Below are 53478 nucleotides of genomic sequence, written 5' to 3' on the forward strand. Positions count from 1 at the left end.
GTTGAGCGTGCCAAGGATGCCGGAGCAACGGTGCTGGCCGGTGGCAAGCAGCTTCCGGGCGATGGCTGGTTCTACCGTCCTACCCTGGTGGTGGGAGCTGCGCAGGATTCAGAGATCGTGCAGCAGGAAGTCTTCGGCCCGGTCCTGGTGGCGTTGGCGTTCGATACCGATGACGAGGCCATCGAATTGGCCAACGACACCCCGTATGGCCTGGCGGCGAGCGCATGGACCAAGAACGTTGACCGCGCGATGCGTGCCAGCGCCGAAATCCAGGCCGGTTGCGTGTGGATCAACGAGCATATCCTGATCGTTTCCGATATGCCGCATGGAGGCTACAAGGCTTCGGGGATGGGCAAGGACATGAGCCAGTATTCTTTCGATGAGTACACCAATGTCAAGCATGTGATGATCTCCCATGATCCCGCGGCCCATCGCGAATGGCAGGATACGGTCTTCAAGCAGCGCTAGGCCCAGAAGGCTAGAGGCTCGAAAGCAGCTGGCTCAGCTTCTTCGTTGCCACCCCGGGTTCTGTGGTGGCAAAGAAGTACTGTGCCAGCTGTTTTTGCGCCCCGGCAACCGAGGATGCGGCAAGATCCGCAACCCGCTGCGCCAGTCCGTTGGCGTTGCCCAGCCGCTGGTCCAATGGCAACCCTGAATGGAGCTTGCTTTGGGGGTCTCCGGCCAGCAGCAGCGGGATGTTGAGCGCTACCGCGTCATAGGCCATCGCCGAGGTGTCGCAGATGGCCACATCCGCCCACACCAAGGACTGCGCCGCGTCGCTGAGCGCATCCACGGTGGCAGCGTAGTTGCTTTTCAGGCTTACCACGGCCTTTTTTGCCTCTGCGGACACATCACCGGTCTTCGGATGAGGACGGAAACGTACTTCGAAACGCTCATCGTTGCTCAGCTGGGCTAGAATTCTCTCGCCCAAAGTAGCCACCGAGGAGTACGCCATGGCTTGCGAGTCGCCCTCCCAAGTCGGTGCGTAGAGAACCCGGATCTTCTCCGAAGGGCCGGGCAATTCCAGTTCATCGAGCTGCGGGCGTCCGATCTGCACCAGATGCGATGGGTCGAAACGGGAGATGTTCTCGGTGATGCGCTCTACCGCGGCAGCACCAGCCACGCAGGCGAAATCGTAGGCTTTGAGCTGGTTGGAGACCATGGAGGCCTTTTCGCTCTCACCGTGGTTCAAGTGAATATGCGCCGGTCCGTTGAAGCGCAGCATCGTGAAGTTCCGCTGGGCGTTGTTCACGTAGTTGATGGATTTGGTATTCCACTCGCTCAGCTTATTCTCGATCTGCTCCATGGAACGCGAGAACAATATCGGCAGGTTCGACTCTGCCAGCGCGTGTCGTGCGCTTAGTGCGTCCATGAGCACCACGCCGACGTTGAGACCCTGGGCAGCCAGTCGCTCGAAGGTACCCAGCCAGACTCCGAGCTGGTAGAACTGCCCGGGCCCCTCGGCGAAGAAAAGCACATGGTCGGCTTGCTCGATTCCCCGGTCCGAGTGAGCGATCTCCGCTCGAACAGACCGCTCCGCAATGAGGGAGCGTGCTTTACCTGTCGCTTGCGTTATCTGGGAAGAGAACAATGCCATGCATTTAGTTTACGTAGGTTTAGCCGTTGATTGCGGAAGCCAAGTCGGAAATGTTGGATTCCATCCATTCGAGGTAGCTGGAATCATCCTGAATGGTTTCTGCAAAGTCGACTACAGGTACCTGTCCCCGCTCAGCGTTCTTCTTCAGCGCCTTGGTTTCGCTGCCTTCGGTCTGCACGTTGTAGGCAAGCATGTCAGCGTCGCCAGCAACGAGCTTGTCTTCAGCCTTCTTCATGGTCATCGGCGCAATGCCCTCGCCCTCTTCGATGGCTTCGCTCAGCCCTTCAGGAGTGGTGTTCTCCATGCCGGCTGCTTCCAGCAAGTGGAATGGAACCGGCTCGGTCATCATGAAGCTCTTGCCATCCAGCTTGGCGGTTTCGAGCTGGGCTTCGAGTTTCACGATCCCTTCGTTGAAGGCTGCTGCGTTCTGCTTGTACTGATCCGCGTTGGCGGTATCGGCCTTGGCGAAGGACTCGGCCAGTGCATCAGCAAGTTCACCCATGGAATCCAGGTCGTACCAGATGTGCTCGTTGTAGCCCGCGTGGTCGTGGCCCTCATGGCCGCCCTCTTCAGCGTGCTGCGCATGCTCCTCGGCGCTTTCGCCCTCATGGCCGCCCTCATCAGCGTGCTGCGCATGCTCCTCGGCGCTTTCGCCCTCATGGCCGCCCTCATCAGCGTGCTGTGCATGCTCCTCGGCACTTTCGCCCTCATGCCCGGCCTCTTCGGATTCCGCAGCTACCGGCGAGGAGTCCACAGCGTGCATGAGCGTGATCTCTCCAGACTTGCCTTCCGGTAGCGAAGAAACGAGAGAGTCCATGAATTGGTCATATCCGCCGCCATTGGCAAGGACCAGGTCCGCGCTGGAGATCGCAAGCTTGTCGCGTGCGGTTGGCTCATAGGAGTGCGGATCCTGTGCGGCCGAAGTGATGATCTCGCTGACCTCCACGCTATCTCCGCCAATGGCACGGGCGATCTGTCCGTAGACGTTCGTCGTGGCCACTACGCTGATCTCTGCAGATTCCGCTTCCTTCGATTCGCTTCCTGTGGCGCTACCGCATCCGGCAAGGATCAGTCCGGCAGCGGGCAGGGCGACGGCAGCTGCGAGCAGCGAGCGGTAGTTCTTCATGGTGGTCTCCATCTAAGTCGGATCGCTATTGAGAACTATTCTACATTACATATGAGAATGGTTCGCACCTAGGAGTCGGAGGTTACACTCTGCAAAGCCCGCTTGCCGTGGGCACCGCCGGTGCCGGTAGCTTTCACCACCATCACTGCAATGGCGGTGGTTACCGGGATCGCCAATACCAATCCGATGGAACCAATCAGGATTCGGATGACCTCTTCAGCCATGGCGCCGGAGCCGAGGGTGACCCCGAAGCTCTGGTTGCTCAGCGCCGCAATGGCCAGCACCGGCAGGGCCGCACCGGCGTAGGCGAAGGCGATGGTGTAGACGGTCGAAGCGATATGGTCCCGGCCGATGCGCATGCCGCGGAAGAACAGTTCCCTGGCCGAGGCCTTGGGCGTGCTCTCTGCCAGTTCCCAGACGGTGGCCGACTGCGTAATTGTCACGTCATTGAGCACACCCATGCCGCCAACCAGCACGCCGCAGATCAGCAAGCCGGGCAGGGAAATTTGCGGGGCCACCGTCGATAGGGTGATAGCCGATTCATCGTTGGCTCCAGTCAAAGCGGCAGCATCGGTCAACCAAAGCACCATCGCCGCGGTCACCGCTAGGCCAAAGAGCGTTCCCAGCAGCGCTGTGGATGTTTTCGCGTTCAGCCCATGGGCGAAATACAACGCGACAAACATGATGGCGGTAGAACCAGTGAGTCCCACCAGGACCGGATTGCCGCCTTCAAGCAAGGCCGGAACCATGAAGATGATCATGAAGGCGATGCCACCGACCAGGCCGATCATCGCCCGCGTGCCGCGCCATCCGGCGACCAGCACCACGACCACGCCATAGGCGATGGCCAGCAGTGCCATGGGCAAAGTGCGCACGAAGTCAACGAATACGTACGGGCTGCCGCTGGTGGTGTCCACCGCGGAGAGATCAAGGTATCGAATGCTGTCGCCCGCGCGCGCATCACGTGATTGCAGCATTTCCGGTGGGATTTCCAATTGGATTTCCGCGCCACCGGATTCGGGCATCACGTAGGTTACTTGGCATTCGAGAACCTTGCCACCAACTTCTTCCAACCCTTGGGAAGACGGGCAGTCCTGGACTGTGCTGCGCGTGACAGTGCCCACTTCCATCGTTGCGCCACCGGTAGTGTCCATGGCTCCGTTCAGGGCAAACTTGTCGTAGTTGCCTTGCGGCCACAACAAGATGACCATGACCAGGGCCAGGGCGCCGATAGGCGCAAGCAGCGCCCATAAGATGATCGAGGCACGCCGCCGGCGCCGGGGATCCTGCAAAATCGGTTCGTCATGGTGATGATGGCCCACGTGGTGCTGCTCCAAATCAAAGAAGGCGAATCGTTCTTTCCAAGTGTAAGAGCTAGCCCCTTGGAGTTTGCCTTGGATGCCGACCGCGTTGCGAAGAGCTGGTCCTGGATATTCAAAAGGATGACCCGATAAATCCTCCGTAAGGTTCATACCTTCAAACACTGCGGAACGGGAGAATTGAGCCATGAGCTTGCCAATGAACCAGCCACCCTTGCCGCAAGGCGCCGAGGGTGAGATGAACTATTCGTTCCATCGCCTAATGAGACGCAGTGAGAACTACCGCTGGTGGAGGCCGCTGGCGTTCACCGGCATCGGCATTGGCTTCTACGGCGCGGCATTGCTCATCGCCATACTGGCGATGTTCATCGCATTGATCATGAACCCGCTGACGTGGGCTGCGGAGAATCCAGATGACGCTCCCGATCAGTTCCTCATGGATCCAACCCTGAACATGGCCACGGCGACGGACTTCTCGATGACCATGGTCTCCCTGATCATCATGATCCCGGCGGTCTACCTCGCCTACTTGCTCATCGGGCCCAAGCCTGTCGGCTTGCTGATATCGGTCGCCGGCAAATTGCGCTGGCGCTGGTTCGGCCTGACGTTGGGTGCCAGCGCCATCTTGTTCGCAGTGTATTTCGGGCTGAGTTTCGGGTTGGGCGCCTTGGGCATTGGCGAGTCCGAACCCGTGCCGGCGAGCAGCCTGCCGGCCGATCCGCTGTTCTATGCCCTGCTGGTGATCCTCTTGACGCCCTTCCAGTGCGCAGCTGAAGAGCTTGTTTTCCGTGGCGCGTTCATGCAGGTCATCGGCAGCTGGCTGAAGCATCCACTGTTCGCCATCCTGCTTCCAGTTCCCTTCTTCACCATCGGCCATCTCTACGATGTCTGGGGGCTTCTCGATGTGGCGGCGTTCGCTATCGCGGCAGGCTATCTGACCTGGCGCACCGGTGGCCTTGAAACAGCGATGGCGATGCACATCATCAACAACACCTTCTTGTTCCTGCTCGGTGCAATGGGCGTAGTTGATCTGAACGCCACGGAATCCAACCCGGTCTCGCTGGTCTTCTCGGTGTGCTTCATGGCCCTATTGACCTTCGTGCTGGTGAAGCTGGCAGACAGGCAAGGCATTGCGCGTACGGCAGGCCCGATTCCAGCAGCAGAGCGCCGTCCGATGCTGCAGCCTTGGCAGATGAACCAGCCACCGGTTCACCCTAGCCAGGCCTACTGGGCTCCTCCGGCCTACCAGCCTGGACAGCAGCAGAACTCCGATCACGGTTAAGAAGTTTCCCCACCGGCTCCCCCGGCAGCCGGCCCGTCAGATCGCTAGGCACCAGATAGCTGGAACGCAAAAAACGATCCGCGCAGGATTTCCTGGGCGGATCGTTTCTTCTAATGAACTGTTCAGGATTTGGCCCAGCGCAGCAAGGCTGCGATTCCTGCACCGCCAGGAATCACCGAATCCGGTACATAGCGAATGCTGGCATCGGTCAGCGCAGTGGCCCGCAGGAGCACTTCTGGCGCCGGCCATTCCCCGACGACCAACTCTGCATGGTCATCTCCGTCCTGATGGGCAATCCATGGTTCGGCGCTCAAGGCGCGAAGGGTATGCTCGCTTTGGTACTGTCCAACCAGCACCATTTCGGCTTGCGCCGATTGGAGCGCAGTGACAACTTCATCGAGACCGACAGCAAGCTGCGCTTTGCCGTTGCCGGACTGCGCAGCGATCTTCGATTCCAATTCAGCCAGGGACTTGGCTTTCACTTCCTCTACAAGCTTGGTGATTTGGGCATCGACTTGCTTGGTGTCCGCACCCCCGGTGCGCGTATGCGAGTCGATGACTTCTACATAGTCCTTGAGCGCCACGGGTACTGCCCCGAGCACTAGTTCACGAGCCTTGATGTCGCCCGAAAGAATGATCAGGCGGACGTAGTTCTCGTTGGACATTTCACTGATCAGCTCGGCAACTTCGTCAGCGTTTCGACGAGCCATCTCATCGGCGGCGGCCTGCGCCTTGGGCTGGTCGTATTCCCCGGGCACCTTGCGTGCATGGTGGATTTCCTCGGGCAACCCGACGATGCCACGGCTGCCCAGGCGTTCAGGTGACGCCGTATTGTAGAGGTGCACCTCGCCTCCGTCCTTGCTGACTTCAGCTACGAGGTAGGAGAACGATCCGCCACGGGCGCGGGCCAGCGCCGTGAAGTTCGGGAACGGACCCACATCAACCGATGAAGTTTGGACCTTGAGGCCTGGGATGATTTCGTTCAGGACGATTTCACCGTCATGAACAGCTACGAACCGTGCTACCGGTGCTCGCAGTCCCTGGGCTGGCTCCAGTGCGCCGATCAGTACTTGGACATCGCTGGGCTGCGCCTGCTGGCTCTTGAGCAGCTTGGCTACCTCGTCCGGAAGCCGATCTGCTGCTTCCTGGGCGGCAGTGGTTCCCAACGATGCATCCACGAGAGCTGTGCTCCACGAGCCGTTTCTCCGGTAGAGCGAAGCGTCGATTCCATTAGAATCCGCGCGTAGTGCCATGCTGACTCCCTTCCGCACGCGACCCTTGGCCGCGGTGCGACTAGATCCGTGGCACTAACCTAACATCACTATTCAGTGGCTGGAAGAGGTAACCAGAAACTATGTCGTTGTTTGGATGAAATCAGCATGGCAACTTGCGTTTACCAGCGGCCGCGCCAGTATTGGGCGGGGAATGCCATCGGTGCACCCAACTCCTGCGCCGAACGGTTAGCCCACTGCGGATCGCCCAGTGCAGCGCGCCCAACGCAGACGCCGTCCGCTTGCCCGGTCACGACGATCTGCTCTGCCTGCATCGGCTCGGTGATGACGCCGACCGCGGTAACGAAGGCATCCTGGGGCAGCGCTTCCTTCACTGCCTGAGCCAACGGCACTTGGTAGCCCGGACCAGACGGTCCGTTGAACTTGCCAATTCCTGCACTGGAGAGGTCGAAGTGGCGCACACCGTAGCCGTAGAGTTCCTTGGCGATCCGAACGGTGTCAGCAATGCTCCATCCATCGTCCACCCAGTCTTCTCCGGAGAAGCGAATGCCCAGGGCCTTGTTTTCCGGCCACACGGCAGCCACTGCCTCGATGACTTCACGCAGGTATCGAGTGCGGTTCTCGAAGCTGCCACCGTATTCGTCGGTGCGCTTATTGGTCAGCGGCGACAGGAATTGGTGCACCAGGTAGCCGTGCGCGGCATGGATCTGGATCAGGTCGAATCCGGCCGCGTCGGCACGCTTGGCCGCATCAGCCCAGTCCTGCACCGATGCCTGGATCTGTTCCACGCTCATCGCGGTAGCTGGCTTCAGCCCGTAGAGCTCGCTGGGCGAGGAAGTGAAGGTTTCCCAGCCGCCATCGTCCGCGCTGATGCTGCCGGATTTTCCAGCGTCTTCAAGATCCTTGAGCCAGCCATAGGTCGATGCCTTGGCTCCGGCGTGCGCCAGCTGCACGCCGGCGGCTGCCCCATGGGAGCGGATATATTGGGCAATCGGTTTCCAAGCTTCGGCCTGCTCGTCATTCCACAGGCCGGTATCGCGATCCGAGATCCTGCCTTCAGCTGCCACCGCAGTTGCTTCGGCGATCACCAAGGAGTATCCGCCATGGGCCATGGAACCCAGATGAGCCAAGTGCCAGGTCGTTGGAACGCCGTCGCGTTTTTCCACGGAATACTGGCACATCGGCGGAAGCACGACGCGGTTGCGAAGCTTCAGGCCTTCTCCGCTTCTGGCTGGGACGGTAAATTCAGTAAAGAGCTTGCTATGAGGCATACCTGTTACGACACTGGGGTGCGCGAATTTATTCCGCGCACCCCAGTGCAGCTGCAGGCTATCCAAGAATCAGCACGGCCACCGACAGGTAGACGATCAGCCCGGCGGCATCCACGAAGGTTGAAATGAAGGGGTTGGAAAATACCGCAGGATCAACCTTGAAGTATTTACCGATGATCGGCATCACCCCTCCGACAGCGGCAGCAATGCTGCACAGCGCCACCAGGCTGATGCCTATCACCAATCCGATGCGCAGTTCGAAAATGCTCCCGGCCACCACCAGCGCTATGGCGCCCAGGCACAGTCCCAGGACCGCTCCGATTCGCACCTCGCGCATCAGCACCCGCCAGAAGTCGCTTCCCCGCACGTCCCCCATGGCCAGCGCACGGGTGACAGTGGTCGCCGCCTGGTTGCCGGTGTTCCCGCCAATGCCCACGATCAAGGGGATGAACAAGCTGAGCACCACCATCGACTCCAGTGTCTGCTCGAAACTGGACAGCACCTTGACCGTCAAGGTGGCGCCGATAGCCAGGACCAGCAGCCAGATGACGCGCGCCTTCACCAGGTGGCGCAATGGCGTCCCCAGGTAAGGGCGGAAGAGCGGATCCGTTCCGGAGCCGTACGCGGAGCGGCGCTCTTCGGCATCCTCCAGGATCCCGATCGCCATGGGCAAGGTCAGCACTCCCAGCAGGCGATCTTCCCGATCAAGCACCGGGAGCATCCCTGCCTTCCGATCCACCACCACGCGTGCCGCGCTCGTCTCCGGCTCGCAGGCTTGGACGACCGGGCTCTGGGTGCACAGTTCTCCGATCGTTGACCCGGCCGGCTCGGTGAGCAGCTCGCTGAGCTTGATGGTGCCAAGCAGCCGGCGTTCATCATCGATCACCAGGATGTGCTGCGCGTTCTCGCAGTTCCCGAGACGTGCGCTGATGCGTTCCAGGGTTTCGGCCACAGACAGCTGCGGGTGGGTGGAGATGAAATCCGGGGACATCGCCCTGCCGGTGCTTGATTCCGGATATCCCAGCAGGATTCCGGTTTCCTGGCGCTTGGCCTTCGGCAGCCCTGCCAGCAGTTTCGTGGCCACGATCGCTGGCAGTTCATCGAGCAGCGCTACCCGTCCCGCGGCGGGGAGTTGGGCGAAGGCATCGATGACGGTCTGCGACTGCAGCGCCCGTACCAGGTCGGCTTGCACCGGGGCGTCGAGTTCCTGGAAGACCAGTACCGCGGCCTGCTTGTCCAGCAGCCGGTAGGCCAGGGCAGCCTCGGTGGCATCCAGTGCTTCGAGGTGCTCAATGGTCTCGGCGATGTGCAGACCGCCCAGCAGCCCTGCCGCGAGCTGGAATTCTGCGTGATTGAGATGGGAGCGCAAGGCTCGCGAAATAGTAGAGAAGTCTACCTTTTCTGGAGAAAACATGATTTTGGTCCAAATGGTTCATTTGGCGCGTGAATACAAGCCTGCCAGCAACTTCTCACCGCTTGATCACCCCATGAATACAGGGAGATAAATCAGTCAGTATTTGCGTGCAGGACCAGGCGCCGGTGACATGTACAAGAGTCACGAACTCGTTGGGATCCCATGGCAGGATGCTGCCAGATTCGGCTGATTCGGCTACGAGCGTCCGGGTGAGTTCGTGTGCATAGATCGACTAGAACTGTCTTCCACGACACTCACCTCCTCGAAACTGGTTTGCGCTAGCGCGCATTGGGCCTAGTCCCAGTTCTATCAGCTATGGCTGGGAATTGCCGGACTTGGGGGCCAAGATCACATTTAAACAGTTCGGGAGACCCGCAGTGCAGGCCTCCCGAACTGGGTCATGCGTTACTGGGAAATCAGCATTCCACCACGTTGACGGCCAGGCCGCCCATCGCAGTTTCCTTGTACTTGTCGCTCATGTCCTTGCCGGTTTCGCGCATGGTGATAATGACTTCATCCAAGGTGACGTGGTGTTCGCCGTCGCCCATCAGCGCCATCTTCGCCGCGTTCACTGCCTTGGAAGCAGCGATGGCGTTGCGTTCGATGCAAGGGATCTGGACCAGTCCGCCGATCGGGTCGCAGGTCAGGCCAAGGTTGTGTTCCATGGCGATTTCCGCTGCGTTCTCTACCTGCGCTGGGGTGCCGCCAAGAATTTCGGCCAGGCCGCCAGCAGCCATCGATGATGCCGAACCGACTTCGCCCTGGCAGCCGACTTCGGCGCCGGAGATCGATGCCTGCTCCTTGTACAGCACGCCGACGGCACCAGCGGTGAGCAGGAAGCGTACGACAGCGTCGTGTTTTTCCTCCTCATTCCAGTACTTTGCGCCCGGTGCGTAGTGGGTGGCGTAGAACAGCACGGCCGGGATGATGCCCGCTGCGCCGTTGGTTGGAGCGGTGACCACGCGTCCGCCGGAGGCGTTCTCCTCATTGACGGCCAGCGCAACGAGGTTGATCCATTCCTGCCAGTAGACCGGATCCCGGTCCTTGTCTTCCTTGCGCAGGCGTTCATGCCATTCCGGCGCACGGCGGCGAACTTTCAGGCCGCCGGGCAGCACTCCGGTGCGTTCCAGCGCGGAATCCTTGCAGTCTTCCATCACTTCGTAGATGTGGACCAGGCCGTTGCGGATCTCGTCGCGGGACCGGTAGGCCATTTCGTTGGCCATCATGATGTCGGCAATGGACAGGCCGGTTTCCTTCACATGTTCCAGCAGCTTGGCTGCCGTGGTGAAGGGATAGGGCTGCTTGTTCAGCTTCTCTTCGAGGTTCTTCTCGATGCGGTCTTCGGCGCCTTCGCGCACGATGAAGCCGCCGCCTACGGAGAAGAAGGTCTCGTTGGCGATTTCGTTGCCGTCAGCGTCGAGGGCAATGAACTTCACGCCGTTGGTGTGGCGCGGCAGTACGGTGAGCGGATGCTGGATCATGTCTTCGACCTTGTAGTTCAGGTCTTTGCGCTGATCCAGCTGTTCGGCCAGGTGGAGGATTCCAGTGGCTTCCATGTCCGCCAGGCGGTCATCGACCTGTGATGGCAGCACGGTTTCAGGTTCGAAGCCTTCAAGCCCCAGCATGATGGCAGTGAAGGTGCCGTGGCCGCGTCCGGTAGCGGCCAGGGATCCGTAGACATCAACACGGATATTTTCCAGTGCGTCCAGTTGGCCTTCTCGGATTACTTGGGCAATGAATGCGTGTGCTGCACGCATTGGTCCCACGGTATGGCTGGAAGACGGTCCGATGCCAACCGAGAAAAGATCGAATACGCTAACCGCCATAGCGGGTCACATCCTTAGAACTTGGGTAATCCGAGAGCTTCTGTCCCGGATCTGTGGAGTGTGGTTCCAGAGGCTTGCGGCCACCGCACGTACCGTGCAGCGCCTGGACCTCTGGATGTTGAAAGACCGCGGGCCCGAAAAGCGAGTATTTCCACCTTCCGGGCCCACATCCTAATCAGATGATGCTACTCGGAAACCTTAGCCAGTTCCGGGTACAGCGGGTGGGCCGCGGCAAGCTGCAGAACACGATCCTTCAGCTCCGGCAACACCGCCGTATTACCCTCAGCACCAGCAATCAATGTCTGTGCAATGATCTCCGCAACCTCAGCGAACGCAGCCTCCGAGAAACCACGGGTAGCCAACGCCGGGGTGCCAATACGCAACCCCGAAGTCACCATCGGCGGACGAGGATCAAACGGCACCGAATTGCGGTTCACCGTGATCTCCACCTGAGCCAAAAGATCCTCACCCTGCTGCCCATCCAACTCGCTATTACGCAAGTCAACGAGCACCATGTGAACATCCGTGCCACCAGTCAAAACGCTGATGCCCTTGGCCACAACATCTTCCTGGGTCAAGCGCTCAGCCAAGATGCGGGCACCAGCCAAGGTCCGCTCCTGGCGCTCCTTGAACTCCGGCGAAGCGGCAATCTTGAAAGCCACCGCCTTGCCAGCAATCACGTGCTCCAACGGACCACCCTGCTGGCCAGGGAACACCGCCGAGTTCAGCTTCTTCGCGATCTCCGCATCATTCGAGAGAATAATGCCGCCACGAGGACCAGCAAGCGTCTTATGCGTCGTGGAAGTCACCACGTGAGCGTGCGGGACCGGCGAAGGATGCAACCCGGTTGCCACCAGGCCAGCGAAGTGCGCCATATCCACGAACAGGTACGCGCCGACCTTGTCCGCGATTTCGCGGAAGCGCTGGAAATCCAGCTGGCGCGGATACGCCGACCAGCCAGCAACAATCATCTTCGGCTGGTTCTCGATGGCAAGGCGCTCCACCTCGTCCATGTCCACTTCATAGGTTTCCTCGTCCACACCGTAAGGAACGATGTTGAACAAGCGGCCCGAGAAGTTCAGCTTCATGCCGTGGGTCAGGTGGCCACCGTGGTTCAGGTTCAGCCCCAGCACGGTATCGCCCGGGCGCACCAGCGCGTGGTACACCGACGCGTTAGCCTGCGCACCGGAATGCGGCTGCACGTTGGCGAACTTCGCCCCGAACAAGTCCTTGAGCCGCTCGATCGCCAGCGTCTCGATGACATCAACTTCCTCGCAACCGCCATAGTAGCGGCGGCCCGGGTAGCCCTCGGCATACTTGTTGGTCAGTACCGAACCCTGCGCCTGCATGATTGCTTGCGCAGTGTGGTTCTCCGAAGCGATCATTTCCAGGCCGCGCTGCTGGCGAGCCAGCTCAGCGTCAATACGCTGCGCGATCTCCGGATCCAGCGAAGCCAGCGACTGGGTCAACGTTGCAGCGGCAACGGATTCAAAAGTCTGGTTGCTCATTACTCGACGTTTCCACCGTTCGCGCTTGCGTAGTCAGCTGCCGAAAGCAGCGGACCCTCTTCGGCGACCTCAACGGTGAACAGCCAGCCGGCACCGTATGGGTCTTCGTTCAGGATGCCTGGGTTGTCCACTGCCTCGTCGTTGATGGCAACGATGGTGCCGGTCACTGGCGAGTACAGGTCGGAAACCGACTTGGTGGACTCGACTTCGCCACAGGTCTCGCCTGCGGTAACGGAGTCGCCGACCTCTGGCAGGTCGACGTAGACCACGTCGCCCAGGGCGTCGGCGGCAACCTGGGTGATGCCGATCTTTGCTGGGGACGATGCATCGATCCACTCGTGTTCGGCCGAGTAGCGCAATGACGAAAGAACTTTACTCACGGTATTTCCTCTCCCAAGGGAATTAGCGGGCGATTTGCTTAGCCCTACTGATGTTTAACGTTACTTGGCTCGGGTGTAGAACGGCAGTTCGACTACGACAAAAGGCAAAGTCTTACCACGCAGGTCTACCTCCAGCTCGGTTCCCACTGCACCGAATTCGGCGTCGACATAACCCAGTGCAACCGGGTAGCCCAGGGTTGGCGAAGGCTGGCCGGAGGTGATTTCACCGATGGTTGCGCCGTCCTTGACGATGGCGTAGCCGCCGCGGCCGGCGCGCTTGCCCAGGCCCTTGAGGCCGACGAGCTTGCGTGGCGGGGTCGCACCGCGCAACGCTTCCAGGGCTTCGCGGCCCACGAAGTCCTCTTCCTTCTTGAAGGAGACCACCGGGCCGAATCCGGCATCGAACGGGGTGCGTTCCAGGGACAGCTCGTTGCCGTACAGCGGCATGCCGGCTTCAAGGCGCAGCGAGTCGCGGGCGGCCAGGCCGCAAGGAACCAGCTCGTGGTCCTTGCCGGCGTCAACGCTCTTTTCCCAGAGGGCTGCCGCATCCTCGTTTTCGATGATCAGCTCGAAGCCGTCTTCGCCGGTGTAGCCGGTGCGGGCCAGCAGCACGTCGATGCCACCGAGCACCACCTTCACCGCAGCGTAGTACTTCAGTTCGGTGACCGCCTGGGCGGTTGCCTCGTCGGCGGCCAGCTTGCGCACAATTGCCTCGGCGTTCGGTCCCTGGACGGCGATCAGCGACTGGCGGCCCGAAGCGTCGTCCACGACGACGTCGAAGCCGGCGGCGCGGGCAGCCAGCTCGGCGGCAACCACCGGGGCGTTGCCGGCGTTGGGCACGACGAGGAACTTCTCCTCTTCCAGGCGGTAGACGATCAGGTCGTCGATGATCTTGCCCTCGGCGTCAAGGATCAGCGAGTACTTCGCCTTGCCGACCTTCATGATGCTCAGGTTCCCTGCCAGGGCGGTGTTCAGCGCCTTGCCGGCTTCCGGGCCGGAGAGGTAGACCTCGCCCATGTGGGACAGGTCGAACAGGCCAGCGGTGGAGCGCACGGCCTTGTGCTCTGCCAGTTCCGAACCGTACTTCAACGGCATGTCCCAGCCGCCGAAGTCGGTGAAGTTGGCGCCGAGAGCTTCGTGCTGCGCGTGCAGCGCGGTGTGCTTGAGTGCTTGGGTAGTCTCAGTCATCTCTAACTCTTCCTTAGTCTTCGAAGGCTTCGGGAGCCGGGCAGGAGCAGATCAGGTTGCGGTCGCCACCGGCGCCGTCGATGCGGCCCACGGTTGGGAAGTACTTGTCGAACTTCAGCGCCGGGACCGGGAAGGCCGCCTGCTCGACCGAGTACTTGCGGTCCCACTTGCTGTTGACCACGGCGGAGACCGTGTGCGGAGCGTTGCGCAATGGGGATTCCTCGATGCTGTAGGCACCGGAGAGGACCTCGTCCATTTCCTGGCGGATGGTGATCATCGCTTCAATGAAGCGCTCGATCTCGGCCAGGTCCTCGGATTCGGTGGGCTCCACCATCAGGGTGCCTGCCACAGGGAAGGACAGGGTCGGCGCGTGGAAACCGAAGTCGATCAGGCGCTTGGCCACGTCCTCGGCGGTGACCCCGGTCTTGGCGGTCAGTTCACGCAGGTCCAGAATGCACTCGTGGGCAACCAGGTCCTTGTTGCCGGTGAACAGTACCGGGAAGTGCTCGTTCAGGCGCTTGGCAATGTAGTTCGCGTTCAGGATCGCGTGCTTGGTGGCTTCGGTCAAGCCGTCCCCGCCCATCATCGCGATGTAGGCCCAGGAGATCGGCAGGACGCCGGCCGAGCCGAAAGCGGTCGCCACCACCGGCACGCCATCACGCTCGGAGTAGGTGCCCGAAGCATCGCCTGGCAGGAATGGCAGCAGGTGCTCGCCAACGCCTATTGGGCCTACGCCTGGACCGCCACCGCCGTGCGGGATGCAGAAGGTCTTGTGCAGGTTCAGGTGCGACACGTCGCCGCCGAACTTGCCTGGCTGGGCCAAGCCAACCATGGCGTTCATGTTCGCGCCATCGATGTACACCTGGCCGCCGGCGGCGTGGACCTTGTCGCAGACCTCGCGCACGTCCGCGTCGTAGACGCCGTGGGTGGATGGGTAGGTGATCATGATGGCTGCAAGGACGTCCTTGTTGGCCTCGATCTTGGCATCCAGGTCATTCGCGTCGATGGTGCCATCGGCTGCGGTCTTCACGACCACCACGCGCATCCCGGCCAGCACTGCCGACGCGGCGTTGGTGCCGTGGGCCGAGGCCGGAATCAGGCACAGATCGCGCTGGCCTTCGCCGCGCGAACGGTGGTAGTCCGAGATCGCCAGCAGGCCCGCGTACTCGCCCTGCGAGCCGGCGTTGGGCTGGATCGAAACGCCAGCGTAGCCGGTGATTGCGGTCAGGCGCCCTTCCAGGTCGGTGATCAGCTCGCGCCAGCCCTCGGTCTGCGCTGCAGGCGCGTAGGGGTGGATCGAGGCGAATTCCGGCCAGGTGATGGATTCCATCTCGGCGGCCGAGTTCAGCTTCATGGTGCACGAACCCAGCGGGATCATGGTGCGGTCCAGGGCCAGGTCGCGGTCCGAGAGCCGGCGCAGGTAGCGCATCATCTGGGTTTCGGAGGAGATGGTGTTGAAGATCGGGTGGGTCATGAAGTCGCTGGTGCGCACCTGCCCGGCCGGGATCTCGAAGCCTTCCGGAGCCGAGAGCTCTGCGCCGAAGACCTCGAGCAGGGTCTTGACGACGCCCGAGGTGGTGGCCTCGTCGGTGGAGATGCCCACCTGGGTCTCGCCCACCTTGCGCAGGTTGATGCCTGCTTCGATGGCCTTGGCAATGATGGCATCGGCGTTCTCGACGTTCACCACCACGGTGTCGAAGAAGGAATCCGAAGCCAGGGTGTAGCCGCCTGAAACCAGCGAGCTGGCGATGACCCGGGCGTGGTTGTTGGCGCGCGAGGCGATCTGCTTCAGGCCGGCTGGGCCGTGGTAGACCGCGTACATCGAAGCGCAGATGGCCAGCAGGGCCTGTGCGGTGCAGATGTTGGAGGTGGCCTTTTCGCGGCGGATGTGCTGCTCGCGGGTCTGCAGGGCCAAGCGGTAGGCAGGGACTCCGGCGTCATCGGCCGAAACGCCTACCAGGCGTCCTGGCATGGAACGGGTCAGGCCATCGGCCACGGCCATGTAGGCAGCGTGCGGTCCGCCGAAGAACAGCGGCACGCCGAATCGCTGGGTGTGGCCCACGGCGATATCGGCACCCTGCTCGCCCGGAGGGGTGATCATGGTCAGGGCCAGCAGGTCGGCGATCACGGTAACCATGGCGCCGGTTTCCTTGGCGGCGGCGATGATCGAAGCGTGGTCCGCGATCGAGCCGTCGTTGCCAGGCTGCTGCAGGACAATGCCGGAGATCTCGCCCTCTGGCAAGCCTGCGGCAAGGTCGGCAATCTCGACTTCGAAGCCCAGTGCGTCAGCGCGGCCCTGCACGACCTTGAGGGTCTGCGGGAAGATGTTGGAGTCCAGCACGGTCTTGCCCTTGGACTTCTTCTTGTTGGCGCGGCGCATCATCAGCACGGCTTCGGCGGCAGCGGAGGATTCGTCCAGCAGCGACGCGTTGGCGATGGGCAGGCCGGTCAGGTCCATGACCATGGTCTGGAAGTTCAGCAGGGCTTCGAGGCGGCCCTGGGAGATTTCCGGCTGGTACGGGGTGTAAGCGGTGTACCAGGCTGGGTTTTCCACGATGTTGCGGCGGATCACAGCTGGGGTGATGGTGTCGTAGAAGCCCTGGCCGATCATCTGGGTCTTCATGACGTTCTTCGAGGCAAGCGCACGCAGGTGGGCTAGGGCTTCGGTTTCGCTCAGAGCATCAGGGATATCCAGTGCGGAGTCCTGGCGGATGTCTGCCGGAACGGCGGTGTCGATCAGTTCTTCCAGGCTGTCGTAGCCCAGGGTCTGAAGCATGGTGGTGACGTCGGAAGGACGTGGGCCGATATGGCGTGAAACGAATTCAGTATTCGCTCGTGCCGAAGTCTGCGTGATGGTCATGGTGCTGGTATCTCCATGGGATCTGTCTTGGCGCATGCCAAAGGAAGGTCTTTTTACCTCCCCATCCCTGTTGCATAACCTGAGAGTTTTACGCATCCAGCAAACCAAGCCGGGCACTTGCACCTTCGGTGAACCGGAACGGGCCGGTTTCTTTCCAGAGTTGCCTCATGATGGCGGTACGGGTGCCTGAGAGTTTCCTGGGGAGGAATTGCTCCTACGGCGCCCGTCCATGGTGTGAACGGGACTCTCCCGCCATCCGTCTATGGCGCGCGCTGCCGGCCGGAGACCTGCAGCACACCACCATGTTACCTGCCCCGCCCCCAAGGTCAAACAGGAGCGGGGTCCGGAAAAGTCATAAATGCGTTCAGTTGGCGTCGGCAGTTAAACGGATGTAATCAGGATATTTCGCTGACAAGGAATCACCCGACGAGGTGCCGGTGATCCGGCGCTTGACCCACGGAGCCAAATGCTCTCTGGCCCAGCCCAATTCCTGCTTCAGCTTTTCGCCGCGCGAGTTCACGGCCAGTTCCGGCAGGGACGGCTGCTGGATCCTGGAGGACCAGTTTCCCTCGGTGATCCGATGGGTGCCGAGCACGTCAAGGACCTTCGAGGCCATCAGCGTGTGGCCCAGCTCGTTCATGTGCAGCCGATCCACCGCCCAGTAGCGCAGATCGGAGAATTCGCGCCACCGCCAGTAATCGGCGATCACCGCGCCGTACTCGTCCGCGATTTCGCGAACCTTCTCGTTGTAAATGGCCGTGCGCGGACGGGTCTTGGAGAACAACGGTGATTCCACGGTGTCGAAACCGGTGAACAGCACGACCGCGCTTCCGGCTTCGGCAAAGCGGCGCACCATGCCTTCATAGCCGCGCATCAGCGCATCCAGGTCCGCCTTCGGGCGCAGGATGTCATTGCCACCGGCATAGATGGTGACCAGATCCGGGGCCAGTGCGAGCGCCTGGTCCAGCTGCTGGTTGATCACCTGCCCGATCTTCTTGCCGCGCACCGCCAGGTTGGCGTATTCCCATTCGCCTTCGGCGCAGAGCACTTCCGAAACCCGGTCCGCCCAGCCGCGGACCTGGTTGGGCCGGGTCGGATCCACATCGCCAACGCCTTCGGTGAACGAGTCACCTAGTGCCACAAACTTCTTCACTTCGCTCCTGCTTCGTTCCATTCCCGATGGGTTTACTACGCGTTGCTGCCGGCAGCCTGGGCCGACATGTTCTTCTGCATGATCAGCTGGCGGGCCAGCTGGCTGAGCTTGACCCCGGTGGAGATCTCCTTGACGCCTTCATTGCGCGAGGGGATGAAACCGAAGCCCAGCTGGTGGGCTGGATCGGCGAAGGCCAGCGAGGAATTCGCACCGTCATGGCCGTAGGCGAAAATCGATCCATAGTTGTTGCGCGCGGTGGCCTTCATGAACCCCAGGGCGAAGGCCTGCAGCAGCCCGTTGGTCCGGTCATGGCCGTAGACCAGCTCGGTGGAAACCTGGGACCAGGTGTCGGCGGTGAGGAATCCGCGGGTGGCGCCCAGTGCCGGCACTGCACCGAATGAGGCGGCATAGATTGCGGCGAGGCCTTGGGCATTGGCGACCGCGCCCATGGATGCGGGGCCCAGTTCGCGCACCTGCGGCGCGTTGGCCAGTTCGTGCCAGTTGTAGACCGGGCCGCTTTCCAGCGCGAAACCGGAGGCCGAGTTCACCGAAAGCCCGGCCGGGGAGAACGGATCGAAGAATTCCGGTGCGGCGTCAGCGCCCGGCAATACATCGCGGTAGCGCGATTCCAGCGCGGGGTCCTGGCCGATGTATGCTTCGGCTCCCAGCGGCTTGCGGATGCGCTCCTCGAAGACTTCTTTCAGTTCCTTGCCGGTGACCCGGCGTACCAGTTCTTCCATGAGCACGCCCATGGTGATCGCGTGGTAGCCGACAATGTTCTGGCCCAGCGGCCAGACGCTTGGCATGGAAGCGAGCACCTTGGCGTATTCGGCGGAGTTCAGGAGGATCTCGCTGGGCACGCCCTCGGGCACTCCGAGCACTCCCGCTTGGTGGCTGAGCACCTCGCCGACGGTGAGCTGGGCTTTCCCGTTGTCGCCGAATTCCGGCCAGTAGGTTGCAATTGGCGCGTTCGGGTCGATCAGCCCATCTTGCACGAGCAGTGCCACGACCAGCGCGCCCAGGCCCTTGGTGCAGGAGAAGACGCAGGTCAGCGCGTCACCAGAGAGGTGCTCGCCGACACTGTGGCTGAGCACCAATTCGCCGCGGTGGTACACGGCCAGCTGCGCCGAATAGCCTTCTTCCTCAGCGGCTCGCGCCTCTAGTGCTTCCGCCAGGGGCGCGAACTCTTCAGTGATCACCGATTGCATCTAAATCCTTCAAAGTGCTTGTCTCTCATCAACTAACCCTAACCGCTTCGATCCCATGGCCCGGTAGTTCCACACGCTGACCCGACACCTAGCATATAGGTACGTCAGCTCACAGCATTGGCTTGTTTAAGCCACTAATCGACATTTCACTACCGCTGGACCCCAAGTTCTGTGAGCCAGCCTTGAAGCCGGTTTGCCCACTTCATGCGCTGACCCTAAAGTTGTAATGTTTGCCTACAAAATTGAAGGAGATGATCTCGATCGCATGACTGTGAACAGTGACACGGCCGTTACCGACGGCAAAGAAACAGAACTCCGCAGGGTGATTGGCCCGAAGCTGCTGCTATTCCTCATCATGGGCGATATCATCGGCGCCGGAATTTTCGCCATCACCGGCAAAGTTGCCGGCCAGGTGGGCGGAGCCGCCTGGCTGCCGTTCCTGATCGCTTTCACGATCGCGACCCTCACCGCCTTCAGCTACCTCGAACTGGTGACCAAATACCCGCACGCGGCCGGTGCCGCCTTGTACATCCACAAGGCATTCGGCATCCACTTCGTCACCTTCCTGGTGGCGTTCACCGTGGCTTGCTCGGGCATCACCAGTGCCGCCACCTCGGCCACCTTGGTGGGGCGCAACCTGCTCATTGGCATTGGCCAGTTTGTCGAGGGTGTTCCCAACACCCCGGAAGCGGGCATGTGGGCAGCTATTGCGATCATCGTGATCCTCGCAGTGATCAACTTCCGCGGCGTGGGCGAGAGCGTGAAGTTCAACCTCGTGCTGACCATAGTTTCGCTGGCCATCATGGCCGCGATCATCGGCATCGGCTTCGCGGTGATCGCCTCGGGCCAGGGTGACATTTCCCGCCTGGTGGTCTTCGAGACCCCCACCGACCGCAGCGTCTTCGCCGCCGTGACCATGGGTACTGCCATTGCGTTCTTCGCGATGGTGGGCTTCGAGGATTCGGTGAACCTGGTTGAGGAAACCAAGAAGCCCAAGAAGACCTTCCCGAAGATCATGCTCATCGGCCTGGGCATCTGCGCCTTGATCTACATGCTGGTGGCCGTCACGGTCATCATGGTGATCCCGACCGGCGATCTGCTGAACCCGAAGAACCCGGATGCCGGCATCCTGCTGGATGTTGTGCGCATCGGCCTGCCGAACCTGCCAGTTGACGCGATCTTCCCGTTCTTGACCGTCTTCGCGGTGGTCAACACCGCGCTGATGAACATGCTGATGGCTAGCCGCCTGCTCTACGGCATGGCCCGCCAAGGCGTGCTGCCGCAGTTCCTGGGCAAGGTGCATTCGACCCGACGCTCGCCATGGGCCGCGATCCTGTTCAGCACCGTGCTGGCCATCGCCTTGGTGGTCTACGTGAACTTGAGCAACGGAAGCAGCATTGTCGGCTCGCTGGGCGGCACGACCGCGCTGCTGTTGTTGTGCGTGTTCGCCGTAGTCAACGTAGCCCTGCTGGTGCTGCGCCGCGACAAGCCGGAACCCGATGCGTTCCGCGCTCCAACGATCATCCCGATCCTCGGCGTGTTCTTCTGCCTGTTCCTTGCCGGCCCATGGGCTCGTTCGCGTGAAGACTGGGTCCAGTACGAGATTGCCGGCCTGCTGCTGGTCATCGGCGTGCTGCTGTGGGCCGTGACCTGGTTGGTCAACCGGATCAACTACAAGAAGGGCGTCATCGAAACCCGCCCGGGACAGTACTGATCCCAAACCGTTAAAGCAGTGATGCCCGCCATTTGGCGGGCATCACTGCTTTAAGCGTGTTTTCTATGCGGTCTGCTCGACCGTTTCCTGGCGGAACCGAAGCTTCAGGCCGCCTTCGGTGCTCTGCCACCAGGAAGATACGACAAGCACCGGGCCCTCTGAAGGCTTCATGCGGTACGCGAGCAGCACCATCTGGGCATCCACTTCCCGGGCCGCAAGGACTTGCACCGCACCGGTACTGGGCAGGCTCGCCCCGGATTCCAGCATGGCCCGGACCGTGGCCACATCCAGCAGGCCGCCATGGCGAGTCACTTCCTGGTAGCCCGGATGCAGGAAGTCGTTGAGTTCCGCGAAACTGGTGCGGATCTGCGGGTCGAGGAAACCTTGTTCCAGTTCGAAGACGGTGGCCGCGATGTCCACGCCGGGTTCCGGTGCGGCGGCGGGTTGTCCGCCGGGTGCCAGCACGGCATCTTCAGCCGCTGGAGCTTTGGAAGCCGCTGGGCCGCCGACTGCGGTGTAGCCCGGTCCGGCCTCTACTGCAGAGCCCTGCTGGTGCGCGGTCGCAGCCGCACGCGCATGGCCGTCAGCAGCTTCATTCAGCTCATGTCCGGCATGGCCCTTGACCCACTCGAAGGTGTACTTGCGCCCGGCAATGGCCCGGTCAAGTTCCTTGAGGATGTCCTGGTTCAAGACCGGTTTGCCGTCGGCCTTTTTCCAGCCCTTCTTCTTCCAACCCGGCATCCACTTGCTGATGCAGTTGATCGCATACTGCGAATCGCACAGGATCCTGAGTTCTTCTTCTGGCAGGTGCTCGGTGGCCCGGAAGAGTTCGAGCACCGCTTGGAGCTCCCCCATGTTGTTGGTTCCGTGGTCCCAACCGCCAGCGGCCCAGTTGTCCTGGTCCACGTACCAGGCCCAACCTGCCGGTCCGGGGTTTCCTAGGGCTGATCCATCCGCAGCTGCAATGATCGTCATGCTTTAATCCTGCCACGTTGACGCCCGCACTCGGTTCCATGCATTGGGCCATGTCGCCAGCGAATACTTGCACAATGGATCACAGCATCCAGCCAGGTCCATGCCTAGGATTGGGATGTGAAGAAAATCCTGCCTGTACTGGCCACCCTGGTTCTGGTCCTGTCCGCATGCGCTGGCCCCTCGGTTGACGAGCTGCGCCAACTCGATCCCCAGGGCCATACCGCCTGCGTGCATTTTGGCGGGGGCTTGGTTGACCCCGAGGGCATCGGCGCAACGAATATGCAGAAAGCCGCTGATCATGGGGCGAAGGCCTCCACCGAACAGATCAGCGCTGCGGTGGCCGCCGATGAATCCGGGGATCCCCAAATTACTGACTTGTCCGCTTTCCAGGAAGCTTGCGAGGGGCAAGGCTTCGATTTCGAATAGGACAGATCGGCCCAGGACCCCTCGAAATAGCGGGCTCCTGAGCCGATCCGCGGCGGATCGCCAGCGCTCCTAGGCGGGGTACAACGGGTTGTGCCCGGCTTGGACCCGCTCGTCAGCCCGGACTTCGCCCGGTGCTGTACCGTTCAGGAACGGACCGCTCTCGGCCAGCTCATCTCGGCCCGGCGCTTCGAGCCAGTTCGCCAACTCCGGCCCCTTCGGGATGATCCTGGTCGGGTTGATGTCCTCATGCACCACGTAGTAGTGCGCCTTGATCTGCTCGAAGTCGATGGTGTCGCCGAAACCCGGGGTCTGGAACAAGTCCCGCGCATAGCCCCAGAGGTTCGGCATGTCGATGAGCTTGTTGCGGTTGGCCTTGAAGTGGCCATGATAGACCGGGTCGAATCGCACCAGCGTGGTGAACAGCCGGACATCGGCCTCGGTGATGTGATCACCCATCAGGAAGCGGCGGGTGCCCAGCCGATCTTCGAGGTAGTCCAAGGTGGCGAATAACCGGTCGTAGGCATCGTTGTAGGCCTGCTGGTCCCCGGCGAACCCGGCACGGTAGACGCCGTTGTTGACCTCGGTGAAAATCCGCTTGATCAGCGGAAGCATCTCATCGAGCTGGTCCTGCGCAATGAGGTCCGGGGCGCCTTCCCGGTGGAACTCCTTCCACTGCGTGGACATGTCCCAGGTGATCTGCGGGTAGTCATTGGTGACAACCGCACCGGTGGGGATATCGACGATTGCCGGCACGGTGATGCCGCGTGGATAGTCGGCAAAGCGCTTGAAGTAGTTCTCCTGGACCCGCTCGGTACCCAGGACAGGGTCCTTGCCCCCGGGGTCCAGGTCAAAGGTCCAGCTGCGTGCGTCGTGGGTTGGGCCGGGCAGTCCGACGGACAGCGCGTCTTCCAAGCCCAGCAGGCGGCGAACGATCAGGGTGCGGTTGGCCCAGGGGCACGCGCGGGCTGCGACCAGATGGTAGCGGCCAGCTTCCACCGGCCAAAGCCGGGACCCGTCCGAAAGCCCCGCGTTGGGATGCCCGATCTTGCTGTGGCTGTTTCCCTCGCCATAGTGCTCGGCGCTGGCATCAGCGACGATGCGGTCCTGGATGTAGTTGGTGTCCCGGGTGAATTCTCCGCCGGTGACGTAGGCGCCCTTGGTCGAATATTCCTCGCTCATCGCATTCCTTCCAAAGAATTTTGAAGTCCCGTGCATAAACCATTCACCTCGAGACTATGGCAGTTGGGCAGGTATGGAAATGGCGCAATGCACTTTTCCACTCCCCCGCCGATTTCAACCCTGTCTAGGCGTTGACCGTGGCGCCTTCGCGCACGGTGCGCATCGCCTTGCTCCAGGCGAGCACCTGTTCAAGCATGGGCTGCACGCTGTTGGCCGACCGTTCGGTCGGAGCGAAAGCCGAGAAGTTCTCGAAGTCGGAGAATAGCGAGAACATGCCGGTCTTCTGCACGTGGGCGATCTGCAGTTCCGAGAGGATCCCGCGCAGGTGCTCCACGGCACGCGAGCCCATGGCGGAGCCATATCCGACCATGCCGGCGGCCTTGTTGTTCAGTTCTGCATTCAGGTAGCTCAGTGCGTTGGCCAATGCAGGCTGGACGGAGTGGTTGTACTCGCCAACAATGAAAATGTATCCATCGAATTCGCTCATCTTGGCGGCGAAGGCCTTGGTGTGCCCGTTCTGGTAGTTCTGGTAGGCGGCCGGGAACGGCTCGTCGAGCATCGGCAGGTTGAAATCGACGATGTCCACCAGCTCGTAGTCGGCACCGCCGAACTCCTGCGCCCTGGCCAGCACCCATTGGGCGACGCCCTGGTTGACACGTCCTGGACGGGTGGAACCGGTAACGATAGCGATCTTCGACAAGTTGCTCTCCTTGGAGTTCTCCGGCCAACAATTTAGTTGACACGTCATCTTCTCTTGCTAAATTCCACTATACAGGAGATGATTGATGCGTCAACAATATTTTGAATGTCCCCCATGGGGACAACATGGTTAGGAAAGAGAATGAAGAGCGAAGAGACCCGCTGGCTCACCGACAGCGAGCAGGACCTCTGGCGCACCATACGCGAGTTCCTCTGGCAGTTCCCCAGCGGCATGGATCGCCAGCTGCTGCGCGATTCGAACATGCTCTCCGGTGAATACTCGGTGCTGGCTGTGCTTTCGGAAACAACCGAACCAAGTCTACGCCCGGCCGACGTGGCGACCGCATTGCGCTGGGACCGCTCGCGCCTCTCCCACCTGCTGCGCCGCATGGAAGCCAAGGGCCTGGTCAGCCGCTGCTCAGATGAGACCGACCGCCGCGGGCACCAGATTACGCTCACCGCCCAGGGGCGCAAGACCATTGAGGAAGCCGCGCCAACCCACGTGAGCTTCGTGCGTGAAACCATTTTCGATTCCCTGAGCCCTTCCGAACGCACGGCATTGGAATCGGCACTGCCGAAGATCCTGGCCTCGCTGGAAAAGCAGGGACTGAAAGCTGGCCAGTGCTAGCTGGCCCTTTCGGCCAGTTCGCTCTTGGCTACCAGCTGGGCGAATTGCCCGCCAAGCTGGACCAGCTCGTCAAAAGTTCCCGCTTCGGCAATCCGGCCAGCTTCTAGCACGACGATGCGGTCCGCTCGCATCACGGTGCTCAACCGGTGCGCGATCAGCAAGGTGGTTCGCCCCAGTGCGAGCTCGTCCAGCGCCCGCTGCACCAAAGCTTCGGTGACCGTATCCAGGGCACTGGTCGCCTCATCGAGCACCAAGACCTTGGGTTTGCGCAGCATGGTGCGGGCAATGGCCAGCCGCTGCTGCTCGCCACCGGAGAAACGGTGGCCGCGCTGCCCCACCTGGGTTTCCAGGCCCTGCGGCAGGCTGCGGACCAGCTGCGCAATCTGCGCGGCTTCCAGCGCCTGCCAGAGCTCTTCCTCGGTGGCCTGGGGCGCTGCCCACAGGAGGTTCTCCCGAATCGAAGCATGCAGCAGGTAGCTTTCCTGGGCAACGACGGAGACCGCCTGGGCGATGCCTTCAGGGTCGAATTCCTTCAGGTCAATGCCGTCGAGCAATACCTGGCCCTCGGTAGGGTCAAGCAGCCGGGGCAGCAAGGACCCCAGGGTGGACTTTCCCGAACCGGTGGAACCGACAACCGCGGTCATTGTTCCCGCCTCCAGGGTCAAATCCAGCTGTTCCAGGGTGGCGCGGTCCGCCTCGGGGTAGCGGAAGCTGACATTGCGCAATTGCACTTCGCCACGCAGCTTCCCGGGTTCGACCGCTCGCGGCCGCTGGGGTACCGGCAGCGCCTGGTCCGTATCCAGGTATTCGAAGACGCGGCTGAACAAGGCCAAGGCCGAGACCCACTGGACCGAAATCTGCATCATGCCCATGACCGGACGGAAGATTCCGGCCTGCAGCCCGGTAAAGGCCACCAAGGTGCCGATGCTCATCCCCTGCCCGGTGGCGGGCAGCCCCGCCACGATGTACAGCACCGCGGGGATGGCCGCGAAAATGATGCTCATCGTGGCCATGCGCCAACGCCCGGCCAAAGCGCTTTTCATTTCCAGGTCGATGAGCTTGTGGCTGGACTCTCCGAAGGCCGCCGCATCAGCGGCTCCAGTGCCCATGATCTTGGCCAAACGGACCCCCGAGATGCTCAGGCGCTCGTCGATCAGCGAAGCCAGGTTCGACATCTCGCGCTGGCGCTTTCCTGTCACGGCGCGGCGCAGTTTCGCGGTTTGCTTGGCAAGCAGCACCGCTGGCGGCAGCACGACCAATGAGATCAAGCTCAGTTTCCACGAGATCGCCACCATCGCGCAGGCGGTGGCCACAACGGTGGTCAGGTTCGAGGCAATGCTCGTGGCCGAATTGGTAATCACCGATTGCATCTGCCCCACGTCGTTGACCAGGCGCGACTGCACGTCCCCTGAGCGCGAGTTGGTGAAGAATCCCAGGGATTGCTTCTGCAGGTGCGTGAACAGCCCGGTCCGCAGGCCATGCATGACGCGTTGGCCCATCAGGGTTGCCCGCCAGGTCTGGACGACTTCCAGAATCGCGGTAGCCAGGGAGATCAGCACCAGTCCCCCGGCACCCAAGAGCAGCAATCGGATATTGCTGTTGGGAATCGCGTCATCAATGAGTTCGCGGATGATGAACGGCTGGGCCAGGCCGATGACCGACGCTGCCACGATCAGCGCCATGACCGCAATCACCGATCCCAGATGGGGCCGGAAGAGCGCGGCGATGCGCGCCAGGGACACCGGATGCTCGGTGAGCCGCTGCTTGTCCCGGGCGGCGTTGCCGGACCGTCCTTGCCCGCCACCGCCCGGATGCGGCCCCGGCATTCCCATTGCACTCATGGACTCCCCCTCTACCTCTGGATTTCTCAAGTCCAGAATAACAGAGGGAACCTCACTATGTGGTTGCATCTTGAAATTGTTCCCAGAAACACACTATCCTTGAACATATGCAGAACGAAGAGCCCAAGCCTGACTTGGCAGATCTTTTCCTCCACGCTTCACGCATGCTTCGCGGCAGATGGAGGGACAGCTTGACTCCCCTGGGCATCACTCCGCACCAATCGAGGGTGCTGACCTTGCTGTCCCGGGCCGATAGGATCGGGCTGCGCAACTCGCAGCTCGCGGAACAGCTGCACATCGCCGCGCGCTCGACCACCGAGGTAGTCGACCAGCTGGAAGCCAAGGAGCTTGTCGTGCGCACCCCCGATCCGGCCGATCGCCGCGCCACGTTGATTGCGCTCAGTGCCACGGGCCGCGCCCAGCTCGGCGAGCTCGCCGAACTGCGCCGTTCGAGCATGGACGGCTATTTCGACAAGCTCGGCGACGAGGACCGTGCCGAACTCACACGGCTGCTGGCAATCCTGGACCGCGAGAACCCGCGGCCGGTGCGCGGCGCTTGCAAGAACCCGGCGAAAGAGAACTAGCTGCCAGCTAGCGGATAGAACCCGAGGCCCCGGCATATGCGTGCCGGGGCCTCGGGCGCTGGTTGCCGCTGCCCGCTAGTTCTCGGTCTTCCCGCGGCGCCAGTAGCCCATGAAGGCTACCTGCTTGCGGTCCACGCCGGCATCGCGCACCAGATAACGGCGCATTTCCTTGACCGTGCCGGCTTCACCGGCAATCCAGGCGTAGAACGGTGCGGAATTTTCCTGGCCCGTCTCCCACAGGATGTCCGCATCAACATCGATATCTTCCGGCTCGGCGTTGGTATGGACCACGCCGGCTGCTGGAATCGCGACTACCTGGCGCAATGCCGACTGCAGCAATTCACCATGCTCATGGCTGCCACGGGTCAGCCACTGCACCGAGACGCCGGAGCGGGTGGAGGCACCGAGGATATCCGTGGTCTCCGGGACCTCGATCAGCGCATGGCCGGTGACGTTGGAGGGCAAGGCTTCGAGGATGGCGCAAATCGCCGGGGCGGCGGTTTCGTCACCGGCCAGCACCACGCGGGTTGCCTCGCCGCGGCGGAACTCGATGCCGCCGTAGCTGGAGTCGTTCAGGGTCTTGTTCGGGCCCAGCAGCAACAGCTGGTCGCCCACCTTGGCCCGGTCGCCGAACTCCGTAGCCGGCCCGCCCTGGAGCTGGCCGTCAACCATGTGCCCGTGCATCACGAAGTCGATATCCAGCTCGGCCGTGGCCCCGATATTGTCCCGGTGCCCGGCTTCGCGGAAGGCCCGCACGGTGTAGGTGCGCATGTGGCCGCGGGTATCGGGATCAATCGACAACCAGCGCTTGTACCAGCCCTGCTGCTCGGCAGGACTGGTCATCGCCCCGGGTCGCATCGAGGCGATCTCGTCGGTCAACGCAGTACCGCCGGCCGGTGGCAGCAAGAGCTTGATGCGCATATCCAGCGGGTGGCTGTTGGTGCCGAAGTACTCCAGGTCCTCGCCGCTGACGGTCACCCGGCGGAAGGATGGCGCGAGCTGCTGGCTATTGACCACCGTGGTGTCAAAGGCCAACGTCGGCACATGCTCATGGGCCGGGCGCTCCGATTGCGGATCAAGGGCGGCGGCCGCTTGGGCAGCTTGCTTCACATTTGCCGCCTGCTTCACCGCAGTTTTCTTCGCAGAAGCATCGGTACGGAAAATGCCCTGGGAAGCCAGCACCTGCTCGGTGCGCAGCACCCGGTGGCGGCCAATGGGCAGCACCAGCGGAGTGCCGCCCACCGGGTCGGGGATCACGCGGCTGGGCATGCCGAAAACATCCTTGACGGTCTTTTCGGTGACCACATCGTTGGGATGGCCGGCAGCGTAGATCTTGCCGTGGCGCAGCGCCACCAGGTAGTCGGCGTAGCGGGCGGCCAGGTTCAAATCGTGCAGCACGATCACGACCGTGATCCCGCGGCTGCGGTTCAGCTCGCTGACCACATCCAGGACTTCGAGCTGGTGCGCCACGTCCAGGAAGGTGGTCGGCTCGTCGAGCAGCAGCAGGTCGGTCTCCTGCGCCAGGGCCATGGCGATCCAGACGCGCTGGCGCTGACCGCCGGAGAGCTCGTCCACCGAGCGGTCGGCCAGCTCGGTGGTGCCGGTCAGCTCCATGGCGCGATTAACCGCTGTCTCGTCCTCGGCAGAGAAGCGCTTGAACAGGCCCTGGTGCGGGTAGCGGCCGCGGCTGATCAGCTCGCGGGCGGTGATGCCGTCCGGAGCGGTGGGCGATTGCGGCAGCAAGCCCAGGGTCTTGGCGACTTCCTTGGCCGGCTTGGAGTGGATATCCGCCCCGTCCAGGAGCACCTGGCCCCCGGCTGGCTTGAGCAGCCGCGACAGTGCGCGCAGCAGGGTGGACTTGCCGCAACCGTTGGCCCCGACGACGATGCTCACCTGCCCGGCAGGGATATCCAGCGACAGCTCGTCGACGATGGTGACCTTGTCATAGGCCAGGGTCAGATCGCTTGCCTGCAAAGTGGCCATGGGTTATGCCCCGCTTCCAGTTGAGTTTGCGCGCACCAGAATCCAAATCAGGAAGGGTGCACCGAATGCGCCGGTGATAACGCCCACCGGCAGCGAAAGATCCGCGAACAGGTTCGCGGCAAAGAAATTGGCGACAGTCACCAGCGTTGCCCCGGTCAGGCCGGAAAGCAGGATGTTGATCGGGCCGCGGGTCAGCGCGGCAGTAATCGGGCCGGCCAGGAAGGCAACGAACGCCATCGGCCCGGTGACGGCAATCGGCAAGGCGCCCATGGCCACAGCAACAAAGACCAAGATCGCCCGGGCCCAGCCCACGTGCAGCCCCAGGGCCGCCGCGGTGTCCTCGCCCAGCTCCAGCATTTTCAGTTGGCGAAGCACCAGGGGCAGCAACAGGATGCCGATGGCGCCAAGGGACGCCAAAAGCAGCATTGCATTCTCCCAGTTGCTCGAGGCCAGCGAGCCGGTCAGCCAGTGCATCACATCGCTGGCCGTATTCACCTGCGCCTGGGTCAGCAGGTACTGGATCAGCGCCTGGAGCATCGCGCCGATGGCCAGGCCCGCCAGGATCAGCCGGGGACCGGTCCGCTTGCCCGAGGCCGAGAGCCAGTAGATCAATGCAGCGACCAGCAGCCCGCCGGCCAGTGCGAAGGCGTTGAGCTTCCAGTCGGCATAGCCAAGGGTGATCATCGCGAAAACCGCGGCCGCCGATGCGCCGTAGCCCACGCCGATCACGTCGGGACTGGCCAGCGGGTTGCCCAGCCAGCGCTGGAACAAGGCACCGGAAATGCCCAGGCCGGCACCGGCCAGGGCACCGACCGCAATGCGCGGCAGGCGGTCGGACATGATGATGAAACTGGTGCCCGGCACCTTTTCACCGCTGAGCACCTGGAAGACTTCGGCAGCTGGAAGGCGGTCCCGCCCCCAGAACAGGTAGGCCGCCACGGCGAGCACCAGGGCCAGGGCCATCCACAATGCGGTGCGGCGCACCCGGGATCTGCGGCGGGCTGCCAGCGCCGGTGCGGCTTTCGAGGCCGGGGCCGTCGCCGGTCCGGCCGTTTCCGTGGTGCTGCGGGGTTGGGTCATGTTCGCTGCTGCCATTTCGCTCGTGCTCACAGGCTCACCGACTTCATGCCGCTGCGCATCATGATGATGAAGATCGGTCCACCCAGCATGGCGCACATGACGCCTACCTGGATCTCGCTGGGCGGGGCGATGATTCGTCCCACCGTATCAGCCAGCAAGAGCAGGATCGGCCCGGCGATCAGGCTCGCTGGCATCAGCCAGCGGTAGTCGGAACCGACCAGCAAGCGCACGGCATGCGGGATCATCAGGCCGACGAAGGCGATGGGCCCGGCCACGGCGGTGGCGGTGCCAGCGAGAATGACCACCCCGATGGAGCCGATCAGCCGGGCGCGGTTCAAGTTGAAGCCCAAGGCGATCGCGGTGTCATCGCCCATGGACACGGCATTGGATACCTTGGCGGTGGACAATACGATCAGTGCGCCGGCGGCCACCACGGGAATGGCCCCGAGGAAGGTGTCGATGCCGCTGCTGGACAATGTGCCGATCTGCCACATGCGGAAACGGTCCATGGTGGCATCGGAAATCATCAGGATCGCATTGGTAATCGCGCCCACGCCCACAGCCATGGCGGCACCGCCCAGCGCAAGCTTAATGGGCGTGGCGCCTTCACGGCCCACGTTGGCCACGAGATAAACCAGGGCCATCACCCCAGCAGCGCCGAGGAAGGCGGCCACCATGATTCCAGCCAGGGAGCTGACGCCCAGGAAGGCGATCGCCAGCACCACGGCCATGGAGGATCCGGCGTTCAAGCCCAGGATCCCGGTATCGGCCAGCGGGTTGCGGGTCAGGCCCTGCAGTCCGGCGCCTGCCAAACCCAGGGCAGCGCCAACCACGATGGCTCCGATGGTGCGGGCGAAACGGGACGCGACCACGCCCTGGTCGCCATTGGACGGGTCGAAATTCCAGATGGCATCGATCACGGTGCCCATCGAGACGTTTCGCGCGCCCAGCAGCAGCGAAGCGAATAGCGCCAGCCCGAGCAACAGGGCAAGGAGCAGCAAGGCGCCGAGCTTCCGGCCGGCTTTTGGCGACTTGGCCCCCGGTGCTTGGCGCGTAATACTTTCAGTCGCGGTCATTGGTTCCTACACTCATTGCTATGGCTCTTCTTCCCTTGCCCACTATTATCACTCCAGGCATCGGCCTGCTTCGCGCGCAGAACCCTTCTGAAATGACGTTGGACGGGACTAATTCCTATCTGCTGTTCGACCCTGCAGTGGATGAACTTCTTCCTGGAACTCCGGTCGTCCTGATTGATCCGGGCCCTGAGCTCGAGGACCATCTGCAGGCGCTGGCGGCCTTCGACATCCAACTGGTGCTCATTACCCATCGGCATGCCGATCACACGGGAGGCATCGATGCGCTCTACCGGATGACCAGTGCGCCGGTGCGTGCCATGCTGGAGCAGTACTGCCGGGATGCCCCGGTGCTCGCCGATGGCGAAACGATCAGCGCCGCCGGCGCCATCATCCAGGTGGTCTTCACCCCTGGCCACACCTCGGACTCGGTGTGCTTCATCCGCCAGGGCGGGGGTGCCCACTTGTTCACTGGGGATACCGTGCTGGGCCGGGGCACCACCATCTTGGAACACCCGGACGGCACACTGGCCGACTACCTGGATTCCCTGCAGCGGCTGCTCGCGCTGCCCGATATGGCTTTGCATCCGGCGCACGGCGAGCAGCATGATTCCTCGCATCCGCTGCTGCAGATGTACATCAAGCATCGGCATGCGCGGCTGGACCAGGTGCGTGCGGCTTTGCAGAAACTCGGCAAGGCCGGGGTCCACACGCAGCCAGCTGAATTGCTGGAGCATGTCTACCCCGACCTCGATGCGCGCTTGGTGGGCGCAGCTACCCATTCCCTGGAAGCCCAATTGCACTATCTGTCAGTGAATCCCTAGCCGGAGCTACTTCGCGGCAGCTGCGTTGTCAGCAGCCTTGACGATGCCTGGAACTACGTTATCCAGTGCCCATTCGATGGACAGCGGCGAAGCCGCGGAGATCGCCAGGGTTGCTTCATCGGTGCCTGGCAGTGCCACGGCATCGTTCTTCGCGGCAGGGATCTGGCCGTAGAGCGGCTGGCCCTTGACGACATCTTCCATGGTGTTGCCCGCAACAGCCGAAGCGAAGACGATGTCCGAATCCCACTCGTTGACCTTTTCCGGCGACACGGTGAAGAAGAAGGTGTCCTTGGCGGCGTTCTTCTGCACGTACTCGGCCTGGGTCATGCCCAGTGCGCTCAGGAAGCGCGGGCGGGTGTCGCCTTCGGAGTAGATGTAGGCGGTATCCGGCGCCGAGAGGTCAGCGGCGATGAAGGTGGTGTCCTTCAGCGCTGGGTTGTCTTCGCCGACCTTGGCCAGCTTGCCTTCGATCTCTTCGATCAGGGCGTCGGCTTCTTCTTCCTTGCCCAGCATCTGGCCGGCAACTTCGGTGACCTGTTCCCAGCTGGTCAGGTAGTTAGGCTCGATGGGGCCAACGACCGGAGCGATTTCCTGCAGCTTCTCGTACTGCTCCTTCTTCAACCCCGAGTATGGAGCGAAGATGACTTGGGGCTTGCTGGCGGCGATGCCGGTGTAGTCGATGTCATCGCCCACCTTGTACTGCACGGGCGCCTTCTCGGAGCCGATGGAAGCGCCCTGCTCTTCCAGAGCGGCGTCCTTCCATGCGGTGGAGTTGTTCTCGTTCATGCCGTAGGTGTCGGTGTCCATGCCGACCGGCACGGTATCCAGAGCCAGCAGGGTATCTGCGTTGACCCACGAGATGGTCGCAATGCGTTCCGGGACTTTTTCGATCGTGGTTTCACCATAGATGTTCTCGATGGTGACCGGAGTGAAGTCTTCTGCGGCCTTGGCTGAAGTGTCAGCCGACGGATCCGCTGAGTTGCTCGACGCGCCGCAGGCGGTCAGGCCCAAGGCGAGGATGGCAGTTGAAGCGGCGAAAATTCCGGCGCGACGTGAATTTTTCATGGGTCGGTGATTCCAGACTATGCGAGGTTCTGTCAACGTTTTGTTTAGCTAGGTTAGGCATGCCTATCCGGGCCGTATGCCACGATACGCGTTTCTCTGCGCATTACGCAACACGAAACGTCCCTAATCACCGGCCCTGAAGTGACCCTAACCAAATCGGGCGGTTTTTTCGGTGGGCTGACCAGAGACTTTATTCTCTAGTTGCTAGCAGCTTCCGCGGATCAGCCACCAAAATTGCTCCCCGCACCAGCAGCAAGCCGAGTAACACGGAGACAATTACCGTGATGACCGTCAGCGGCTTGAGCAGGATGGCGGCCCCGGCCAGGGGCAGCACGAGCACCGTGGAGGCGATGGCGAAACCGATCGAGGCAGCCAGCGCCGGGATCATGATCGACTTGGTGCGCGCGGCGTTCATCGTTTCGTAGGGCATGCCCAACCGGTTCAGCCCGCGATACAGCTCAGCGCGATCCAGGGTACTGGCGCTTTGGGAGATCGCCGCCGAAGCGGCCACGCAGATGAAGCTGATCGCCAAGGTCACCAGCACGCCGGTGGTGACATCGGCCGGCACATGCTCCAGCCAGGTGCCCTGATCGAGTTCGCTTCCGGTCAGCTCCATCAAGGCGGCCCCGCTGCCGCCCACCACCGCGACGAACGAAGCCATGGCAACCCCGGATACCTGGCGCCAGGATTCGGCAGGGCTTTCCAGGATCATGCGGGCTGCCAGCAGCTCTTGCGGAGTTCTGGCCTTGCGCAGCTTGGCCTTGCCCACCTTCGCCACCAGATACGGACCGACCAGGTTCATCACCAGCAGGCCGAAGCCGAAACCGCCAACCACCACTGCGATGATCGCGGCGATGGACTGCACGAACTGGCCCATGTTGGAGAACACCATGTACAGCACCAGAATGCCGGCAAGGGTGATCACCGCGCGCAGCCAGCTGGGGGTGGGCACCGTGCTGCGGGTTGCCACCGCCAACGGGGTGATCACCAATTTGCGCAAGCCGGCAGCTGCACTGCCTGCCGAGAGGAGCACGACAGCGACTACTGCTATCGCCAGCACCCACAGCGGCAAATAGATGGCCGAACCGATCGGCGCACCTTGGAACGGAATCAGCGAGGCCACTGGTGCGGCCAGGAGGTAGAGCACGATTCCGGCGAGTGCGCCGGCCAACGCCGTGCCGGCGGCTTGCAGCACGGCCACGAGGCCGATCTGCGCCCCGGTTGCGCCGAGCAAGCGCAAGGACGACAGGGCGCGGTCATTGGACCGCGCGGAGAGCCGGGCAGCGGCCGATCCCAGCACCAGCAATGGGACTACCAGAAGCACCACGGCGAAGGCTGCCAATGGCAGGTACATCCCCTGGGCCGCGGATTCGAAACTGGTAAAGGAGTAGGCGCCTCCCAGCACGATCAGCAGGATCGCGCTGACCATGGCGTAGGCGCTGGCGGTCAGGATCAGTGGTGCCAGCCGGGACTTCGCCGGCCGGCCAAGCATCCATGACAGGTGCAGGATATTCACTTCTGGGCACCGCCATCCACGGTGGCCGATGGGCGCAGGCTGTCGCTGATCAGCTGGCCGTCCTGCAGCTGCACTACACGGTCGCAGCGCGCGGCGACATTGGGATCATGGGTCACCATCACCAGGGATTTTCCGGCACCGACGGTGCATTGCAGCAAGATCTCCAGCACTTCGAAGCCCGTGGTTGAATCCAGCGCGCCGGTAGGTTCATCGGCAAAGACCACCATCGCCCCGGTGACCTGCGCGCGGGCAATGGCTACTCGTTGCTGCTGCCCGCCGGAGAGCTGGCCGATGCGGCGTTGCTCCATTCCTGCCAGGCCCAGTTCCGCCAGGGCCGCCCCGGCACTGGAAATGGCGGCGTTGCGTGGCACGCCGTTGATCATCAAGGCCATGGCCACATTCTCTTCGGCAGTGAGCTCGGGAATCAGCAGTCCGGATTGGAAGACGAAGCCGAAGGATTCACGGCGCAGCCTGGTGCGCGCCTTATCCTTGAGCCCCTGGATATCCACCGGTGCACGGCCCGGGAAGTTCAGCATGATGCTGCCGGCGTCGGGAAGTTCAATACCGGCCAGTGCGTGCAGCAGCGTGGATTTTCCGGAACCCGAGGGGCCCATGATGGCAAGGGACTGGCCCAGTGAAATCTGCAGATCGACGCCGTTCAGTGCAGTGGTGGAACCGAAGCTGCGGTAGAGTCCGTGAGCGGCGAGTACGGGAGGATGGCCAAGGGAATTTTCAAGCATGACCCAATGTTTTCAACAAATGGTACCCGCGCGCATCAGCGCAGGGTTCCAAGTAGCCTCCGGCCAGGCTCATCCCCCGGTAGGAGCAGCCGGCAGCTAGTTCACGACGACAGCAGGAGCAGTAGGCAACAGATGAAGCTGGAACTGTATACGCAACCATTCTGCGCACCGTGCGTGCGCACGCGGCTGGCTGTCGCCCGCGTGCAGGAACTGCTGCCCGCGTTGGAGGTCGAGGAGATCAATGTCGTGGAGCAGGTGGAGCGCGGCGAGGAAATGGGAATCACCAGCACCCCGGTCATTCGGCTATTGCAGGAAGGCACGGAGAAATTCCGTGCCAGCCAGACACCGACTATCAATCAGCTGTTGACCGCTATCGCTGAAGCCAGCGACTAGTCTCACGCCAGCTCGAAGCCCAAGGTGCACGGTTCTTGCCCATTCATGGGGAAGAATAGGTCAAGTGATTACTGTGCCCGGCGTCCAACATGAATGCTTCGAACGTGTTCTAGCCGACTCTTCCAACCGCATTGAGTGGCTCCGCGCACGGGCCCAGGGCATCACCGCAACGGACGTGGCCAAGTTGTCCACCGAGAAGTCCATCAAGAACGCCGCATGGGACAAGCTCTACGGCAATGGCTTCTCCGGCAATCCCTACACCGATCACGGGCGCAAGCGCGAACCGGTCATCGCTGCCTGGGTCCAAGAGAATTTCAATATTTTCCCCTCCTCCCAGCTCTTCCACTCGCAGCATTCAAGGCTCCATCTGGCGACTCCCGATGGCTTGGGTTTCGATGCATCGGGAGTTCCGGTTTTGGCTGAAATCAAGACCACCAACAAGCCATTCAAGAAAATCCCCAAGAGCTACCTGCGCCAGGTGCTCTGGCAGCAGCATGTGATCGGGGCCGAACGCACGTTGTTCGTTTGGGAAGAGCACGATAATTTCGTGCCGGTGCGCGCGGTTCCCGAATACCTTTGGGTGGAACGCGACGATGATTTGATCCAGGATCTCATTGGCAAGGCCGAGTCGCTCATCTCCGCATTGCGCGAAGCGACGGCCCGCCAGGAGCGCTACAACGACTACGGACCCGCTGCGTTGCGGCTCTAAGTCCCCGGAAACGGCAAAAGCCGCTGATCCCAGTTCACAGTACTGGGATCAGCGGCTTCCGTTATGCCGCTAGACCGGGTTGCTTGGAATCATCCGGGGATCCGGCAGGCAATCAGGGTAGTTTTCCACCAGCTCGGCCAGCAGCTTCTCCCGAAGCATATTGCGCAGGTTCCACAGGTCCCCGGCGTTGCGCGCGGATAAATAAATGGTCACTGTTTGCAAGCCGTTTTGCGCGTCGGTCACGAGCAGCTCATTGTCCCGGCCATCCCACCAGTCGGAGGCTTCAAGCAGTTCGCTGCTGCGCTGGCGCAGGTAGGAAATCGGCGCATTGAGCTTCAGCTGCAGTGCTACGTTTCCGGAGATCTCCGTGCTGCGCCGCGACCAGTTCTCAAATGGCGTCGTGGTGAAGTAGGTCGATGGCAGGATCATCCGGCGCCCGTCGATCAGGTGCACCACGACGTAGGAGAGGGTGATCTCCTCTACCGTGCCGCGTTCCCCCTCGACTACCACCGTGTCATCCACGCGAATCGAGTCGGTAAAGGCCACTTGCAAGCCGGCAAATACGTTCGCCAAGGTTGACTGCACGGCCAGGCCAACGACCACCGAAGCCAGGCCAGCCGAGGCCAACAGGCCGGCCCCCAGCGCCCTGACTTGCTCGATCGTCAGCAGCACCGCGGCGATTGCAATGATGCAGAGCACCGCAACCAGTACCCGTCGCATCAGGCCGACCTGCGTCTGGACCTTGGCCAGCCTGCGCCCTGGACCGAATCTCACCTCGAAGCGTGCCATCATGCCGGTCTCAATCACGCGCACCAGCTTGATGATGAACCAGGTGAGGAAGAAGACCAGAATGATCAGGATGGCGAACTGCCAGGGGTTGTACCAAGTGCGTTCTCGATAGAAGACCGCGAAGGCCGACTTGGCAATAATCGAGGTAACCAGGCCGAAGAACGGGAATCTGGTGGCTTTCACGTCGGCTTCGTCCACGCCGATCCGGCGCAGCACGCGGCGGGAAACGCCGCTGAAAACAAACGCCAGGATTGCGGCTACGAGCGCACCGATGAGCAGGACAACCCAAAATTGCAACGATTCGGGGAGGAAGCTTGAGGCTGTAATGACTTCCTCGACGGTTTCGCCGATGGGTTCAACGGGGGTAGGTGACATGTTTAAAGCATGTCATATGGCGCTAAATAAATGCTGTGTGGAACCTGCCTTCCGCCCTACGGCCCGGGAGTTCTCCGGCTCCATTGCAGAAGCGTCTCAGAGTGGTTCCAATTCTTTTCTGCCCTTGCGCTTGCCGCATTCCAGGCCTTTAGTTGACTCACTGGCAGTCCGCTCTGCCTGCGGGCGCAAACCAAGAGAGACGGTGATCCATATGCGCCACGGAAAAATTGGAATCGTTCTAGGCACGGTGGCGGCAGCCTTGCTCGTGGTGACGCCCGCTTCCGCGGCGGCCCCCGCTCCGGCCGCCCTCGCGTCTGCTTCCTGCCCAACGGTTTATTGGGGATCCTTGGCCAAAACCAGCTCCTTGTCCACGCATTCCGCAGTGGAAAATCTTCGGACCGGACGGCACCTGTGCTTTGACCGGCTGGTCATCGATCTCGCAGGACCAGCTGCCAGCCATTCAGCCAGGTATGTCAGCGAACTGACCGGAATCGGTTCCGGCCTGCAGGTGGACACCACTGGCGGTGCCAACCTGGAAATCCTGGTGCAGGCCCCGGCAACCGAGGATTTCAACCCGGGCGCCGAAGTGAAGAATCTGGGCTACACGACGTTCCGCCAATTGGTGTGGCTGGGCAGCTTTGAAGGCCAAACCAAAGTGGGGCTCTCGACCAGGGCACGGCTGCCCATGCGCGTGTTCGCACTGCCTGGACCTGGCGACGGTTCACGCTTGGTCATCGATGTTGCGCACCATTGGTAAAGAAGGTTCATTTCCTTGATGCGTTCGCAACTTTTTGCGTGACGTACCACGTAACACCGGGTCAACCTGCTGATTAATGTGCCACCATGCTAAGTATGTCGCGCACATTCTCTTATCAGCAGGTTGATGTCTTTGCACCCACTGCTTTCAACGGCAATGGCCTGGGAGTCGTGTTCAATGCCGACAGCCTGAGCGATGACCAGATGCAGCACTTTGCGCAGTGGATGAATCTTGCGGAAACTGTATTCTTCGTCGAGCCCACTGATGAGGAAGCGGACTACGCCATTCGCATTTTCACCCCGAGCACCGAGCTGCCCTTTGCTGGCCATCCGACGCTGGGCGCGGCTCATGCTTGGCTGGAGTCCGGTGGCGAGGCTGGTCCCGCAGGCCATCTGATCCAGCAATGCGGTGCCGGGCTGATTCCGGTGCGTGTGGAACGGGAAAGCAGCGACCGCCACTCGCGGCGCTTGGCCTTCCTCGCACCCCCGCTGACCAGGTCGGGCCCTTTGGAACCAGATGTCCTGCAATGGGCGATTGCCGGGCTGGGCATTCGCGAAGAAGACGTGGTGGACCACCAGTGGCTGGTCAACGGTCCGCATCCTGCGGGCCTGGTGCTGCGTGACGCCGATATCGTGCTGGGCATCGAACCTGACTATGAGGCGCTGCAGGGATTGGAAGTAGGCGTCATCGGCCCCTACACCGCCGCCAGCGTTTCGCAGAGCGTGTGGCAACCGCGCGGATCGGTCATGCCGCGCGTTTCCGGTACCCGCGAAGAGCTGCGTCCGCTGGACTTCTCTGATTTTGAGCGTTCCGAAGAGCGCTTCCGCAATGTGGTGCTGCAGCCTCCGGCGGACTATGAGGTCCGTGCCTTCATTCCCGGCGAGGCTGTTCCGGAAGACCCTGCCACCGGTTCGCTGAATGCTGCGTTCGGCATCTGGCTGACGCAGACCGGTTATGCACCCCAGCGCTATACCGTGCGCCAGGGCACGCGTTTGGGCCGCGAAGCGATCTTGCATATTGAAGCTACCGAAAAAGGCGTCTGGGTCAGTGGCGATGTCGCCACCCGCATCTCGGGCGATGTGAGTTTCGACTGATTTCCTATGCATAGTTTCGCTATCCGTTCCGCACAGGGCTGATAGGGACTAGCCTTGACCAGTGCCTGAAACTGCGAATCCCGAAACACACTTCGACAAGAAAGCCGCCTGGCGTGCCCTCTGGGCACTGGTCATCGGCTTCTTCATGATCCTGCTGGACACCACGATCGTGTCCACCGCAATGCCCTCCATCATGACGTCGCTGGACGCCGATATCTCCAGCATCTTGTGGGTCAACAGCGCGTACCTGCTCACCTTCGCGGTGCCGCTGCTGGTCACCGGGCGCCTCGGTGACCGCTTCGGTCCGCGCAATATCTACCTCATCGGCATGGTGGTCTTCTCGCTGGCCTCGCTGTGGTGCGGCTTGTCCGATTCCCTCGGCTCGCTGGTGGCGGCGCGCGCCGTCCAGGGCCTTGGCGCTTCGATGATTTCCCCTCAGGCGATGACGCTCATTACCCGCCTCTTCCCTTATCAGCACCGCGGTGCAGCCATGGGCCTATGGGGTGCAGTGGCGGGCATCGCCTCGCTGATCGGTCCGATTGCCGGCGGTCTGCTGGTGGACTCCATCGGCTGGGAATGGATCTTCTTCATCAACTTGCCCATCGCGGTAGTCAGCTTGACCATGGTCTTCAAATTCGTGCCAGCCCTTGAATCCCAAGCGCATTCCTTCGACTGGTTCGGCGTCATCCTTTCGGCGTTAGCCATGTTCTGCTTGGTCTTCGGCATCCAGGAAGGCGATGCCACCAATTGGGAACCATTCATTGGCCCGCTGAATTCGTGGCATCTGATTATCATCGGCGCGGTGCTGATGGGAGCCTTCATCTGGTGGCAGTCCAAGACCACGTCTGAACCGCTGGTTCCGCTGCGATTGTTCAAGGTCCGCAATTTCTCCTTGGCCAATGTCGCGATCACCTTCATGGGCCTGACCATCGCGACCATCGCCTTGCCGATGGTGTTCTTCTTGCAGAATGTCCGAGGCCTGACTCCCACCGAATCCGCGTTGATGATTTCTCCGATGGCTTTCGTGGCGATCTTCCTAGCGCCGCAGCTGGGAAAGAAGGTCAATCAGCTCAGCCCGCGGATCTTGGCCGTGCCCGGGTTCTTCCTGTTTGGCGGTGCCACGGTGGTCTACGCCTTCATGATGCACGCCGATATCCCGCTGTGGATGCTGCTGATTCCTTCAGCGGTTCAAGGCATCGGTTCAGCCATGATCTGGCCATCGCTGTCGCTGGCAGCCACCAAGGACTTGACCGCGCGTGATGCGGGTGCCGGTTCAGGGATTTACAACACCACCCGGCAAATCGGTTCAGTGCTTGGTTCTGCGCTGATCGCGGTGATGATGGATGCCCGCATTTCGGCACAGATCGCGCAGGCAGATTCCAAGGATCCTGCGGTGATCATGGAAGCCACGTCTGTTGGCCTGGGACAGGCACTGATGCTGCCAGGCTTCATCGGCGTGGCTGCTGTGCTCGTTGTAGCGTTCCTCAGCGATGGCAAGAAGGCGCAGCGCCACTAGCCAGAGGCAGCTCTTAACGGAGCCAGCGCCTGGTCCAGGACTCGAAAGTCGCTGGATCAGGCGCTGGCTTCGTGGTCGCTAGACCTTGTCTTCAGGTTCTTCGTTGCTATCGCCGTTCTTGAATTCATCGACCTTCTCGCCGATTTTTTCTTGGGCGTCCGCTGCGAAGTTCTTCACGTTCTCGGTAGCGTCGCCTGCGAAATCCTTCGCGTTTTCGACTGCCTCGCCCAGCTTCTTCTTTGCATCATCTAAGAAACCCATTGGTTCTCCTCTTAGCTTGTAGTTCAAATGTGGCCGCTGAAAACCGCAGTCTCCAAGATCAACTTACGGCGTGCCGAACGTTTTGCTCAAGCGATTCCGTCCGCTTATTTTGCTTTCTTGATCTTCTTGGCGCCCTTGCGGCCAAGAATCAATGCCACAGCGATACCTGCCAGCCATACGTCCTTGGCCAGGGCGGTGCCATCCGCGGTTGGGCGGATGCCGTCGGATTCTGTCATGCCCGGAGTGCGCAGGTAGGAAGCCAGCAGCACACCGGAGAATGCGCCCAGGCCTAAGCCGGCCAGCCGCGATGGGATCAGCGGCAGCAGCAAGGCGCTACCCAGCGAGATCTCGCCGATGGATACGGCCTTGCCGAAAACTGCCGGTTCCAGCTCGGCCAGCTGAGGCACGCCGTTGGCTGCCATCTGCTGCAGGCCTGCGGCGCTGGCTTCATCGATGCGCAACTTGTTGATGCCGCTGTTGAGAATGAACGCACCACTGACCAAACGTAGCGCGGCGTTTGCAATCGAGATTCCCATGGGCCCTCACTTCTCTTTCATTTCGTCCAAGAATGGCGTTCCTGCATGGAACGCCCTGATGTTCAGCGTAGTCATGGGCGCAGTAGTTCACAATCATTTGCGCGGCGCGCATAGCTGAACCCAAGAATTTCCCAGCTTGAATCGTGCTAAATTCGTGAATCATGATCGCTTCTTCCGCAGTACCCCCAGCAGCCCTTGATCTACTCATTACCCAGGGCTTCGATGCCACCAGCGTCGACGAGCTGGCAGCTGCCGCTGGCATTTCCCGTTCCACTTTCTTCCGCCGTTTCGGGTCGAAAGAGAATATGGTCTTCGCCGACCAGGAAATGATCATTGCACACGTCGAGACCACGCTGGCCGCCTCGTCGGTTGATGCAATCACTACGCTCATCGATGCCGCGCATGTGGTTTTCGACCAGTACACGGTCAACCCCGAAGGTGCCCAGTTGCGCCACAAGCTGCTCTCCTCGGTGCCGTCGCTGCGAGAGCGCGAGCTGGTCTCCACTCACCGTTACGAACGGGCGTTTTACGGGTTCCTGAACCGTCGCGATTTGGCAAAGAGCGCCACGGAGAAGTCGCTGTGCCTGGGCGTTAGCGCTGGCCTGGTTGCGATCCACAACGATCATTTGCGCAGCTGGCTGAAAGACGCGCAATGCACGGACCGCACCAAGCTGGCCAACGATGTGCGCCAGTTCCTGAACCGCTTCGCAGATCTGCTCGACCCCGGACAGGCAGCGGCCGCCCCCAAGCCTGCGGCCCCCAGCGTGGTGGTTTCCGTGCTGGATGCCGGCGCCGATGAGCAGGCGATTCTCCAGGCCGTCTCCCGCGCGCTCAAAGAGCACGGAAACTAATCGATTCCACCCAACTCTTGAAACCAAGTTTCTTGACATGGCACTGCGTTCCACTAGTCTAGGAGTGAAGCTTTTTTCACCGTAGCTATTAGGAGCATCTGAAATGTCCCAGCTGGAGACCGGTTTTGAATTTCCCGCCGGCGTTGTCGAACCCGAATACGACCTGTGGTCCGGAGACGTCAATATCGATCCGACCGGAATCTTCGCAGAAGTAGGCGAAGCGGACAACGCGTGGCGAGCCAAGGCCCGCGCATTCATCCTCGACGAGGTCAAGGACGACATCCACGAGTACTGGGACAAGGCCGACTACCCGCTGCATCTGCTCAAGAAGCTCGGCGATGCGGATCTGCTGCGCGATGGCCTGAACCTGGAAGGCTACGAGGAAATGAGCCCGCTGGCTGCCGGCTTGGTCAACATGGAAATGGCCCGTGGCGACGGTTCGGTCTCCACCATTGTTGGCGTCCAGGGCGGTCTGGCTCTGCGCTCCGTGCTGTACTGCGGCAATGCCCAGCAGATCCAGAAGTACGCCATCCCCATGCTGCGCGGCGAACTTCCAGGCGCTTTCGCGCTGACTGAACCAACTCACGGTTCCGATTCGGTTTCACTGGAAACCCGTGCCACCAAGGTCGAGGGCGGATACCGCCTGAGCGGTGAAAAGAAATGGATCGGCAACGGCTCGGTCGGCGGCGTGAGCATCGTTTGGGCCCGCGACGACGAGGGCAAGGTCCGCGGATTCATCGTGCACCAGGATGCCGAAGGCTACAAGGCCACCACCATCGAAAACAAGCTCTCCCTGCGCGCTATCTGGCAGGCGCATATCCGCATGGAGAACGTCTTCGTTCCGGACCACGATGTGATGCCCGAAGCCAAGAGCTTTAAGGACACCTCGCGCGTCCTGTTCGCCACCCGGCTGGGTGTCGCCTGGTCTGCCGTGGGCCACGCGACCGCTTGCTACGAGTCGGCCGTGAGCTACGCCAAGCAGCGCGTGCAGTTCGGTCGTCCGCTTGCCGCCAGCCAGATCGTCCAGGAGCGCCTGGCCCGCATGCAGTCCGAACTGGCTACTATCCAGGTTCTGGTCATGCAGGCGACCAAGCGCGAAACTTCCGGTGAGCTGACCGGCCCGCAGGCGTCGCTGGCCAAGTACACCGCTACCCGCACCGCACGCGCCATCGCAGCGAACGCCCGCGACCTGCTCGGCGGCAACGGCATCCTGACCAGCAACCGCGTGGCCCGCCATTTCGCCGATGTGGAAGCAATCCACACCTATGAAGGCACCGAAACCGTGCAGGCATTGATCATGGGCCGCGACATCACCGGCTTCTCAGCGTTCGCCTAGAACCTGGGCGCCGGAAAGCACGCCGGGACCTGGCTCGTTCTTCCGGGCCCCGGCCCCGGCGTGCTTTTGCCTACTGCCGGCCCAATCGGTTCTTGGTCTTTGCCGTTGCCACGTGGTCCCATGGATTCTCCGGCCAAGGATGCTTCGGGTAGCGCCCGCGCATTTCAGAACGCACCTGGGCGTAGGGCCCATTGAAGAAGCTAACCAGGTCATCGGTCACCGCCAGCGGCCGGCCACCGGGCGAAAGCAAGTGGAACTGGACGGCAAGCTTGCCCTTGACCAGCCGCGGCGACTCATCGAGTCCGAAGCATTCTTGCAATTTCACGGCGACGACCGCTGGACCGGTTTCACCGACCTCGGGATAGGCCACGGAAATCCTTGATCCCGAAGGCACCTGGAGCCGTTCGGGCACCAGCGAATCAAAATCATGGGCATGCTCCCACGGCAGCAAGGTCCGCAATGCCGAATACAGGTCAACCTTGGCCGCGTTCTTGCCGGCGGCTACCTGCCGCAAGACCGGCTGCAGCCAGTTGCCCGCCGAGGCAATCAGGGCCTGGTCATCCACCGCGGCAAAGGGTTCGCCGAGCAGGCGATGGGCCACGGCCATCCGCCGGCGCAAAGCATCAAACTTTTCATGGGTGCCGAAGAAGGCTATCCCCTGCGTAGCTATGGCGCTGGCAACAGCCTGCATGCCCAGCTCTGCGGTGGCCTTGACCGGATGGGCCGCCAGCTCGATCTCGCCAAAGCTCTCGATCTGGCGAGCGGTGATCCTGCCGTCAACCAGCTCCGCCACTTCGCGCTTCTGGTGCATCTGCGGCAACAGGTCGACGGCAGTGCCAAGTTCGATGCCAACGGCCCGTCGGATCACCGCCTTGGATCCGGCACGGGAGACCTCGGCGACCGCAAGAAATTCCTCATGCATCAGCTGGCTGCCGCGCGGCAAGGTTGCCCGGGTCCCCGAAGCCAACAGGTATTCCTCCGGGCCGACCTTGCGCGCAATCCATTGCGGGTAGGCCAAAGCGCACACGCCTGCCAGGGCCGCAGCTGCCGGTGCAGGCTGCCGCCCGGTGCGGTTTTCCGCACTGCCCAGGAGCTTTTCCAGGCGCTGCGCTTCATGCTTCCAGGCACGGTGCGCCGGATGCGAACTCCGGCGCACCGCGGCAAGCAATTCATTCAGGTCCGCACTGGCAATGCGTTCCGAGCTGGCCAGCAATGCGACAGCATCCGAGGCAGCCCGGGTGCCGAAAATCCGGCTGCCTTCGAGCAACGCGCGGGCGGCACGCGGGTCTGCTGGAACCTTCATCATCTGCTCGCCCAGGGCGGTGATCTGCCCGGTGCCGTCAACCGCGTCCAGGCTGCGCAGGATCTGCTCGTCGCTGGCCATGGCGCTAGCCGGCGGCGCTTCCCACATGGCCAGCCCCTCGCCACGCGGGGTCCCCCATGCTGCGAGCGACAAGCCGGCGGCGACCAGGTCGCCGGTGCGGATTTCCGGTGTGGAGTGCGCCGGGGCGGCGGCAAAGGACTTGGGGTCCAAGGTCCGCACCACCTTGCCCGGCCCGAGTCGTCCTGCCCGGCCCGCCCGCTGGGTGGCCGCGGAACGGCTGGCCACCACGGTCATCAACCCCGAGAAACCACGCGAGCTGTCTCGGCGCGGCTCGCGGGCGTAGCCGGCGTCCACCACCAGATGCACGCGCGGCACGGTCACCGACGATTCGGCAATGGAGGTGGAGACGATGATCCGCGGGGCGCTGCCAGCCTCCGGCTCACTGAGGATCCGGTCTTGTTCCTTGGAAGAGATCTGCGAGTGCAAGGCCAGGACTTGCACTCCGGAGGCAGAAATCTGCGAGCAGACGCGGTCGACTTCCCGTACCCCGGGGACGAACACCAAGGTGTCCACCGGGGTTGCGCTTGCTGCGTTGGCTGCCGCGCTGTGGCGTACCGCGACGGCGGCAACGTGGCGCAGGTAGTCATCATTCAGTCCGCGTTCGGTATTCCGGATTCCGGCGAAGCTGTCGAAAGCTTCTTGCACGGCATACTGCGCGGTGTGGGCGCTGAGCACTGGAGCGGCATGGCCACGGGCCAGCAGCGCCGAGAGTTCCCCGGCGTGCAAGGTGGCACTCATCAGGATCAGCGACAGGTCATCACGCAATTCGCTGACCTGGTTGGCCATCGCCAGCAACAAATCCGTATCGATCGACCGCTCGTGGACCTCATCAATGATCACCGCGCTCACACCGGCAAGATCCGGATCGGCCAGCAACCTGCGCAGCATCAGGCCTGCGGTCACGAATTCCACGCGGGTCTGCGCCGAAGACTGCCGTTCCCCGCGCACGGCGAAGCCAACGCGCTTCCCCAGAACCGATCCATCAAGCTGGGCGAGGCGACGGGCAGCAGCCCGGGCAGCGACACGACGTGGCTGGGTCACGATGATCTTGCCAGCCAGTCCTGCCTGGTCCAGGGCGTTGGCTACCGTGGGTGGAACTATCGTCGTCTTGCCGGATCCCGGTGGCGCCTGGATCACCAACGGCTGGGCAGGATTAGCCGCCAAGGATTCATGGAGTTCCTCCCTGCTGGGACCGAAAGCCAGCCCTGAAGCAATCCTGTTCAGGTCGAAGCGGGCCGAACTCATGCTTGGCGTCCAGCCCAGAAGGACTCGATGGCCTTGACCACAGGCTCAATCGGGAACAGGGTGCTGCCGTGGGTTCGCCCCGGCAAGGCCACCATGCGCGCATTGGGCAAGGTGCGGACCATGATCTTGTTCTGGTCGAAGCGCGGCTGGTCCCGGGTGCCGATCAGCAGCAAGGTCGGGATTCTGATCTTGCCCAGCTCGGACAGATTGATGTTCTGCAGGGTCTCGGCGGCCTCGTAGTAGGCAGCCAGGGCCAGCGGGTCGTTGGACTTGAAGGCCATGCGGGTTGCTGGATCCAGGCGTCCATTCTTTTCCTGCCCGGTGACGAATCCTTCGATGTCGCCATTGCGCAGGACCTCGAGGTAGCCGGGGAAGAAGAGCTTCCCGATTTCGCCGGGGGTAATTTCGTAGGTGCCGCCGAGCATGATCAACGAGATCACCTGCTCTGGGTGGTGCATGGCCATGTGCAGCCCGGTGCGTGCGCCAAAAGAGTAGCCGACAATGTGAATACGTCCGATGCCCAGGTGATCCATCACCGCGCGGATATCGCCGGCCACCTTGTCCATGGTGTAGTCGGCTACGTCATGGGATTTGGCTGACTTGCCATGCCCGCGCAGGTCCATGCGGATGGTGCGGTGCCCCTGGCCCAACGCCTTGGTGTAGCCGAGTCCTCTCCAGATGGACCGGGACAGGGCGGAGCCATGGAGGAAGAGAATCGGCTCCCCGGCAGCCCCGTCATCGTCAAAGAAGATTTCGGAACCATCTGCGGGATTATTGATCATCGGCATGCCTTCGATTAAATCCTGTATTGACGGTGAAGGCGAAATCAGTGTTGGCCGCCGCCCTCGACATCCGCGGCTAATAGGTGAACACTGAAGACACAGGGTCCAGCCATCCGCAGGGGGTGGCCCACGGAAGTTGGGAGGAAGATCATGCCTGAACAATCAGCTGCTGGGCAGCCCGGTGGCGCTGAAGAGGAAAAGCTGCGACTGGCCGCAGAAGAAAAGAAGCGCCATGACGAGCACGATGAAGCTCTCGTCGAAGAGTGGGAAGACGAGTCATTCCCGGCTTCGGATCCGCCCTCGAATTATTAGCAAAAGCCTTTTCCCAAGAGACCGCACACCTCGCATTCAGCTACTTTCAAGTTTCAGCTCCTAGTGTGGTTATTACCTTCTCAAGGTGCGAGTGATCTAGATGAACCGATCCGCACAGGCGTTACCTCCTTGGCCTGGCGGGTCGGTTCATCATTTAATCCAAATCCACGAAACCTTTACGCACACAGCGGATTCACCTTTGCGCTATTTATTTAGTTCAGGCTCTGGCCTATTGTGGAAAATGACGTCAAATCGATTTCCGCTCGCCAGCGCTTGACCTGGCAGAAAGGTGCCTCGTGGAATACGAACGCCTCCCGTCCATCCCGGAACTGCACCGTCCCTACACTGCTGCCGCAGACCGCTATGAGCACTTCGGCTACCGCCGCGTTGGCGATTCCGGCCTGCGCTTGCCCCCGCTATCCCTGGGACTGTGGTGGAATTTCGGCGATAACCGTCCATTCGATTCCCAGCGCGAGATCCTGCGCCACGCTTTCGATAACGGCATCAACCACTTCGATCTGGCCAACAACTATGGTCCTCCGGCAGGTTCAGCCGAAGAGAACTTCGGCCGCATGATGGAAAAGGACTTCAAGCCCTACCGCAACGAACTGGTCATCTCATCCAAGGCCGGCTACGACATGTGGCCAGGCCCGCACGGCACCTTCGGCTCGCGCAAGTACCTGCTGGCCTCCTGCGAAGCCTCGCTGAAGAAGATGAATCTGGACTACGTGGACATCTTCTATTCGCACCGTTTCGATCCGAAGACTCCCCTGGAAGAAACCATCGGCGCTTTGGATACCCTGGTTCGCCAGGGCAAGGCCACCTACGTGGGCATCTCCTCGTACTCGGCAGAACGCACCGCCGAGGCTGCCGCAATCGCCAAGGACCTGGGAACCCCGCTGGTAATCCATCAGCCGTCGTACAACATCCTGAACCCCTGGGTAGAGCACGGCCTGCTGCAAACCCTGGAAAAGGAACGCATGGGCACCATTGCCTTCACCCCGCTGGCCCAGGGCCTGCTCACCGATAAGTACCTGGAAACCACTGATGTGGTTCGCCAGGGCGGACGCCGTTCGCTCGAAGCCCAGCTGACCGATCAGAACCTGGCCAAGGTCCGCAACCTGGACGAGGTTGCGCAGACGCGCGGGCAGTCGCTGGCGCAGATGGCCCTGGCCTGGTTGCTGCGCGATGGCGCGGCAACCTCGGTATTGATCGGCGCCTCGTCCACCAAGCAGCTCGACGAGAACTTGGGCGCGCTGGACAACCTTGAGTTCTCCGAGGCGGAATTGGCCCAGATTGCCAAGATCGCCCAGGGCGATGCCGGAATCGACTGGTGGCGTTCTTCCGCTATCGGCTAGTAATCCACTGATCACACAGGTAATACCTGTGTTCTTGAGCCGCGGTTTCCAAGACAAGTCTTGGAAACCGCGGCTTTTTCATTCGCTTCCGTCTGCAACTTCTGCTCAAGCCAAATACCTGCTGTTCCTTGGTGGCTGAATGTTGTTTCTGCGGATAAGCTCGGAGTAGACGCAATATGAAGTGAATTACATTCATTTATTGCGTGGAGTCCGCTAGCGTTAGATCCACACGGCTTACGCTGACCACTTTTGTGCATACGACAGGAGCATTGATGAGCGCCCCAACCTACAAGGTCTTGAACCCGGCAACCGGTGAAGTCGTCGAGGAATTCGCCGCGGCCACCGATGAGCAAGTCGAACAGGCGCTGGCTGCCGCGCAGAGCGCCTACGAATCATGGCAGGACGTTGACATCAACGAACGCGCCAAGATTGTTTCCAAGGTAGGCACGCTCTTCGCCGAGCGCGCAGCAGAACTCGGCAGGATCATGACCACCGAAATGGGCAAGCCATTGTCCGAGGCCGTGGGCGAAGCTGAATTCTGCCAGGAGATCTTCGAGTACTTCGCCACCGAGGGACCAGCCTTGGCAGCGGACCAGGAGATCAAGTCCTTCTCCGGCGGCAAGGCCGTCGTTCAGAAGCGCCCGGTTGGCCCGCTGCTGGGCATCATGCCGTGGAACTTCCCGCTGTACCAGGTAGCGCGCTTCGCGGCACCTAACCTGATGCTGGGCAACACCATCATCTTGAAGCATGCCGAGTCCTGCCCGCGTTCAGCACTGGCCATCCAGGAAATCATGGATGAGGCTGGCGTGCCGGCCGGCGTCTACAACAACCTCTTCGCCACCCACGACCAGATCTCCACCATCATCGCCGATTCCAGGATCCAGGGTGTTTCCTTGACCGGCTCGGAGCGCGCTGGCGCCATTATCGGCGAGCAGGCCGGCCGCAACCTGAAAAAGGCCGTACTGGAGCTGGGCGGGTCGGATCCATTTGTTGTCCTGGACTCCGATGACGTACCGGGCATCGTGGATACCGCTTGGGGCTACCGCATCGACAACACCGGCCAGGCCTGCAACTCGAACAAGCGCATGATCGTCATGGAAGACATCTATGACGAGTTCGTTTCCGAACTGACCAAGCGTGCCGAAGGCCTGCGGCCTGGCGACCCGATGGCGGAAGCCGAGGGCACCTTCGCTCCGTTGTCCTCCCGCAAGGCGGCAGAGTCCCTGCACGAGCAGGTCCAGGACGCCGTGGCCAAGGGCGCTACCCTGCACGCCGGCGGCGTGCTGCACGACGGCCCTTCGGCCTACTACTCCCCTGCGGTGCTCACCGGCATCACCAAGGAGATGCGTGCCTACTACGAGGAGCTCTTCGGCCCGGTAGCAGTGGTCTACAAGGTATCCAGCGACGAGGAAGCCACTGAGCTGGCCAACGACACCATTTACGGCTTGGGCGGTTCGGTGCACTCCACCGACGTCGAGCGTGCCTCCAGGGTGGCTCAGAAGCTGCAGTCCGGCATGACCAACGTGAATGCAGCCAGCGCAGAGGGTGCAGAAATGCCATTTGGCGGCGTGAAGCGTTCGGGCTTCGGCCGCGAGCTTGGCCCGCTGGGCATGGACGAATTCGTGAACAAGCGCCTGTTCTACGTAGGCGAATAATCTGGGTAGGCCCGCAACGGCTGCCTGAACTAAGAGATACATAAATTTAGGGGCGAACCAAAACGGTTCGCCCCTAAGTTTATTTTCTAGTGCTTCTTCTCCTAGGCGTTGGAAGAGACTTTCTCGCCTGATCCCACGCCAACTTCGTTCTGTTCGGAGACCGTCAGCGACGGCTTCTTCGCACGGAACCGACCCCTCCACAACGCTGAGAACCAGCGCTGAATCGTCAACCAGGTCGCGCTAGACACCAGCACAGCGTCTGCGGAAGCCATAATTCCTGAGAAGAAAGGCAGGCCCATAACAACTGCGATGCCGATATGCATCCCAAGAATAGTAATCAGCGCAATTCTCCGGCTGATCTTATGGAACAGCATGAATGGGAATGCAATTTGAGCAAGCACTGTCACATAGGTGATCAAGGCAACGATCCACGAATTCGTAGTGATCAAATCACTAAGCCAAGGGAAGACACCATACGCCTCGGAACTAACCGGGTAGTACATAGCTGTACCGTTTTGCCAAAGTGTGCCTTGAACCTTGTACAGACCAGCTTCAAGATAGACAATACAAAGTTGGGCTACGACCAGGCATAACGCAAGGTTGTGCAGCACCGTAACGGCTTCGAATTCTTTCTTCGTTTTCCTCGCGCGTTTACGTAGCCAAGAATCGACAGACCAGTGCTTGGACAAGTCAGCAAAAATCAGATAGATCAGCATGATACGGATGAAATAATTTCCGCCATCCGAAACCGGCGTATTCTGTGCGTTAATCGCCGTATAAAAAATGAAGAAGAGCGGCGTGACGAATCTAGTTTGCCAACCAACTACAAATGCGATTGCCAACACGATGGCCATCACGTACCAAAAGACGAAGAACCCGAGTCCCGCGTCACGCAGAATATCCAAAGGCCACTGGTACCCAAGTACAGAACGGTAGGGTTCAAGGTACTCGGAACCAGGTCCCCAGATCTTAGCTGCGACTGGTATGTTGGCAATTAACCAACCCAGAATGAAGAGTCCCGACGACATGCGCATGACTGCAAGACCGTATGGTGCATGCCGGTTTTCGGTAAACCACCCGTAGACCCAGTTCAGTGCTTTGGGGACGAAATCGCGATTCTTAGAAATCCATTGGCTGATCGAAGGAGCACTGCTTGTTTCACGTTTCAGCTCCATACCGACACCGCCGCTTGACTAAATTCCTTGGTATCTCGCCATCCGATGTAGGTTTCGCGAGGTTTTGTTGTTGCGTTCTCATCGCTCCGCTGAGCAAACGGAACAATTGGTTCACGTCGGAGCTTAATTTCCACCATTGATGCTCCGCCCCACTGTTCTATTGCGTAGAGTGACGCGAATCCGACGGCCGTATCTTCCATACGTTTATAGGCTCGAAGATTGCTCAATTCTGTTGCAGAATACTTCTCGCGGGCCTCCGCTGAGTTGAGTTCCACACCAAAAACGGGCGTTCCCTGAATAAAGGGTCTAGAGATTTCCGCTCGAGAATCCGCAGTCAAATCCGAAGCCGCACTCCATAGCCGTCCGTGAATAGATTTGGATTGTTTTGTCTCACGATTGGCAAACATGTTGCCGGCACGACTTTCCATTTCTTCGGCTGTAACGTCGCGCCACTCTGAGAATTTCGCACCGTGTTGGCTACCCTTGGCACAAATTTCCGCGCTAGAAAGACATACACGCATTGTGAAATATTCATCTTGCGAATAGGGCCCAGGAGCAAAAAGGCTCCAGCCTTGATCTAACGGCCCTAGAAAATACTTGTTCAATTCGGGCTGTAATGATGACTTGATGGGTGTTGAAGGACCCGTGAACGCCAATGTGGCTCCGATATGCCCTAACGCGGCTACACCCGCAATTAAAAGCACCAACACTGTAAACAGCTTGGGCTTAGTTTTCTGTTGCCTCATCAGGCTATTGTCTCCAAATTCTTCGACACCCGTGAATTGTTGCAAAGACTACTTGAAAGCGAAATGGGAGGGGCATCGTTTAGATGCCCCTCCTATTTCAAATTACTGCAGTTCGACTATGCTGAACGCTTTCGCGCGAAGACAGCCACACCAGCTCCGAGCAGTACAAGTGCTAGTGCACCTGCACTGATCCAGAGGGCTCCGTTAGAACCGGTATCCGCAAGGCGATCCTTCTTGGAGTCATCCTTCTTGGATCCCTTAGAGTCATCCGACTTAGAGTCCGAGTTATCCGAGGTGTTTGCATCCGTGTTGGCACCGGCGTTCGCATCAGCGTTATCCGCAGTGTTCGCATCGGTGTTCGCATCGGTGTTCTCATCAGCGTTATCCGCAGTGTTCGCATCGGTGTTCGCATCAGCGTTATCCGCAGTGTTCGCATCGGTGTTCGCATCAGCGTTATCCGCAGTGTTCGCATCGGTGTTCGCATCAGCGTTATCCGCAGTGTTCGCATCACGT

General features: G+C 61.3%; 48 protein-coding genes and 1 riboswitch (1 of these 49 cut by a window edge). Of the genes, 17 read left to right on the top strand and 31 right to left on the bottom strand.

Features of this window, described 5'->3' with window-relative positions; all coding sequences use genetic code 11:
- Positions 1-468 carry the final stretch of a gamma-aminobutyraldehyde dehydrogenase gene (locus tag ACFVHU_RS15390; protein WP_388025203.1) on the top strand. The gene continues 1023 nt to the left of window position 1, outside the view, so only the last 468 of its 1491 coding nucleotides appear in the window; the start codon falls outside the window, past its left edge; the stop codon is at positions 466-468.
- Between the two features lie 10 nt (positions 469-478).
- Here the strand turns inward: ACFVHU_RS15390 and ACFVHU_RS15395 are convergent, their stop codons facing one another.
- The 3 genes from ACFVHU_RS15395 to ACFVHU_RS15405 all read right to left on the bottom strand — a co-directional run bounded on the left by ACFVHU_RS15395 (position 479) and on the right by ACFVHU_RS15405 (position 4045).
- Positions 479-1597 (bottom strand): CDP-glycerol glycerophosphotransferase family protein, encoded by a 1119-nt coding sequence (locus tag ACFVHU_RS15395; protein ID WP_146112246.1) that lies wholly within the window; start codon positions 1595-1597, stop codon positions 479-481.
- 19 nt (positions 1598-1616) lie between these two features.
- A complete protein-coding gene (locus tag ACFVHU_RS15400; RefSeq protein ID WP_388025205.1) occupies positions 1617-2723 on the bottom strand; it encodes a metal ABC transporter solute-binding protein, Zn/Mn family in 1107 nt (368 codons plus the stop codon).
- Between the two features lie 68 nt (positions 2724-2791).
- On the bottom strand, positions 2792-4045 hold the full coding sequence (locus tag ACFVHU_RS15405) for a YibE/F family protein (protein ID WP_105657068.1): 1254 nt from the start codon (positions 4043-4045) through the stop codon (positions 2792-2794).
- Positions 4046-4304: 259 nt separating this feature from the next.
- Here ACFVHU_RS15405 and ACFVHU_RS15410 point away from each other — a divergent pair, with 259 nt between their 5' ends.
- Positions 4305-5324, top strand: coding sequence for a CPBP family intramembrane glutamic endopeptidase (locus ACFVHU_RS15410; protein ID WP_388025207.1), 1020 nt, complete (start codon positions 4305-4307; stop codon positions 5322-5324).
- 122 nt (positions 5325-5446) lie between these two features.
- Here the strand turns inward: ACFVHU_RS15410 and ACFVHU_RS15415 are convergent, their stop codons facing one another.
- From ACFVHU_RS15415 to ACFVHU_RS15460, 10 genes are all read right to left on the bottom strand, one after another.
- Positions 5447-6577: a hypothetical protein gene (locus ACFVHU_RS15415; protein ID WP_388025209.1), complete on the bottom strand. Its 1131-nt coding sequence runs from the start codon at positions 6575-6577 to the stop codon at positions 5447-5449.
- A 140-nt stretch (positions 6578-6717) separates the two neighbouring features.
- On the bottom strand, positions 6718-7827 hold the full coding sequence (locus ACFVHU_RS15420) for an NADH:flavin oxidoreductase/NADH oxidase (RefSeq protein WP_332485866.1): 1110 nt from the start codon (positions 7825-7827) through the stop codon (positions 6718-6720).
- A 58-nt stretch (positions 7828-7885) separates the two neighbouring features.
- Complete coding sequence (gene mgtE / locus ACFVHU_RS15425) at positions 7886-9241, bottom strand: magnesium transporter (protein WP_388025211.1); 1356 nt, start codon at positions 9239-9241, stop codon at positions 7886-7888.
- A 416-nt stretch (positions 9242-9657) separates the two neighbouring features.
- A complete protein-coding gene (locus ACFVHU_RS15430; protein WP_105657073.1) occupies positions 9658-11067 on the bottom strand; it encodes an L-serine ammonia-lyase in 1410 nt (469 codons plus the stop codon).
- A 185-nt stretch (positions 11068-11252) separates the two neighbouring features.
- Complete coding sequence (gene glyA / locus ACFVHU_RS15435; RefSeq protein WP_388025213.1) at positions 11253-12575, bottom strand: serine hydroxymethyltransferase; 1323 nt, start codon at positions 12573-12575, stop codon at positions 11253-11255.
- Entirely contained in the window at positions 12575-12955 is a 381-nt protein-coding gene (gene gcvH, locus ACFVHU_RS15440; RefSeq protein ID WP_105659073.1) for a glycine cleavage system protein GcvH, read from the bottom strand. Before gcvH ends, glyA begins: the two co-directional genes overlap by 1 nt.
- Before the next feature lie 60 nt (positions 12956-13015).
- A complete protein-coding gene (gene gcvT, locus ACFVHU_RS15445; RefSeq protein WP_105659074.1) occupies positions 13016-14143 on the bottom strand; it encodes a glycine cleavage system aminomethyltransferase GcvT in 1128 nt (375 codons plus the stop codon).
- 13 nt (positions 14144-14156) lie between these two features.
- Positions 14157-17003 (bottom strand): aminomethyl-transferring glycine dehydrogenase, encoded by a 2847-nt coding sequence (gene gcvP / locus ACFVHU_RS15450; RefSeq protein ID WP_388025215.1) that lies wholly within the window; start codon positions 17001-17003, stop codon positions 14157-14159.
- 164 nt (positions 17004-17167) lie between these two features.
- Positions 17168-17265: riboswitch (glycine riboswitch) on the bottom strand.
- Positions 17266-17367: 102 nt separating this feature from the next.
- Positions 17368-18156: an SGNH/GDSL hydrolase family protein gene (locus ACFVHU_RS15455; protein ID WP_365943138.1), complete on the bottom strand. Its 789-nt coding sequence runs from the start codon at positions 18154-18156 to the stop codon at positions 17368-17370.
- 35 nt (positions 18157-18191) lie between these two features.
- Positions 18192-19364 (bottom strand): serine hydrolase domain-containing protein, encoded by a 1173-nt coding sequence (locus ACFVHU_RS15460; protein WP_388025217.1) that lies wholly within the window; start codon positions 19362-19364, stop codon positions 18192-18194.
- A gap of 265 nt (positions 19365-19629) precedes the next feature.
- On the opposite strand from ACFVHU_RS15460, the gene ACFVHU_RS15465 reads away from it, so the two are divergent.
- A complete protein-coding gene (locus ACFVHU_RS15465) occupies positions 19630-21078 on the top strand; it encodes an APC family permease (protein ID WP_388025219.1) in 1449 nt (482 codons plus the stop codon).
- A gap of 63 nt (positions 21079-21141) precedes the next feature.
- Here the strand turns inward: ACFVHU_RS15465 and ACFVHU_RS15470 are convergent, their stop codons facing one another.
- Entirely contained in the window at positions 21142-22053 is a 912-nt protein-coding gene (locus ACFVHU_RS15470; protein ID WP_388025221.1) for an RNase H family protein, read from the bottom strand.
- A gap of 117 nt (positions 22054-22170) precedes the next feature.
- Between ACFVHU_RS15470 and ACFVHU_RS15475 the strand changes: the two genes are divergently transcribed.
- Positions 22171-22479, top strand: a complete 309-nt coding sequence (locus ACFVHU_RS15475) for a hypothetical protein (RefSeq protein WP_388025222.1) — start codon at positions 22171-22173, stop codon at positions 22477-22479.
- Between the two features lie 69 nt (positions 22480-22548).
- Here ACFVHU_RS15475 and ACFVHU_RS15480 read toward each other — a convergent pair whose 3' ends face one another.
- Positions 22549-23658 carry a glutathione S-transferase C-terminal domain-containing protein gene (locus tag ACFVHU_RS15480; protein ID WP_332731741.1) on the bottom strand — a complete coding sequence of 370 codons (1110 nt, stop codon included), beginning with the start codon at positions 23656-23658 and terminating at the stop codon, positions 22549-22551.
- A gap of 124 nt (positions 23659-23782) precedes the next feature.
- The gene (locus ACFVHU_RS15485; RefSeq protein WP_133834851.1) at positions 23783-24358 is read right to left on the bottom strand and encodes an NADPH-dependent FMN reductase; all 576 of its coding nucleotides are present in this window, start codon (positions 24356-24358) and stop codon (positions 23783-23785) included.
- Between the two features lie 141 nt (positions 24359-24499).
- Here ACFVHU_RS15485 and ACFVHU_RS15490 point away from each other — a divergent pair, with 141 nt between their 5' ends.
- Positions 24500-24985, top strand: a complete 486-nt coding sequence (locus ACFVHU_RS15490; RefSeq protein ID WP_388025224.1) for a MarR family winged helix-turn-helix transcriptional regulator — start codon at positions 24500-24502, stop codon at positions 24983-24985.
- On the opposite strand, the gene ACFVHU_RS15495 is transcribed toward ACFVHU_RS15490, so the two are convergent.
- Positions 24982-26826 (bottom strand): ABC transporter ATP-binding protein, encoded by a 1845-nt coding sequence (locus ACFVHU_RS15495; RefSeq protein ID WP_105659083.1) that lies wholly within the window; start codon positions 26824-26826, stop codon positions 24982-24984. The two genes, ACFVHU_RS15490 and ACFVHU_RS15495, sit on opposite strands and share 4 nt — an antisense overlap.
- A gap of 191 nt (positions 26827-27017) precedes the next feature.
- On the opposite strand from ACFVHU_RS15495, the gene ACFVHU_RS15500 reads away from it, so the two are divergent.
- Positions 27018-27410 (top strand): MarR family winged helix-turn-helix transcriptional regulator, encoded by a 393-nt coding sequence (locus ACFVHU_RS15500; RefSeq protein WP_181148955.1) that lies wholly within the window; start codon positions 27018-27020, stop codon positions 27408-27410.
- Between the two features lie 75 nt (positions 27411-27485).
- Here ACFVHU_RS15500 and ACFVHU_RS15505 read toward each other — a convergent pair whose 3' ends face one another.
- The 3 genes from ACFVHU_RS15505 to ACFVHU_RS15515 are packed head-to-tail and all read right to left on the bottom strand — an operon-like array spanning position 27486 to position 31549.
- Complete coding sequence (locus ACFVHU_RS15505) at positions 27486-29393, bottom strand: SIP domain-containing protein (protein ID WP_388025225.1); 1908 nt, start codon at positions 29391-29393, stop codon at positions 27486-27488.
- Between the two features lie 3 nt (positions 29394-29396).
- Positions 29397-30473, bottom strand: coding sequence for an iron ABC transporter permease (locus ACFVHU_RS15510; RefSeq protein ID WP_332728383.1), 1077 nt, complete (start codon positions 30471-30473; stop codon positions 29397-29399).
- A gap of 26 nt (positions 30474-30499) precedes the next feature.
- Positions 30500-31549 carry an iron ABC transporter permease gene (locus ACFVHU_RS15515; RefSeq protein ID WP_105659086.1) on the bottom strand — a complete coding sequence of 350 codons (1050 nt, stop codon included), beginning with the start codon at positions 31547-31549 and terminating at the stop codon, positions 30500-30502.
- Positions 31550-31569: 20 nt separating this feature from the next.
- Here ACFVHU_RS15515 and ACFVHU_RS15520 point away from each other — a divergent pair, with 20 nt between their 5' ends.
- On the top strand, positions 31570-32370 hold the full coding sequence (locus ACFVHU_RS15520; RefSeq protein WP_388025227.1) for an MBL fold metallo-hydrolase: 801 nt from the start codon (positions 31570-31572) through the stop codon (positions 32368-32370).
- A gap of 6 nt (positions 32371-32376) precedes the next feature.
- On the opposite strand, the gene ACFVHU_RS15525 is transcribed toward ACFVHU_RS15520, so the two are convergent.
- From ACFVHU_RS15525 to ACFVHU_RS15535, 3 genes are all read right to left on the bottom strand, one after another.
- The gene (locus tag ACFVHU_RS15525; RefSeq protein ID WP_133834855.1) at positions 32377-33435 is read right to left on the bottom strand and encodes an ABC transporter substrate-binding protein; all 1059 of its coding nucleotides are present in this window, start codon (positions 33433-33435) and stop codon (positions 32377-32379) included.
- Between the two features lie 190 nt (positions 33436-33625).
- On the bottom strand, positions 33626-34951 hold the full coding sequence (locus tag ACFVHU_RS15530) for an FtsX-like permease family protein (protein ID WP_388025229.1): 1326 nt from the start codon (positions 34949-34951) through the stop codon (positions 33626-33628).
- On the bottom strand, positions 34948-35691 hold the full coding sequence (locus tag ACFVHU_RS15535) for an ABC transporter ATP-binding protein (protein ID WP_388025231.1): 744 nt from the start codon (positions 35689-35691) through the stop codon (positions 34948-34950). The genes ACFVHU_RS15530 and ACFVHU_RS15535 overlap by 4 nt, the downstream gene beginning before the upstream one ends.
- 132 nt (positions 35692-35823) lie before the next feature.
- On the opposite strand from ACFVHU_RS15535, the gene ACFVHU_RS15540 reads away from it, so the two are divergent.
- Positions 35824-36084: a thioredoxin gene (locus ACFVHU_RS15540; RefSeq protein ID WP_133834858.1), complete on the top strand. Its 261-nt coding sequence runs from the start codon at positions 35824-35826 to the stop codon at positions 36082-36084.
- Positions 36085-36148: 64 nt separating this feature from the next.
- Positions 36149-36793 carry a YqaJ viral recombinase family protein gene (locus ACFVHU_RS15545; protein WP_286134416.1) on the top strand — a complete coding sequence of 215 codons (645 nt, stop codon included), beginning with the start codon at positions 36149-36151 and terminating at the stop codon, positions 36791-36793.
- Between the two features lie 69 nt (positions 36794-36862).
- On the opposite strand, the gene ACFVHU_RS15550 is transcribed toward ACFVHU_RS15545, so the two are convergent.
- Positions 36863-37957, bottom strand: coding sequence for a mechanosensitive ion channel domain-containing protein (locus tag ACFVHU_RS15550; RefSeq protein WP_365943121.1), 1095 nt, complete (start codon positions 37955-37957; stop codon positions 36863-36865).
- A gap of 382 nt (positions 37958-38339) precedes the next feature.
- Here ACFVHU_RS15550 and ACFVHU_RS15555 point away from each other — a divergent pair, with 382 nt between their 5' ends.
- The 3 genes from ACFVHU_RS15555 to ACFVHU_RS15565 all read left to right on the top strand — a co-directional run bounded on the left by ACFVHU_RS15555 (position 38340) and on the right by ACFVHU_RS15565 (position 41324).
- A complete protein-coding gene (locus ACFVHU_RS15555; RefSeq protein ID WP_332489112.1) occupies positions 38340-38714 on the top strand; it encodes a hypothetical protein in 375 nt (124 codons plus the stop codon).
- A gap of 95 nt (positions 38715-38809) precedes the next feature.
- On the top strand, positions 38810-39808 hold the full coding sequence (locus tag ACFVHU_RS15560) for a PhzF family phenazine biosynthesis protein (protein ID WP_286134418.1): 999 nt from the start codon (positions 38810-38812) through the stop codon (positions 39806-39808).
- A gap of 61 nt (positions 39809-39869) precedes the next feature.
- Entirely contained in the window at positions 39870-41324 is a 1455-nt protein-coding gene (locus tag ACFVHU_RS15565; RefSeq protein WP_105659094.1) for a DHA2 family efflux MFS transporter permease subunit, read from the top strand.
- 78 nt (positions 41325-41402) lie between these two features.
- Here the strand turns inward: ACFVHU_RS15565 and ACFVHU_RS15570 are convergent, their stop codons facing one another.
- Entirely contained in the window at positions 41403-41585 is a 183-nt protein-coding gene (locus ACFVHU_RS15570) for a hypothetical protein (RefSeq protein WP_105662724.1), read from the bottom strand.
- 104 nt (positions 41586-41689) lie between these two features.
- Entirely contained in the window at positions 41690-42121 is a 432-nt protein-coding gene (locus ACFVHU_RS15575) for a DoxX family membrane protein (protein WP_105659096.1), read from the bottom strand.
- Positions 42122-42282: 161 nt separating this feature from the next.
- On the opposite strand from ACFVHU_RS15575, the gene ACFVHU_RS15580 reads away from it, so the two are divergent.
- The gene (locus ACFVHU_RS15580) at positions 42283-42972 is read left to right on the top strand and encodes a TetR/AcrR family transcriptional regulator (protein WP_388025235.1); all 690 of its coding nucleotides are present in this window, start codon (positions 42283-42285) and stop codon (positions 42970-42972) included.
- Between the two features lie 103 nt (positions 42973-43075).
- Complete coding sequence (locus ACFVHU_RS15585) at positions 43076-44308, top strand: acyl-CoA dehydrogenase family protein (protein ID WP_365943118.1); 1233 nt, start codon at positions 43076-43078, stop codon at positions 44306-44308.
- Between the two features lie 70 nt (positions 44309-44378).
- Here the strand turns inward: ACFVHU_RS15585 and hrpB are convergent, their stop codons facing one another.
- Both hrpB and ACFVHU_RS15595 read right to left on the bottom strand, forming a co-directional pair.
- The gene (gene hrpB, locus ACFVHU_RS15590; RefSeq protein WP_388025237.1) at positions 44379-46937 is read right to left on the bottom strand and encodes an ATP-dependent helicase HrpB; all 2559 of its coding nucleotides are present in this window, start codon (positions 46935-46937) and stop codon (positions 44379-44381) included.
- Positions 46934-47719, bottom strand: a complete 786-nt coding sequence (locus ACFVHU_RS15595; protein ID WP_332595056.1) for an alpha/beta hydrolase — start codon at positions 47717-47719, stop codon at positions 46934-46936. The genes hrpB and ACFVHU_RS15595 overlap by 4 nt, the downstream gene beginning before the upstream one ends.
- Before the next feature lie 150 nt (positions 47720-47869).
- On the opposite strand from ACFVHU_RS15595, the gene ACFVHU_RS15600 reads away from it, so the two are divergent.
- The 3 genes from ACFVHU_RS15600 to ACFVHU_RS15610 all read left to right on the top strand — a co-directional run bounded on the left by ACFVHU_RS15600 (position 47870) and on the right by ACFVHU_RS15610 (position 51044).
- Positions 47870-48031, top strand: a complete 162-nt coding sequence (locus tag ACFVHU_RS15600) for a hypothetical protein (protein ID WP_166650864.1) — start codon at positions 47870-47872, stop codon at positions 48029-48031.
- A 296-nt stretch (positions 48032-48327) separates the two neighbouring features.
- Entirely contained in the window at positions 48328-49389 is a 1062-nt protein-coding gene (gene mgrA / locus ACFVHU_RS15605) for an L-glyceraldehyde 3-phosphate reductase (protein WP_388025239.1), read from the top strand.
- Positions 49390-49661: 272 nt separating this feature from the next.
- A complete protein-coding gene (locus tag ACFVHU_RS15610) occupies positions 49662-51044 on the top strand; it encodes an NAD-dependent succinate-semialdehyde dehydrogenase (RefSeq protein ID WP_332489117.1) in 1383 nt (460 codons plus the stop codon).
- Positions 51045-51145: 101 nt separating this feature from the next.
- Here ACFVHU_RS15610 and ACFVHU_RS15615 read toward each other — a convergent pair whose 3' ends face one another.
- The 3 genes from ACFVHU_RS15615 to ACFVHU_RS15625 all read right to left on the bottom strand — a co-directional run.
- Positions 51146-52219: an HTTM domain-containing protein gene (locus ACFVHU_RS15615; RefSeq protein ID WP_332498789.1), complete on the bottom strand. Its 1074-nt coding sequence runs from the start codon at positions 52217-52219 to the stop codon at positions 51146-51148.
- Positions 52210-52965: a DUF5819 family protein gene (locus ACFVHU_RS15620; RefSeq protein ID WP_388025240.1), complete on the bottom strand. Its 756-nt coding sequence runs from the start codon at positions 52963-52965 to the stop codon at positions 52210-52212. The genes ACFVHU_RS15615 and ACFVHU_RS15620 overlap by 10 nt, the downstream gene beginning before the upstream one ends.
- 116 nt (positions 52966-53081) lie before the next feature.
- Positions 53082-53478 (bottom strand): LPXTG cell wall anchor domain-containing protein (locus ACFVHU_RS15625; RefSeq protein WP_388025241.1); only part of this gene is annotated, 397 nt, incomplete at its 5' end.

It is taken from the genome of Glutamicibacter sp. NPDC127525 (genome assembly GCF_042672105.1).
In the GTDB taxonomy this organism is placed as follows: domain Bacteria; phylum Actinomycetota; class Actinomycetes; order Actinomycetales; family Micrococcaceae; genus Glutamicibacter.

Coding starts and splice junctions, on each gene's coding strand:
- ACFVHU_RS15540 (WP_133834858.1), top strand. CDS start 35,824: ATGAAGCTGGAACTGTATACGCAACCATTCTGCGCACCGTGCGTGCGC.
- ACFVHU_RS15615 (WP_332498789.1), bottom strand. CDS start 52,219: ATGGAGCTGAAACGTGAAACAAGCAGTGCTCCTTCGATCAGCCAATGG.
- ACFVHU_RS15400 (WP_388025205.1), bottom strand. CDS start 2,723: ATGAAGAACTACCGCTCGCTGCTCGCAGCTGCCGTCGCCCTGCCCGCT.
- ACFVHU_RS15535 (WP_388025231.1), bottom strand. CDS start 35,691: ATGCTTGAAAATTCCCTTGGCCATCCTCCCGTACTCGCCGCTCACGGA.
- ACFVHU_RS15520 (WP_388025227.1), top strand. CDS start 31,570: ATGGCTCTTCTTCCCTTGCCCACTATTATCACTCCAGGCATCGGCCTG.
- ACFVHU_RS15415 (WP_388025209.1), bottom strand. CDS start 6,577: ATGGCACTACGCGCGGATTCTAATGGAATCGACGCTTCGCTCTACCGG.
- ACFVHU_RS15525 (WP_133834855.1), bottom strand. CDS start 33,435: ATGAAAAATTCACGTCGCGCCGGAATTTTCGCCGCTTCAACTGCCATC.
- ACFVHU_RS15430 (WP_105657073.1), bottom strand. CDS start 11,067: ATGGCGGTTAGCGTATTCGATCTTTTCTCGGTTGGCATCGGACCGTCT.
- ACFVHU_RS15420 (WP_332485866.1), bottom strand. CDS start 7,827: ATGCCTCATAGCAAGCTCTTTACTGAATTTACCGTCCCAGCCAGAAGC.
- ACFVHU_RS15620 (WP_388025240.1), bottom strand. CDS start 52,965: ATGAGGCAACAGAAAACTAAGCCCAAGCTGTTTACAGTGTTGGTGCTT.
- ACFVHU_RS15470 (WP_388025221.1), bottom strand. CDS start 22,053: ATGACGATCATTGCAGCTGCGGATGGATCAGCCCTAGGAAACCCCGGA.
- ACFVHU_RS15600 (WP_166650864.1), top strand. CDS start 47,870: ATGCCTGAACAATCAGCTGCTGGGCAGCCCGGTGGCGCTGAAGAGGAA.
- ACFVHU_RS15515 (WP_105659086.1), bottom strand. CDS start 31,549: ATGACCGCGACTGAAAGTATTACGCGCCAAGCACCGGGGGCCAAGTCG.
- ACFVHU_RS15550 (WP_365943121.1), bottom strand. CDS start 37,957: ATGTCACCTACCCCCGTTGAACCCATCGGCGAAACCGTCGAGGAAGTC.
- ACFVHU_RS15580 (WP_388025235.1), top strand. CDS start 42,283: ATGATCGCTTCTTCCGCAGTACCCCCAGCAGCCCTTGATCTACTCATT.
- gcvP (WP_388025215.1), bottom strand. CDS start 17,003: ATGACCATCACGCAGACTTCGGCACGAGCGAATACTGAATTCGTTTCA.
- gcvT (WP_105659074.1), bottom strand. CDS start 14,143: ATGACTGAGACTACCCAAGCACTCAAGCACACCGCGCTGCACGCGCAG.
- ACFVHU_RS15595 (WP_332595056.1), bottom strand. CDS start 47,719: ATGATCAATAATCCCGCAGATGGTTCCGAAATCTTCTTTGACGATGAC.
- ACFVHU_RS15510 (WP_332728383.1), bottom strand. CDS start 30,473: ATGACCCAACCCCGCAGCACCACGGAAACGGCCGGACCGGCGACGGCC.
- mgtE (WP_388025211.1), bottom strand. CDS start 9,241: ATGTTTTCTCCAGAAAAGGTAGACTTCTCTACTATTTCGCGAGCCTTG.
- ACFVHU_RS15395 (WP_146112246.1), bottom strand. CDS start 1,597: ATGGCATTGTTCTCTTCCCAGATAACGCAAGCGACAGGTAAAGCACGC.
- ACFVHU_RS15505 (WP_388025225.1), bottom strand. CDS start 29,393: ATGGCCACTTTGCAGGCAAGCGATCTGACCCTGGCCTATGACAAGGTC.
- ACFVHU_RS15585 (WP_365943118.1), top strand. CDS start 43,076: ATGTCCCAGCTGGAGACCGGTTTTGAATTTCCCGCCGGCGTTGTCGAA.
- glyA (WP_388025213.1), bottom strand. CDS start 12,575: ATGAGCAACCAGACTTTTGAATCCGTTGCCGCTGCAACGTTGACCCAG.
- ACFVHU_RS15570 (WP_105662724.1), bottom strand. CDS start 41,585: ATGGGTTTCTTAGATGATGCAAAGAAGAAGCTGGGCGAGGCAGTCGAA.
- ACFVHU_RS15610 (WP_332489117.1), top strand. CDS start 49,662: ATGAGCGCCCCAACCTACAAGGTCTTGAACCCGGCAACCGGTGAAGTC.
- ACFVHU_RS15490 (WP_388025224.1), top strand. CDS start 24,500: ATGAAGAGCGAAGAGACCCGCTGGCTCACCGACAGCGAGCAGGACCTC.
- ACFVHU_RS15560 (WP_286134418.1), top strand. CDS start 38,810: ATGTCGCGCACATTCTCTTATCAGCAGGTTGATGTCTTTGCACCCACT.
- ACFVHU_RS15410 (WP_388025207.1), top strand. CDS start 4,305: ATGAGACGCAGTGAGAACTACCGCTGGTGGAGGCCGCTGGCGTTCACC.
- ACFVHU_RS15480 (WP_332731741.1), bottom strand. CDS start 23,658: ATGAGCGAGGAATATTCGACCAAGGGCGCCTACGTCACCGGCGGAGAA.
- ACFVHU_RS15575 (WP_105659096.1), bottom strand. CDS start 42,121: ATGGGAATCTCGATTGCAAACGCCGCGCTACGTTTGGTCAGTGGTGCG.
- ACFVHU_RS15495 (WP_105659083.1), bottom strand. CDS start 26,826: ATGAGTGCAATGGGAATGCCGGGGCCGCATCCGGGCGGTGGCGGGCAA.
- ACFVHU_RS15460 (WP_388025217.1), bottom strand. CDS start 19,364: ATGCAATCGGTGATCACTGAAGAGTTCGCGCCCCTGGCGGAAGCACTA.
- hrpB (WP_388025237.1), bottom strand. CDS start 46,937: ATGAGTTCGGCCCGCTTCGACCTGAACAGGATTGCTTCAGGGCTGGCT.
- ACFVHU_RS15465 (WP_388025219.1), top strand. CDS start 19,630: ATGACTGTGAACAGTGACACGGCCGTTACCGACGGCAAAGAAACAGAA.